General features: G+C 67.8%; 55 protein-coding genes (2 of these 55 only partly in view). 29 read left to right on the top strand and 26 right to left on the bottom strand.

What is annotated here, in order from left to right; all coding sequences use genetic code 11:
- The 14 genes from R3E10_03860 to rlmN all read right to left on the bottom strand — a co-directional run.
- Positions 1-540: the beginning of a bifunctional UDP-sugar hydrolase/5'-nucleotidase gene (locus tag R3E10_03860; GenBank protein MEZ4414865.1), read on the bottom strand. Its footprint begins 1,263 nt before the window's first position; the window shows 540 of its 1,803 coding nt (coding positions 1-540); its start codon is at positions 538-540; the stop codon falls past the left edge of the window.
- 160 nt (positions 541-700) lie between these two features.
- The gene (locus tag R3E10_03855) at positions 701-1,348 is read right to left on the bottom strand and encodes an ATP-binding cassette domain-containing protein (protein ID MEZ4414864.1); all 648 of its coding nucleotides are present in this window, start codon (positions 1,346-1,348) and stop codon (positions 701-703) included.
- A 58-nt stretch (positions 1,349-1,406) separates the two neighbouring features.
- Positions 1,407-1,724, bottom strand: a complete 318-nt coding sequence (locus tag R3E10_03850) for a hypothetical protein (protein MEZ4414863.1) — start codon at positions 1,722-1,724, stop codon at positions 1,407-1,409.
- A gap of 273 nt (positions 1,725-1,997) precedes the next feature.
- Complete coding sequence (locus R3E10_03845; protein MEZ4414862.1) at positions 1,998-2,324, bottom strand: hypothetical protein; 327 nt, start codon at positions 2,322-2,324, stop codon at positions 1,998-2,000.
- A gap of 236 nt (positions 2,325-2,560) precedes the next feature.
- Positions 2,561-3,589 carry a 6-bladed beta-propeller gene (locus tag R3E10_03840; GenBank protein ID MEZ4414861.1) on the bottom strand — a complete coding sequence of 343 codons (1,029 nt, stop codon included), beginning with the start codon at positions 3,587-3,589 and terminating at the stop codon, positions 2,561-2,563.
- A 343-nt stretch (positions 3,590-3,932) separates the two neighbouring features.
- The gene (locus R3E10_03835) at positions 3,933-4,541 is read right to left on the bottom strand and encodes a hypothetical protein (protein MEZ4414860.1); all 609 of its coding nucleotides are present in this window, start codon (positions 4,539-4,541) and stop codon (positions 3,933-3,935) included.
- A gap of 46 nt (positions 4,542-4,587) precedes the next feature.
- Positions 4,588-5,697, bottom strand: coding sequence for a hypothetical protein (locus R3E10_03830; GenBank protein MEZ4414859.1), 1,110 nt, complete (start codon positions 5,695-5,697; stop codon positions 4,588-4,590).
- 282 nt (positions 5,698-5,979) lie between these two features.
- Positions 5,980-6,501: a hypothetical protein gene (locus R3E10_03825; GenBank protein ID MEZ4414858.1), complete on the bottom strand. Its 522-nt coding sequence runs from the start codon at positions 6,499-6,501 to the stop codon at positions 5,980-5,982.
- Positions 6,498-6,692: a DUF4160 domain-containing protein gene (locus R3E10_03820; GenBank protein ID MEZ4414857.1), complete on the bottom strand. Its 195-nt coding sequence runs from the start codon at positions 6,690-6,692 to the stop codon at positions 6,498-6,500. Before R3E10_03820 ends, R3E10_03825 begins: the two co-directional genes overlap by 4 nt.
- Before the next feature lie 220 nt (positions 6,693-6,912).
- A complete protein-coding gene (locus tag R3E10_03815) occupies positions 6,913-7,230 on the bottom strand; it encodes a hypothetical protein (protein ID MEZ4414856.1) in 318 nt (105 codons plus the stop codon).
- A 999-nt stretch (positions 7,231-8,229) separates the two neighbouring features.
- The gene (locus R3E10_03810) at positions 8,230-8,625 is read right to left on the bottom strand and encodes a hypothetical protein (GenBank protein ID MEZ4414855.1); all 396 of its coding nucleotides are present in this window, start codon (positions 8,623-8,625) and stop codon (positions 8,230-8,232) included.
- Between the two features lie 256 nt (positions 8,626-8,881).
- Positions 8,882-9,391, bottom strand: coding sequence for a hypothetical protein (locus tag R3E10_03805; GenBank protein ID MEZ4414854.1), 510 nt, complete (start codon positions 9,389-9,391; stop codon positions 8,882-8,884).
- Positions 9,392-9,585: 194 nt separating this feature from the next.
- Positions 9,586-11,130, bottom strand: a complete 1,545-nt coding sequence (locus R3E10_03800) for an RNA-directed DNA polymerase (GenBank protein ID MEZ4414853.1) — start codon at positions 11,128-11,130, stop codon at positions 9,586-9,588.
- A gap of 282 nt (positions 11,131-11,412) precedes the next feature.
- A complete protein-coding gene (gene rlmN / locus R3E10_03795) occupies positions 11,413-12,492 on the bottom strand; it encodes a 23S rRNA (adenine(2503)-C(2))-methyltransferase RlmN (GenBank protein ID MEZ4414852.1) in 1,080 nt (359 codons plus the stop codon).
- Between the two features lie 156 nt (positions 12,493-12,648).
- On the opposite strand from rlmN, the gene R3E10_03790 reads away from it, so the two are divergent.
- The 23 genes from R3E10_03790 (at position 12,649) to R3E10_03680 (ending at position 39,418) form a co-directional block, all read left to right on the top strand.
- A complete protein-coding gene (locus R3E10_03790) occupies positions 12,649-12,990 on the top strand; it encodes a VanZ family protein (GenBank protein MEZ4414851.1) in 342 nt (113 codons plus the stop codon).
- The gene (gene aspS, locus R3E10_03785; GenBank protein ID MEZ4414850.1) at positions 12,987-14,774 is read left to right on the top strand and encodes an aspartate--tRNA ligase; all 1,788 of its coding nucleotides are present in this window, start codon (positions 12,987-12,989) and stop codon (positions 14,772-14,774) included. Before R3E10_03790 ends, aspS begins: the two co-directional genes overlap by 4 nt.
- A 14-nt stretch (positions 14,775-14,788) precedes the next feature.
- On the top strand, positions 14,789-15,769 hold the full coding sequence (locus R3E10_03780; GenBank protein MEZ4414849.1) for a PhoH family protein: 981 nt from the start codon (positions 14,789-14,791) through the stop codon (positions 15,767-15,769).
- Complete coding sequence (locus R3E10_03775; protein ID MEZ4414848.1) at positions 15,766-18,015, top strand: HDIG domain-containing protein; 2,250 nt, start codon at positions 15,766-15,768, stop codon at positions 18,013-18,015. The genes R3E10_03780 and R3E10_03775 overlap by 4 nt, the downstream gene beginning before the upstream one ends.
- Positions 18,012-18,461 (top strand): rRNA maturation RNase YbeY, encoded by a 450-nt coding sequence (gene ybeY / locus R3E10_03770; GenBank protein ID MEZ4414847.1) that lies wholly within the window; start codon positions 18,012-18,014, stop codon positions 18,459-18,461. Before R3E10_03775 ends, ybeY begins: the two co-directional genes overlap by 4 nt.
- Positions 18,451-19,815, top strand: coding sequence for a magnesium transporter (gene mgtE, locus R3E10_03765; GenBank protein MEZ4414846.1), 1,365 nt, complete (start codon positions 18,451-18,453; stop codon positions 19,813-19,815). Before ybeY ends, mgtE begins: the two co-directional genes overlap by 11 nt.
- Positions 19,812-21,470: an AarF/UbiB family protein gene (locus tag R3E10_03760; protein MEZ4414845.1), complete on the top strand. Its 1,659-nt coding sequence runs from the start codon at positions 19,812-19,814 to the stop codon at positions 21,468-21,470. The genes mgtE and R3E10_03760 overlap by 4 nt, the downstream gene beginning before the upstream one ends.
- Complete coding sequence (meaB, locus tag R3E10_03755) at positions 21,467-22,531, top strand: methylmalonyl Co-A mutase-associated GTPase MeaB (protein ID MEZ4414844.1); 1,065 nt, start codon at positions 21,467-21,469, stop codon at positions 22,529-22,531. The genes R3E10_03760 and meaB overlap by 4 nt, the downstream gene beginning before the upstream one ends.
- Positions 22,532-22,584: 53 nt before the next feature.
- Complete coding sequence (locus R3E10_03750; GenBank protein MEZ4414843.1) at positions 22,585-24,300, top strand: methylmalonyl-CoA mutase family protein; 1,716 nt, start codon at positions 22,585-22,587, stop codon at positions 24,298-24,300.
- A 28-nt stretch (positions 24,301-24,328) separates the two neighbouring features.
- Positions 24,329-24,748: a cobalamin B12-binding domain-containing protein gene (locus R3E10_03745; protein MEZ4414842.1), complete on the top strand. Its 420-nt coding sequence runs from the start codon at positions 24,329-24,331 to the stop codon at positions 24,746-24,748.
- A complete protein-coding gene (locus tag R3E10_03740; protein MEZ4414841.1) occupies positions 24,745-26,388 on the top strand; it encodes a carboxyl transferase domain-containing protein in 1,644 nt (547 codons plus the stop codon). Before R3E10_03745 ends, R3E10_03740 begins: the two co-directional genes overlap by 4 nt.
- Entirely contained in the window at positions 26,385-27,767 is a 1,383-nt protein-coding gene (locus R3E10_03735) for an acyclic terpene utilization AtuA family protein (protein ID MEZ4414840.1), read from the top strand. The genes R3E10_03740 and R3E10_03735 overlap by 4 nt, the downstream gene beginning before the upstream one ends.
- A 4-nt stretch (positions 27,768-27,771) precedes the next feature.
- Positions 27,772-28,146, top strand: a complete 375-nt coding sequence (locus R3E10_03730; protein MEZ4414839.1) for a hypothetical protein — start codon at positions 27,772-27,774, stop codon at positions 28,144-28,146.
- On the top strand, positions 28,143-28,910 hold the full coding sequence (locus R3E10_03725) for an enoyl-CoA hydratase/isomerase family protein (protein MEZ4414838.1): 768 nt from the start codon (positions 28,143-28,145) through the stop codon (positions 28,908-28,910). The genes R3E10_03730 and R3E10_03725 overlap by 4 nt, the downstream gene beginning before the upstream one ends.
- Before the next feature lies 1 nt (position 28,911).
- Positions 28,912-29,127 (top strand): hypothetical protein, encoded by a 216-nt coding sequence (locus R3E10_03720; protein MEZ4414837.1) that lies wholly within the window; start codon positions 28,912-28,914, stop codon positions 29,125-29,127.
- Between the two features lie 83 nt (positions 29,128-29,210).
- Positions 29,211-30,629 (top strand): RecQ family ATP-dependent DNA helicase, encoded by a 1,419-nt coding sequence (locus tag R3E10_03715; protein MEZ4414836.1) that lies wholly within the window; start codon positions 29,211-29,213, stop codon positions 30,627-30,629.
- 138 nt (positions 30,630-30,767) lie between these two features.
- On the top strand, positions 30,768-32,054 hold the full coding sequence (locus R3E10_03710) for an acyl-CoA dehydrogenase family protein (GenBank protein MEZ4414835.1): 1,287 nt from the start codon (positions 30,768-30,770) through the stop codon (positions 32,052-32,054).
- An 86-nt stretch (positions 32,055-32,140) separates the two neighbouring features.
- Positions 32,141-33,874 carry an Rne/Rng family ribonuclease gene (locus tag R3E10_03705; protein MEZ4414834.1) on the top strand — a complete coding sequence of 578 codons (1,734 nt, stop codon included), beginning with the start codon at positions 32,141-32,143 and terminating at the stop codon, positions 33,872-33,874.
- 572 nt (positions 33,875-34,446) lie between these two features.
- Positions 34,447-34,758 carry a 50S ribosomal protein L21 gene (rplU, locus tag R3E10_03700; protein MEZ4414833.1) on the top strand — a complete coding sequence of 104 codons (312 nt, stop codon included), beginning with the start codon at positions 34,447-34,449 and terminating at the stop codon, positions 34,756-34,758.
- A 21-nt stretch (positions 34,759-34,779) separates the two neighbouring features.
- Positions 34,780-35,031 (top strand): 50S ribosomal protein L27, encoded by a 252-nt coding sequence (gene rpmA / locus R3E10_03695; GenBank protein MEZ4414832.1) that lies wholly within the window; start codon positions 34,780-34,782, stop codon positions 35,029-35,031.
- 81 nt (positions 35,032-35,112) lie between these two features.
- A complete protein-coding gene (locus R3E10_03690) occupies positions 35,113-36,087 on the top strand; it encodes a lytic transglycosylase domain-containing protein (protein ID MEZ4414831.1) in 975 nt (324 codons plus the stop codon).
- Between the two features lie 224 nt (positions 36,088-36,311).
- The gene (locus tag R3E10_03685; protein MEZ4414830.1) at positions 36,312-38,516 is read left to right on the top strand and encodes a hypothetical protein; all 2,205 of its coding nucleotides are present in this window, start codon (positions 36,312-36,314) and stop codon (positions 38,514-38,516) included.
- Positions 38,517-39,127: 611 nt separating this feature from the next.
- Positions 39,128-39,418, top strand: a complete 291-nt coding sequence (locus tag R3E10_03680; GenBank protein MEZ4414829.1) for a hypothetical protein — start codon at positions 39,128-39,130, stop codon at positions 39,416-39,418.
- Positions 39,419-39,469: 51 nt separating this feature from the next.
- On the opposite strand, the gene R3E10_03675 is transcribed toward R3E10_03680, so the two are convergent.
- From R3E10_03675 to R3E10_03655, 5 genes are read right to left on the bottom strand one after another with little or no spacing between them, the layout of a single operon-like run.
- Entirely contained in the window at positions 39,470-40,951 is a 1,482-nt protein-coding gene (locus tag R3E10_03675) for a sodium:solute symporter family protein (protein ID MEZ4414828.1), read from the bottom strand.
- A gap of 40 nt (positions 40,952-40,991) precedes the next feature.
- The gene (locus R3E10_03670; GenBank protein ID MEZ4414827.1) at positions 40,992-41,195 is read right to left on the bottom strand and encodes a hypothetical protein; all 204 of its coding nucleotides are present in this window, start codon (positions 41,193-41,195) and stop codon (positions 40,992-40,994) included.
- The gene (locus tag R3E10_03665) at positions 41,192-41,971 is read right to left on the bottom strand and encodes an enoyl-CoA hydratase-related protein (protein ID MEZ4414826.1); all 780 of its coding nucleotides are present in this window, start codon (positions 41,969-41,971) and stop codon (positions 41,192-41,194) included. The genes R3E10_03670 and R3E10_03665 overlap by 4 nt, the downstream gene beginning before the upstream one ends.
- Positions 41,968-42,831, bottom strand: coding sequence for a 3-hydroxyacyl-CoA dehydrogenase family protein (locus R3E10_03660; protein ID MEZ4414825.1), 864 nt, complete (start codon positions 42,829-42,831; stop codon positions 41,968-41,970). The genes R3E10_03665 and R3E10_03660 overlap by 4 nt, the downstream gene beginning before the upstream one ends.
- A 2-nt stretch (positions 42,832-42,833) precedes the next feature.
- A complete protein-coding gene (locus R3E10_03655) occupies positions 42,834-44,033 on the bottom strand; it encodes a thiolase family protein (protein ID MEZ4414824.1) in 1,200 nt (399 codons plus the stop codon).
- 151 nt (positions 44,034-44,184) lie between these two features.
- Here R3E10_03655 and R3E10_03650 point away from each other — a divergent pair, with 151 nt between their 5' ends.
- Both R3E10_03650 and R3E10_03645 read left to right on the top strand, forming a co-directional pair.
- Positions 44,185-44,814 carry a carbonic anhydrase gene (locus R3E10_03650; protein ID MEZ4414823.1) on the top strand — a complete coding sequence of 210 codons (630 nt, stop codon included), beginning with the start codon at positions 44,185-44,187 and terminating at the stop codon, positions 44,812-44,814.
- 123 nt (positions 44,815-44,937) lie between these two features.
- Complete coding sequence (locus R3E10_03645) at positions 44,938-45,678, top strand: hypothetical protein (GenBank protein ID MEZ4414822.1); 741 nt, start codon at positions 44,938-44,940, stop codon at positions 45,676-45,678.
- Positions 45,679-45,802: 124 nt separating this feature from the next.
- Here R3E10_03645 and R3E10_03640 read toward each other — a convergent pair whose 3' ends face one another.
- The 4 genes from R3E10_03640 to R3E10_03625 all read right to left on the bottom strand — a co-directional run bounded on the left by R3E10_03640 (position 45,803) and on the right by R3E10_03625 (position 49,783).
- Positions 45,803-46,783, bottom strand: coding sequence for an MBL fold metallo-hydrolase (locus tag R3E10_03640; protein ID MEZ4414821.1), 981 nt, complete (start codon positions 46,781-46,783; stop codon positions 45,803-45,805).
- Between the two features lie 84 nt (positions 46,784-46,867).
- Positions 46,868-48,316 (bottom strand): aldehyde dehydrogenase family protein, encoded by a 1,449-nt coding sequence (locus R3E10_03635; protein ID MEZ4414820.1) that lies wholly within the window; start codon positions 48,314-48,316, stop codon positions 46,868-46,870.
- 2 nt (positions 48,317-48,318) lie between these two features.
- The gene (locus R3E10_03630; GenBank protein ID MEZ4414819.1) at positions 48,319-49,119 is read right to left on the bottom strand and encodes an enoyl-CoA hydratase/isomerase family protein; all 801 of its coding nucleotides are present in this window, start codon (positions 49,117-49,119) and stop codon (positions 48,319-48,321) included.
- Positions 49,120-49,123: 4 nt separating this feature from the next.
- Entirely contained in the window at positions 49,124-49,783 is a 660-nt protein-coding gene (locus R3E10_03625; GenBank protein MEZ4414818.1) for a TetR family transcriptional regulator, read from the bottom strand.
- Positions 49,784-49,950: 167 nt separating this feature from the next.
- Between R3E10_03625 and R3E10_03620 the strand changes: the two genes are divergently transcribed.
- Genes R3E10_03620 through R3E10_03605 form a run of 4 tightly spaced genes read left to right on the top strand, consistent with a single transcriptional unit; the run spans position 49,951 to position 53,633 of the window.
- On the top strand, positions 49,951-50,676 hold the full coding sequence (locus R3E10_03620) for a hypothetical protein (GenBank protein ID MEZ4414817.1): 726 nt from the start codon (positions 49,951-49,953) through the stop codon (positions 50,674-50,676).
- A gap of 8 nt (positions 50,677-50,684) precedes the next feature.
- Positions 50,685-52,016: an NfeD family protein gene (locus R3E10_03615; GenBank protein ID MEZ4414816.1), complete on the top strand. Its 1,332-nt coding sequence runs from the start codon at positions 50,685-50,687 to the stop codon at positions 52,014-52,016.
- Positions 52,013-53,014, top strand: a complete 1,002-nt coding sequence (floA, locus tag R3E10_03610; GenBank protein ID MEZ4414815.1) for a flotillin-like protein FloA — start codon at positions 52,013-52,015, stop codon at positions 53,012-53,014. Before R3E10_03615 ends, floA begins: the two co-directional genes overlap by 4 nt.
- Positions 53,015-53,021: 7 nt before the next feature.
- Entirely contained in the window at positions 53,022-53,633 is a 612-nt protein-coding gene (locus tag R3E10_03605; GenBank protein MEZ4414814.1) for a hypothetical protein, read from the top strand.
- A 12-nt stretch (positions 53,634-53,645) separates the two neighbouring features.
- Here the strand turns inward: R3E10_03605 and R3E10_03600 are convergent, their stop codons facing one another.
- The 3 genes in view from R3E10_03600 to acnA are tightly spaced (at most 16 nt apart) and all read right to left on the bottom strand, a layout consistent with a single transcriptional unit that may run on beyond the window.
- Positions 53,646-54,662, bottom strand: a complete 1,017-nt coding sequence (locus tag R3E10_03600) for an FAD:protein FMN transferase (protein MEZ4414813.1) — start codon at positions 54,660-54,662, stop codon at positions 53,646-53,648.
- Positions 54,652-56,835 (bottom strand): 4Fe-4S binding protein, encoded by a 2,184-nt coding sequence (locus R3E10_03595; protein ID MEZ4414812.1) that lies wholly within the window; start codon positions 56,833-56,835, stop codon positions 54,652-54,654. The genes R3E10_03600 and R3E10_03595 overlap by 11 nt, the downstream gene beginning before the upstream one ends.
- 16 nt (positions 56,836-56,851) lie before the next feature.
- On the bottom strand, positions 56,852-57,671 hold the 3' end of the coding sequence (acnA, locus tag R3E10_03590) for an aconitate hydratase AcnA (protein MEZ4414811.1). The gene runs 1,928 nt beyond the window's last position; the window shows 820 of its 2,748 coding nt (coding positions 1,929-2,748); its start codon lies beyond the right edge, outside the window — the gene reads right to left on this strand; its stop codon occupies positions 56,852-56,854.

Below are 57,671 nucleotides of genomic sequence, written 5' to 3'. Positions count from 1 at the left end.
GCCCTCGGTGAGGCGCGAGAGGGTGCCGGTGAACATGTCGCCCGAGTCGAGCAGGAACGACGTCCCCGCGGCGGCGCGCTCCCGTTCGATGACCGAGGCCAGGTGGGCGGCCCCGCCCAGCCGCGGGGCGCCAGGCCGCCAGAAGGCCGGGACCGGCTCGAAGGCGCTGTGGAAGTCGTTGGTGTACAGCAGCGTGATCTGCCGGGCGCTGTGCGGGAGCCCGGAGCGGCCCCGGCCTTCGGCCGGCTGCGGGAGCGGCGGCGTGGCCCCCGCCAGCCCCGAGAGGGCGAACGGCGTCGAGGCGAGTAGGGTGGCGAAGGTGCGGCGCGAGATCGGGGGGCGGTCGGAGGGCGGTGTCATGCCGGAACATAGTGCGGATGGGGCCTGGGCGCCGCTGGGCGCGTGGTCGCTATTGGATGGCCCGGGAGCGCACAGTCGGTCGGCGAACGTCGAACCCTGCTCGGCGGTCATCACGCTGGGCTTGAGGAGATTGACCACGGCCTCTTCAACGTCTACTTCGGTCCCGTCTGGCTCGGTCACTTCTTCGAAACCAAGCGCCTCATTCTCGACTCTCCCGACCCTCGTAGGGCGGGAACTCAGAGATCGGGTGGCTCACACAAAGGACGGCGTACTGTAAAGAAGGTCCGTTGACTCATCTGTTAACTAGGTCCTTGACCGCTCACCGCGTCCGGACTTGGCACTACGTGAACGCCGGGCCAAGGTACTCCCGCCTGAACTGCTCGTGGCCCAAGGCGTCGGACGGTGAGCCCAGGTGATGGGTCGTCCCCGCCGCAGACCAGATGATCACGTCCGAGGCGTTCAGGAGGATGCGTGCGTCGTGGCCAGAAGTGACGACGGCGGTGCCGTTGGCCGCCAGGGTCCGAAGTAGCTCCGCCAATGCTTCCTGCTCGACCGGGGCCAGCCCGACCAGAGGCTCGTCGGCGATCAGGACTCGGGGTTGGCGGACGAATGCAAGCCCAAGTGAGAGCCTCGCACGCTCTCCCCCGGACATCGTGTCGACCGGTCGGTCCAACAAAGGCGCCAGACGCGCCACCTCAATCGCTTGATCCACGTGTGTACGTCCGAATCGAGACGCCACCGCTTGGAGCTGGTCGAGGGCAAGGTAGTGAGGCATGGCGAGGCGATTCTGTGGAACGAACATGAGCCCCTGGCGTGCAAGTCGCGCCAACCTGGGGTGTTCGGTCACTTGCCCGAAGAACGACACTACGCCGAAGTCGGGTCGGAGGGTGCCGGCGGCAACGCGCATCAGAGTCGTCTTCCCCGACCCATTCCGACCCATCAGCGTCGTAACCTTCCCCGCCTCGGCCCAGAGTGACGCAGACTTCAACGCTACAGTCTTCCCGAAGGACTTTCCGACTCCCTCTGCCCAGAAGACATATCGGTCGCTACCCAACGACGACTCGCAGCAGCGCCTCCATGAGCAGGCAGGCCCCTACCGCCGAGGACGCGATCTGTCGGAGAGACCACCCCAGGTTCGCGAGGAACATGAGTTCCGCCCGACGACGCATGTCGAGCATGACTACGAGGACAACCACCGGGTCGACCAGGAGTGCCAACGGGAGAACACCAAGAGAGGAATCTTGACCTGCACCACTCTCCAGAGAGGCACCGACCAGTGTGATGATGCGCGCGAAGGCCCACACCACCGAGACGCGCAGGACGAATGACCGACGGATCGGTGGCGGCGGGAGAAGTGGCCCCAAGGCTGGCTCCTGGAAGGCGATCTCCGTCCTACAGGAGCACCTGAACACTGTTCCCCAAGGTGCGGTCAGAAGGGCGCAGCCTAACGGTCGGCGTTTCTGCTGCGCCCTCAGGATGTCCTCCCGGATGGGTTGGCAGCAAGCCGGGGAAGGCCGCCGGGGTTGGGAAGGCACGCGCCAGCAGCAAACGCGGGTTAGGCGGCGCACCGAGTAGGAATACGCCAATCGCGGGAGTTCGGCCTCGTCCTCCGACGGCGACGTGGATACTGCGCCATGCTAGAGGTCTACGAGCGGAAAGCCGGCTTGGGACCATGCGAGCAGCTCCTCGACACCTACACGCCGCCCAAGGAGTCGATCCTGGCCGACGTCAAGCCACCCGTCTGTGCGCCAACTGGTTTCGCGTCGAACTATGAGCACTTGTGGAATGGCGGGATCTCCGGGCAGGTCCCGCCAAAGGTAGTCCACTGCCATGTTGTTGGACCATTTGCGGCCGGAGCTTACCTCGTCGAACGGCCCGAAATCCTCCAAGAACGCCAGCCCGGCACGCCAATCGTGGTCCAGCGCTACGCCGACCGACGCGAAGCCGAAGCCGGCCCTCCTCACTCGGTCTTGAAGTGCGACGCGTGCACGGCTGAGGGCAGCGGCAAGGCCAGGAGCCTCCGATGCACCGCAAGTCGAAGATGCTATGAAGATGAAAAGAACCTCTTCAGGCTGTTCGACCCCCGCTGGATCAGGTCTGGGCACGGACGGCCTAGACCGACTCTCCAGAAATGCCGCAGTGCCTGCGCCTGCGGTGAGGACGAAGGCGGATCGAAGAAAGGTGGATCTGTCTATCCGACTCACTTGGGCCTCCCGGCGGGCGAAGGGCACATGTCGCTCCAGACTCGCGGGTAGGGGAGGTTCTCGAACAGCAGACACGTCTCAGCGCCGGCATGTGCCACTCGGCCGCCGAGCCCCCCTTGTCCGCGCCACTGCCCCGTGTCGATGTCAAGCCATCTAGTCTCCACAAGGTCGGCGGCATCCGGCTCCAAGCGACCGAGGCTCACTGTTTCGATCTGTACGAGCACGGTCGTGGCCTTGGGAGGGACCACGAGACCGGCTACGCGATTCTGGTAGGACAAGCCATCGGGAGGTCGGTACGAAATCCGCCCCGCCTCTGTGACCACTACTTCCATTGCAGCGAAATCGGGGACTGTTGTGCTCCAAAGGCGGCGGCCCTCGGTAGAAAACGCTTCAATTGACCCAATGTCCCGTCGGGCATAGACCAGCGTGCCGGACTCCTGGTCGCAGGCGAGCGACCCGTCGCTCAGCGAGGCCTTGAGGATCTCCGCTCTTCGACCCTCGACTGGCGCCGGAAGCACCGCTGCGCCGAAGGAGCGCTCGATCACCCCGCTTGTATCGAGTGAGTGAACAACCCCACTCGGGCTGTAGCCCGCGATCCAGGCATGCTCCCCCATCACACACAGGTCAAACGCTGGGAACGGGAGAGGGATCGTCCGCATCGGCTCCCCCTCGGCACGCCAGTCGTAGATTGATATTCGGAGGTTGCCGGAGTCGAGCACCCAGGCTCTGCCCTTGTTGTCGACCGCCAGGGCCTCGGGGTACCGAAACTCACCCGGACCCCTGCCTGGGCTTCCCACCTTCCCGATGTAACTCCCGTTACGGTCGAAACGCCGCAACTCCAGCATTCGCATGTCGAGAACGAGGACATCGCCGGTGGGATCGACATCCGCGTCCGCGATCAAGCCAAACACTGTCTCATTGGGGCCGTCTAGACTGCCAACTCGTAGCGGTGTGTCTTGCGCCGCTGCTTCAGCTGCCGTCACGGCGACGGCCACCGCAAACAATCCCGCCAGGCTGCGATGCATACGCTTCACCTCCTCACATCCAGAGTGGTGCGGGCCGTGTGCGGGCGGACGGCAACGCCTACGGACCGTGAACCGCTCCTACATACAGATATCCCACTCGCAAGGCACCCAAGGTGCAAGGTGCATACAAATGGCGTTTGTGCGAAGCGTGATAATCGGCAAGCTTCTTATGCCGGGGGAACGCCGACGCGCCCCCCGGCGCTAGAAGGGCCGCCTAACGGATCGGAATTCTGCTGCCGGACCAAGGTGCCGACCCGGAGCGCGAGCCGCCAGGCGAGGGCTTCCGGACCCACGCAGCTTACCCGGTCAGCAGCAATTCTTTGTTAGGCGGAATCGCCGGACGCTAGCCTGGCCCCTCGCAGGCGGCGAATCCGCGATACAGCTGCAGGGAAAAGCGGGGAGGTTGCTCGGGATCGCCGATCTGCACCCAGGCTTCGACCTCCCGGCACCAGCGAGGACCACCGACGGGATGATGCAAGATGGCGAGCCAGACAGGGGTGCCCCCGACGTCGCCGATCTGGGTGGAGCCAGCTCTGGAGTAGTCCCCCAGATTGGGGAGCGGCGTCGGGAAGTCGGCCGGCGAGAACTGCCGAACTGGATCTCGGAGCAGCTCGGCGACCTCGAGTCCGGTTTCGCGGAGTGCGACGGCGACTCGGATGTAGCCCTCCCCGAATCCTTGCAGGACGACCTCTCGGGCTCCGCAGTCCATCGCATGCGGCTGGAAGTCTGCGCCCAAGGCGACCTCTCCGAGCAGCCTCGGCCCGTCCACACCGAAGCGGACCACGGTCAGCCGATGCTCGCCGCGGTTGTACCAGTTCCAACCACGAAGTTGATAGGCGATGTAGTCTGCGCCGACGCAATAGTATCCGTCGGAGTCGGCCCGAACGGACTGCGGCGTCAGGAGCATCATCATGCCCAGGAACGACACGAACGGGAGACTGACTCGGAGCATTTCCAGGAAGATTGGATTTCCGCCTAACGACGTTTATGCAGCCAGTCTACGATGCCCCGCGGAGCTCTGGGACTTCGTAGCGAACGACGTACTGTACGTCCATTGAGTCGAGTGCAACGGCCCAAAGCGTGTCCCCCCGGACAAAGACATCGGGTTCGGTTGGAAAGCCGCTGTAGCGGGCACCGGGAGGCAGCTGCACTACCGCCAACCACTCACCCTCGCGGTTGAACACGTCGAAGGCGCCCGTCCATCCCGTCACCCACGAATGACTAACTCCCGCCCTTTCGGCGACCTCAGGATCCAGAGGCGTACGTACGCTCGGTTGCGTGGGCCAGACCCAAACGCGCCCGTCACCGGGCACAAGAAAGCTCACGTAGGCGGGGCGCTCCGGTGGCAGATCGGACATGCGGCCGACGCCCGTCCAGAACGAACGCTCTTCTGAAGACACAGCGATGGCTGCATGGTCCCGACGAACTCTGACAATGGCGCCGTCGGGTCGATACACGTCGAACTCGAAGGACCTTGGACAGCCAACCACGAAGGTCCCGCCGGGCCCTCGATTCCACTTGACCTTCGGTGTGAACGGCTCTCGTCGATCCTCCCAGAAGCCCGAGCGGTTCTGAACATCGGATAACGTGGGACACTCGGAGGTGGAGCCCGAGGGTGTGAAGAGAGTATCCCCTTGGGTGCCCGACGGATCAATGGAAACGAAGACTGGGCGCGGATGGGCGATGGCGCCGGAGCTCGGATGGGGAGGATTGACGCCGACCCAAAGCGCTCCGTCGGGCTCGACCACTACCGTGTTCCCGCGGTACATGGGCATGCCATCCGGTCGGCGCACGACACGAACTGGGCGTCCGTCTTCCCACACGGAGATCCTTGAGTTCCCTAGGTCGTACGCAGCGAGAGTTCCGGTCGCTGAGACGTGCATACCGATGACGTACTGTACCTCACCGGGTCCCTCGCCCTGCCGTGCGACATACCCCACGAAATCGCCGTCTGGAGCGTACTCGCGAATTCCCTCACCGTCGTCATGGATGTAGACCTCACCCGCCGGTCCCACCGCAAATGAGGAGATGTGGCTAAAGAGGTACTCCAGCTCTCCGGCGGCGCGCCCATATCGCTGGACTTCGACAGGGTGAACAGTGTCGGCCACCAGCGGGGAGACATTTTCGACGACGATGGTGTCGCCAAGCGTGTAACTCCGGGCGTTCGATGACTCCGCGCCGCAGCCGAGTGCGGCCATACTAGCCGACGCAACAAGTAGGGGCTTCGATTTCAACGACGGCTCCCTCGTTGGACTCTAAGCGGCCTGGGCCTGGCTGCATAACGGTGGGCGTTTCTGCTGCGCGCCCCACCAAGGGCTTCCGGGCCAGGGAGGCGCAAGCCGACCAGGCCCGGGCCACCTAAGTCATTGCGCGACAGCAGCAAACGCGTGTTATACAGTAGGGCTGCGACGCCTGCGCTGTCTCGGGCGCTGGCGACTAGACTTCGGCTCGGGTCGTGGCGAGACAACGACGTCGACATCCCGCCCCAAGAGGTGCAGAAGAGCCAGCATCTGACCGACCGACTTGGTAGAGTTCGTCGGATCGAGAAGGCGGTAGAACTGACTGGCCGACGTGCCCAGTTGTCGGATGAGCTCACGCTTGCTCAGGTCGCTCGCGGCTACGGCCGTGTTGGCCTCTAGCGTCAGGCGATGCAACAGAAGGTTCTTTAGGTACTCGGGATCCTGGTTGTACTCCAAGATCGCGTCGGCGTGAATCGTGTCCTGCGAGCCATCTTCCAGCTCGTATGTGAATCCCTCGTGGCCTAGCTCGGGGTCCGGATACGCCCGGGCAACCCGATTGTCCGGAGTCGGGCGTACCCGGAGAAGGGCATACGGGAAGACGTACGACGACCGGCCGGCCTCGATCTCGAGCACCTTCTTCCGGTTGTTCGCTGCCACCGATCGGATCTTCACAACTGCCCCTCCTCGCGAAGCTCCGAGATCAGACGGAGCAGCCGCTTGGTCGCTTTTCCCTTCATCGGGACATCGTTCTCCAGGTCCCACTTCAGCACCAGGGTCCCGTCCCGATACACGTGGACATGGTACGGGCTGTGGTCACCCGTCCAGGTGACGAAGACGTAGCCGCCCCGGCGGATCTTGCCCATCTTTATATGTTACCACGTGCGGTAACGGTTGACAAGACCCCCGGAGGCCGGGGATCAGCGGCGACGGGTGAAGCTGCTGTATAACGGATTGGAATTCTGCTGCCGGACCATGATGCCGACCCGGAGCGCGAGCCGCTAGGCGAGTGCTGCCGGGCCCACGCGGCGTGCCCGGTCAGCAGCAATTCCGTGTTAGGCAGAGCTCACCCAAGTGTAGGCCATCTCAGAATGGGAGCCGGTACACGGCCAACGTTTGTACTCCCAGCCCATCCGTCTCCGAAACGACCGCATGCCCGTTTGCTACGTCGAGGATGTCGGATTGCGGCCGGAGTCGGACAGTGTGTAGCCATTGGCCGGCGGCACTGAACACCTCCCAGCGATCCGAACCGAGGTCGAACGGTGTGGCGTTCCCGATCCAGATCTGGTCCCCGAAGAACTCTAGTCGTCTGTAGGCGGGGAGCGTATCGGGTAGGAACGCCGGAGCGAGGGTGATGTCGATCTGTCTCGTTGCGCCAATCGAGTTGGCTAGGGCGACGATCACGTCTCGATCTAGGAGGTGCCGCTCCGCTTGCCACCGGACGATCTGGAGGGTATCGCCACTTGCGCCCACGACATGGAACTCGGGCGTACTACCGTCTCCAAAGGCCAGCCGGCCGTCGGCAGCGGTCCACGGCGTTGAGCGAGAGAATACGCCCGTCATCGAACCCCTCGGGAGTTCCAAGAATCGAGCCCCGGGGTGTAGCGCGACTGTGTCGAGAGCGCGCCCTACGCTATCGAGTGCGACCAAGACCACCGGCATCTGTACCAGTTCCACGTCAACCGTCTGCACCAGGGAGTGCACCTGGTCGTAAGATGCCCAGGCTCCGACCCAAGAGGATGGCGACAGCCGTTGAACGTGAATGGGTGGAGGGCGGCTAGGCTCGACGAATGAGCGTTCGCGGGCAAGGTCACCGCCTGGGGTGAAGGTGTACAGCCTGCCTTGGCGACGATCCCAGACCTCGACTGAGTCGCCGGAGACTCGCCGTAGGTCGCTCGGGAAGACGAACTCGCCAGGACCCTGACCCCGCCCCCCCAGGACTCGATCAAAGGCACCCCCCGCTGCGTACTCTCGCAGCTCTCGGGCACCGAACTCCAGTACGAACAACCGGCCGTCTCGAGTGCGGGTCGCTCCCGTGACTCGTTCGAAGTAGTCGTATTCCGTAGGTCCGCGGCCAAACTCGGCGACGGGTGAGCCGATTTGGAGCTCGACCGGCTCAGGGTTCAGCGGGGCCGCGTTCGTGACGATCGAGACACCAGCGCTATCACGCACTACCAGGCGCTCGGGCCCTGAGTGCCGGTCAACGCACGCGCTAGTACTCAGGCAGGCCAATGCCAGGTGGCTTAGTCGAAACCGTGACATCAAGTCTCCGCGGTGTCGCTTCTGCCTAACGGATTGGAGTTCTGCTGCCGGACCATGATGCCGACCCGGGGCGCGAGCCGCCAGGCGAGTGCTGCCGGACCCACCCAACTTACCCGGACAGCAGCAACTCCGGGTTAGACGTCACTCGCCGACGGATTGACGATCGCTAGCCGCTCGTCGGGCAGCGGGTGTCATGAGGAGAACGAATGCAGCGCCCAAGGCAGTTGTGAACCCGATGTACGCAGCGATGTCCAGCATGGGGTACGGGCGGTTCGCGAATACGTCGGCGGCCAAGAGAGGGATGATAGATAACATCCCGAGCACTCCCAGGACCCCAGAAAAGATCGCCGCGAGCCACCACCCCCACGTTGCCCCGGTCCAAAGACCATGGCAGGCCAATCCACACCCGAAGAGTCTTGCTCCAAGGCGGAGTAGATCCCCGGCCTCTCCGCTCCACGACCAGAAGAAGGCTGCGTTGGCGACGAGGATGAGACCGTACAGAGCGATGAAGAATGCGGCGAGTCGAAGCCTAGTCATCGGGCCTCCAGGCGCGATCAAGCGATGGCGATCTCGATGGAGATCCGCAGGTCTCGGTCCAAGATGACAGAGGCATTCCGGCAGCCGCGGAGTTGGTTTCGGTGACGTCTAACGGTCGGCGTTTCTGCTGCGCGCCCTACCATGGTCTCCCGGGCCAGGGAGGCGCAAGCCGACCCGGCCTGGACCATCCAAGTCATTGCGCGACAGCAGCAAACGCGTGTTAGACGGCCGCCAACCACGGGGTGATGAAGGCGGCTCAGGTGATGAAGCGGTCCCAGATCTCTACGACCTTCCAGGCGCCCGCTGACTCCTCTAGTTCGACCACTCCACCCTCTACGAAGGCCCCGTGCGACCCGCTGCAGCGCAGACCTACATGAACCCTAGCCCGTGTCCCATCGATCGCTGGCAACCCAAAGTCGAGCGTCACGCCGCGACGCCCGTCAGGCGCGCCACGGTTCCAGGGACAATTTGGGACGTCATCGATGCCATCCGGATCAGGCGCCAGACCCAGCCGCTCCGCGACCGCGGACAGCGCGCCCGTCGCTCGGACGCCCCGTAGTCCGAGGCCATTGCAGCCATCAGGACGCGGAGTGATGCACACGAACCAATTCGTCACCTCCGTGGCCGGGCCGTTCACCGAGTCGAACCCCGTTGCGGCTGCCACCAGGACGGATACGGAATCCGCCACCGTTTGGGCACCGAGAACGTATGGACTCAGCAATGCGAGCCACAGTACGGCAGCGGTCCTCAGAGCTGGCAGGGCCACGCGGCCTCCGGGGCTGCGCTGGGTTCGCCGGTGCTCCGTCCGGAAGACTCGAGACTTCGGTGCGGGTGCAGACATCGTCTCACCTCCGCTCGGCCGTCTAACGGATCTGCATTTAAGCTGCAGCGGCAACCAAACGAGGTGCAAGCGGAACGCTTGCACCCCACTGAAATGCCGCTGTCTGCTTCAAATGCTTGTTAGCTAGCGTCCCACCTGACTGCCCCTTGCCGAACCAGCCGAGTGGCTCTCGATGTCAATTCACCGTCTCCGCCCACATGTCCAAGAAAGGCGTTGCGACGGCCTACCTCCATTCGCTCCAAACAGCAGACGAGTTCGGCGTGCTCCAGGTCCGACGCGGCACCCGCGTAAGCGGCCTGTAGGCGTTCGAGGTCGGCCGGCGAGCCCCAGCGTCCCAGGATGGCGCGAGCGGCCGATCGGACGGCCCACAGTGATACGGGTTCAAAAGCCTTGATTCTTACCCAGCGAAGGAAGTGCTCCGTTGGGGCTGCGGATACGGCCAGGCGCCACCGCAGAAGCTGGAACGTCTGGTACGGATACGGAGCTCGTGCGTCCTGGTCCATCGCCACGTAGTGGACCTCAACACGCTCAGTCGCGCCAACCGCTTCGGCGTACCGGAGGACGGCTTCTGTCTCCTCCGGATGGGTTGCCAGGTAGGGGATGACGGTATCAAGCGCATAAGGGTCACCCGCGCTACCGAGGCGACGCAGGAGAAAGCGCAGCAGCGTCTTGTTGAAGTTCCCCGGGTCAACCACGAAGTGGGTGTCAAACGCCTCGTGTAGCACCTCGACGGGATCGTCCTCACCGAGCTGGGCCAGAGCCTCGTCGATCTCGGCGGCTGTCACTGACGGGCGTGCTAGCGCGCCGGCGTTGACCAGCCGGGCGATGAAGTCGTTTCGAATCGGCTCCAGGACCCCGTGGACCTGATGAAACCGCGCCCGAGCATCCGCAGCCGAGCGGATCCGCGTCTTTGCCGATTGCACAACGAGGCCCCGCGAACCAAGTAGGCCGGTAAGTCTCAGCAGGGCGCGCCTGGCCTCACGTTCATCCTCGCAAAAGACTCGGAAGTCGTCGACCCATCGACGATGTACGAACCCCTCATCGGCCATCGCACGGTCGACGGCATTAAGGTACAGCTTCCCGAGTATGTCAGATGGGGAGAACCCCTGCGGGATCCCTCTGCGTGGCACCCGCGCCCAACGGTGGAGGCTCGTCTCGAGCAGTCGAAGGGCCTCACGGTCAACACCAAGGGCGTTGAGATCGGATCGAAGCGTGGAGAGGTCAATGAGCTCGTAGTATCCGGCGATGTCAGCGGTGACGACGATCTCACGACCGCCTCGGATTAGCTCCAGGCTGTCGGCGTCGAACGCCTTCCACCTAGGGAAGTACGGCTGGAACCAATCGCGCCGGGTGTGGTCGGTGAGCAGACGATACGCGTAGTCGGGGGGTGGGTCGGCCCATTCGAGCGCGGGCTGAACCTCACCCCGCACGAGCTGCAGCAGGGCTGAGTAGACCACTTGATCCTGTATCGCCAGGTCAGCTCCGGGCCGAATCGCGCCATGCGGCTTGGGTGCAGCAACCATCCCGCAAGCGGAGGGGATGTACCGGTCCGCGGCTATGTCGTCCCTGAGCTGTTCGAGCCACTCGTCAAGGCCGGCTTCGACTAGGTCAACCTGAAAAGGGTGCGTTAGGAAAGCACGCCGGTGTTTCAGGTCAGCCTTCACCCTACTCCAGGCAAGGGGAAGATCGAGTGAAGTGGCTAAGGCCTCGGGCACGGTCCTAGTACGTTTCTCAGTCTAGCTAACGACGTTTGGACGCCACTTCAGTCAGCCTAAGAGCCCAAGCTGCCAGAGTGGAGTCCCGCATATACTGCGACACACAGGTTCAGGCCGCCACACCGCGCGTGCAGTTAGCCCGACACAGACGCCACCCGTAGCCCGACCTCGGAAGAGCGTTCCCGACACCGCGCGGCCAACGGCCCCGACGGAGCGGGCCGCGGCCCACCCTCACACCATCGGCACCACGTTCGCCCTGAGTTGCCCGCACGCCGCATCGATGTCCCGCCCACGGGGCTCCCGCACCGCCACCATCACGCCCGCCCGTTCGAGCACCTCCTGGAAGTGGCGGATCCGGGCGGGCTCGCTCGGCTTCCAGTGCTGCCAGGGGATGGGGTTGAACGGGATCAGGTTGACGAAGGCGCCGATCGAGCGGGCGAGGCGGGCCAGCTCGGGAGCGAGCTCCGGGGCGTCGTTCACGTCCCGGATCATCGTGTACTCGAAGGTCACACGGCGGCCGCCCAGGGCCTGAATGGCCTCGAGCGCCGCCATCACATCGGCCAGCGGATAGCGCTTCTCCATCGGGATCAGCTCTCGCCGCAAGGCGCTGTTGGGTGCATGGAGGGACAGCGCCAGCGTGAACTGCTCGGGCCGTCGCGCCAGCTCCTGCAGCCCAGGCACCAGACCCACGGTGGAGATGGTGATCTTGCGCGCGCCCAGGCCATAGCCCGCGTTGAGCAGGGTGAGGGCGGGGAAGACCCCCTTCCGGTTGGCCAACGGCTCACCCATCCCCATGAAGACCACGTTGGAGATGCGGCCGTAGTCGTTCTCGTCCGCCCACCGTTGGGAAGCTCTGTACTGGCCCACGATCTCGGCCGTATCCAACTGCCGGCGGAAGCCCGACCAGCCCGTCGCGCAGAACGTGCACCCGACGGCGCAGCCGGCCTGGGAAGAGATACAGAGCGTCAGCCGGTCCCGGGCCGGGATCAACACGGATTCCACCAACTCCCCATCCGCCAGGCGCCAGAGGTGCTTGGTGGTCCCGTCCCGGGAGCGCTGCACCTCTGCCAGCGCGGGCTCCTCCATGCTGAAGGCCTCGGCCAGGGCCGCCCGCTCGGCGGCGGGCAGGTCGGTCATGGCCTCGAAGGAGGTGGCCCGTTCCTCCAGGATCCAGCGGGCCGTCTGGCCCGCCCGGAACCCCGGCTGGCCGCGCCCGGCGAAGTGCTCGCGCAGTGCGGCGTGGAGGGCGTCGGGCTCGAGTCCGAGCAGGTTGGGACGGGCCTCGGAGGCCCGGGATTCTGCGGTCGACATTCCTTGATGGCGGTTTGGGGCCCGGCTAAGTTAGCCGCACTCCGCCTGCACGGGAACGAGCGCGAACCCAACCCAGGAGCGCGTCTGCCGCCCCAAACTCCACCCCCCCGCCTGCGCCGCTGGATCGTCTCGTGGGGGCCCGCGATCGGATGGGCGGTGGTCCTGTTCCTTCTCAGCGAGCTCCGCTCGGTTCCGCGGGTCGTTCAGTTCGCGAACAACGACAAGATCATCCACTTCGGGCTCTACGCCGTGCTGGGGGGGCTCCTGGCCTGGGGTCAGGCCCACGAGCCCCTGCCAGGCCGGCACACCCTGCCCATCGGGGTGGGCTTCCTCTACGGGGCGGTCGATGAGCTGCATCAGCACTTCGTCCCGTATCGCATGCCTTCCTGGGCCGATTGGACGGCGGACGCCATTGGGGTCACCGTGGGGTATGCCGTGGTCTTCACCCTCTTCGTACAGGTGAGGCGTGTGCTGAGGCGCGCCTCGGGGCGTTCATGACAGCGATCGAAAACGGGCGCACGGCGCTGCGCACTTGCACTCTGGGGCAGCTTTCTCCCGAACGCGCGGGGGAGGCGGTGACGGTCGTCGGTTGGGTCCACCGGCGTCGGGATCTGGGGGCCATCGTGTTCCTGGACCTCCGTGACCGGTCGGGCATCGTGCAGATCTCCTGCGGCCCGGACTGGACGGAGGCGGAGAGCCTGACCCAGGCCTCGGACCTGGGGGCGGAGGACGTGGTGCGCGTCCACGGTACGGTGCGGCTGCGACCGCCCGAGGCCCGCAACGACGACATGGCCTCCGGCCAGATCGAGGTGCAGGCCCTGCGCCTGGAGCTGCTGGGCGAGGCGGCGGTCCCGGCCATTCCGGTCTACCGCACGCCGGAGGAGGAGCTGCCCTCCGAGGAGCTGCGCCTGCAGCACCGCGTCCTGGACCTGCGCCGTCCCGAGCTCCAGCAGAACCTGATGCTGCGGCACCGGCTGGTGTTGGAGGCACGGAACTACTTCCATGCGCACGGCTTCGTCGAGATCGAGACGCCGATGCTCACCAAGCGCACGCCGGAAGGGGCCCGGGACTTCCTGGTCCCCAGCCGCGTGCACCCGGGGCAGTTCTTCGCGCTGCCGCAGAGTCCCCAGATCTACAAGCAGATCCTCATGGTCGCGGGCTTCGACCGCTACATGCAGATCGCCCGCTGCTTCCGCGACGAGGACCTCAGGGCCGACCGCCAGCCCGAGTTCACGCAGATCGACCTGGAGGCCGCCTTCATCGAGCCCGAGGACATCCTGGTCTGGATCGAGGGCTTGATGCACCGCTTGGCGACGGTCGCGGGTCAGGACGCGCCCCTGCCGTTCCCGCGCACCACCTACCGCGACGTCGTCGAACGCTACGGGAGCGACCGCCCCGACCTGCGCTGTCCCATCGAGATCGGAGACTGGTCACCCGTTCTGCAGGGCCGGGGGCTGCGCATCATCGACGGCGCCATCGACGCCGGCGGTCGCATCCGCGGGCTGGTGGTCCCGGAAGGGGCAGGGATCTCCCGCAAGGAGATCGAGGCGCTGGAGGGGCACGCCAAGAAGGCGGGTGCGCCGGGCCTGCTCTGGGCCAAGCGCACGGGCGAGGGGCTCTCCGGGCCGCTCTCCAAGGCCCTCGGCCTGGAGGAGGCGGACCGCATCGGGCTCCGCGAAGGTGGGCTGGCCCTGGCCGCTGCGGGAGCGGACCGCATCACGGGACCGGCGCTGGACGCCGTGCGTGTGCGGGCCTGGGAAGCCGCCGGCGGACGCCTCGAGGGGAACGCGTGGCTGTGGGTGGTCGACTTCCCCCTCTTCGAACGCGGGGAAGACGGGACGCTCGCAGCGGGTCACCACCCGTTCGTGATGCCGCATCCCGAGGACATGCACCTCCTGGACTCGGATCCGGCCGGCGCGCGCGGACTGGCCTACGACCTGGTGTACAACGGCACCGAGTTCGGATCGGGGAGCCTGAGGATCCACCGGTCGGCCCTGCAGCGGCGCATCTTCCACATCCTCGGGCTGGAGGATGGGGAGATCGACGAGAAGTTCGGATTCCTGCTGCGGGCCCTGGACGCCGGGGCGCCGCCGCACGGAGGCATCGCCCTGGGGATGGACCGCATCGTCCAGCGTTTCGCGGGCGCGGCCAGCTTGAGGGACGTCATCGCGTTTCCCAAGACGACCGCGGCGCGCGCGCTGTTCGAGAGCGCGCCCAGCCCGGTCCGCGACGAGGAGCTGGCGGAGTTGCACATCCGGCTGCGCTCGCCGCAGGGGGCGTGAAGGGAGTGACGCGAGTGAGCGACAAGACCGATTCCCTGGTCGAGCACCGGCTCGACGCGGAAGGCGCGGACCCGCTCCTGCTGGCCGGGGTCGGGGACGGCAACCTGCAGGAGTTGGCGCGGCGCTTCGCAGTGCGCGTGGTGTTCCGTGGTACGTACCTCGTGCTGTCCGGTCCGCTGGAGGGCGTGGAGGCCGCGGTGCCGGTGGCCATGCACATGATCGAGCTGGCCCGCATGCGAGCTCCGTTCGATGCGACCGACGTGGCGCGCTTCGCCGATGGCGCCGCCCAGCCGGGCGGCAACGGTCTGGTTCCGCCGGACGAGGCCTACCGGGTGAGCCTGCCCGGATCGCGACGGGCGGTGGCCGCCAAGTCGGAAGGGCAACACCGCTACCTGCTGGCGATCGCCAACCACGACGTGGTCATCGGCATCGGTCCCGCGGGTACCGGCAAGACCTACCTGGCGGTCGTGATGGCGGTCGATGCGCTCTACAAGAAGCGCGTCCGTCGCATCATCCTGGCGAGGCCCGCGGTGGAGGCGGGAGAGAACCTGGGCTTCCTGCCCGGTGATCTGCAGGAGAAGGTGGATCCCTATCTCCGCCCCCTCTACGACGCGCTCGAGGACCTGATGCCGCGTGACCGCGTCAGCGCGGCCATCGAGGCCGGAGCGATCGAGATCGCGCCTCTGGCGTACATGCGTGGCAGAACGCTGTCGGACGCGTTCGTGATCCTGGACGAGGCGCAGAACGCGACGCAGGCGCAGATGAAGATGTTCCTGACCCGGCTGGGTCTGAACTCGAAGGTCGTGATCACGGGAGACACCACCCAGATCGACCTGCCCAAGCGCTCCGATTCCGGCCTGCTGGAGATCGAGCGCATTCTGCAGGGCGTCGAGGGGATCGAGTTCGTCTACCTCGACGGCGCCGACGTCATCCGCCACCGGTTGGTCAAGGACATCATCCGCGCGTATGCGGAGGCCACCGAGGAGACCCCGTGAACGCCCCCGGCCAGCGGGTGTTGGGCCGGCTCTCCGGCCCGGCCCGGAGCGAGCGCGTGGGCTCGTGGAGTTTCCATGGCGCCCGCGCGTTGCTGGTGCTTCTGCTGGCCGTGTTCATCTCGCTGACCTTCCCGGCGGTGCCGCGCACCAATCTGGAGGGCTACTCCAAAGGGCGGGTGGCGCCGGAGACCGTCATCGCGCGCTTCAACTTCGCCGTGCCCAAGTCGCCGGAGGAGCTGGAGCGCGAGCGGGCGGAGGCGGCCGCGGGCATCGCGCCCACCTTCGACGTTCGCCCCACCGCGGTCGACTCCATGAGCGCGGGGCTGGAGCGCTTCTTCACCCGGCTGGAGGAGGTCGCCACGCGCGAGGGCGCCACACCCGATGCCGTGCGTGCCTTCGTCTCCGAGGCGGGCGTGCCGGCCTCGCCGGCCCAGGTGGCAGTGCTCGCCAACGAGGGGGCACGTCAGGCGCTCAGGACGACGGCACTGCGGGCAACGCGGGAGCTGCTGCCCGCGGGCGTGCACGAGGCTGTCGACCCCGTCTATGCCTCGGCGGAACAGCTGCGCCTGCGCGAAGGCGAGCGGGACCGCACGGTCGACCGCAGCTCGGTCATGTCGGTGGGAGAGTTCTACGATGCCGCCGCGCGACGCCTCCCGGTGGCCGTGGCCTCACCGGACGCGCAGAACCTGCTGCGCTTGGTGCTCATCCGCTTCATGGTGCCGTCGCTGGACTTCAACGCGGTCATCACGCGCGAAGAGCGCTCCCGCGCCCAGAGCGCCGTGCAGCTGATCAAGACCAACGTGTTGGCCGGCGAAGCCATCGTCCGGGCCAACGAGCAGATCGGCGACGAGGAGCTGGCACGGCTGGACGCCTACGCGGAGGCGCAGCGGGCGCTGGGCGTTGCGTCTACCGGCGGCTGGCGCCTCTCTGGCCTGGTGGGGAGCACCCTGTTCCATGCCCTGCTGCTGACGGTGTTCGGCGCACTGCTCTTCTTTTTCCGCGAGGGCGTGTACCGCAACTACCGGTGGCTGCTGGTCCTGTCGGCGTTGGCCGCCGCCTACTTCGCGGTGGCGGCCGTGATCGGCTCGCGGGGGCTCCCCTACGAGTTGCTCCCCGTACCCTTCGTGGCGCTCACAGTGGCAGTGCTGTGGGATGGCCGCATGGCGTTGATCTTCGCCGTGCTTCTCGCCGTCATGACCGGGGCGCTGCGACCGTTCGATGCCGAGATCGTCACGCCGACGCTGCTGGTGGCGGGGTCGGCCGGGGCGTTGTCCGTGCGCGTGGTGCGTCGGCGCTCCCAGTTCTGGGCGTTCATGCTGATCATCGCCGTCGCGCATGCGCTGGCGATCCTCGGTGTGTGGCTCATGGAGGGGCGCGATGGCGCCGAGCTGCTGACGGCGCTGCCCTGGGCAGGCCTGGGAGCCGCGGCCAGCGCCATCCTGGCGATGGGGTTCCTGCCCGTCTTCGAATGGTTCACGGGCATCACCACGCCGCAGACGCTGCTGGAGTGGGCGGATCCCACGCGCCCGCTGTTGGGACGTCTGGCGCGCGAGGCGCCGGGCACCTACGCGCACACCATCGCCGTGGCCAATGTCGCCGAGGCGGCCGCCACCGCGATCGGGGCCGACGGACTGCTGTGCCGGGTCGGGGCCTTCTACCACGACGTGGGGAAGATGCTCAAGCCCCAGTACTTCATCGAGAACCAACCCGGCACGCGCAACCCCCATGATCAGCTGAAGCCCGAGATGTCCGCGGCGCTGGTGCGCGAGCACGTCACCGAGGGCTTTCGCCTGGCCAAGGAGTCGCGTGTGCCGCCCGTGATCCTGGACTTCATCCTCGAGCACCACGGAACGCAGGCGATCGGGTTCTTCCGTGAGAAGGCGCTGGAAGAGAAGGGGAGCGGCGCCGAGTTGCCTGCCGAGGTGTTCGAGTATCCCGGCCCGCGTCCGCAGACCAAGGAGACGGCGATCCTCATGCTGGCGGATTCGGTGGAGTCGGCGGCCCGCGCGCTGCAGGATCCCACCCGTGAGCGCATCCGCGAGCTGGTCACCGGCCTGATCGACGCCAAGATCGCCAACGGACAGTTGGATGAGGCGCCGCTCACCCTGGGAGAGATCGGCCGGGTACGCGAGGAGATCATCAAGGTGCTGGAGGGCATGTACCACCAGCGCATCGACTATCCGTCCACCCGCCACCTGACCGACGCGCCGGACGGGAGCAGCCGCACGGGTGGAGCGCCGTCGTGACCCAGGTGCTCGTCAACGTCGAAGGGTTCGCCGGCGTCGATGCTGGCGTTCTCGAGCGCTCCGTGCGCGCGGTGCTGGACCGGCACGAGGTGAAGGAGGGCGAAGTGTCCCTCACCCTTCAGGACGACCACGGCATCCAGGCGTTGAACGCACGCTATCTGGGACACGACCGACCCACGGACGTGATCAGCTTCGCGCTCCACGAGGCGGGAGAGCCCCCGCTCGGAGACATCTACATCGGCTACGAGCAGGCAGTCCGGCAAAGCACGGAGCTCGAAGTACCGCTGTCCCAGGAACTGGTGCGCTTGGCCGTGCACGGGACGCTGCACCTTCTCGGGTTCGACCACCCGGAGGGAGAGGACCGCTTCGCGAGCGAGTTCTTCTCCCTCCAGGAGTCGCTGGTCCAGGACGTCGATCCCACCAACGGGGGTGGACGTGGCCGCTGAGCTCGTGCGCGACGAAGCGCACCGCCTGGAACTGCTCACCGCCCGGGCCGAGGCCGGTGACGACGCCGGCGTTGTGGAGCTCCTGGCCGCGCTGCACCCGAGCGATATCGCCGACCTCCTCGAGTCGATCGCACCCGAAGCGCTGCAGTTGGCCATCGTGCGCGCGCTTCCCGCCGAGCTGGCCTCGGAAGCGCTGGCCGAGATGGAGGAGGGCGACGAGCGGGCCGAGCTGCTGGCGGCGCTGGCGCCCGAGCGCGGTGCGGCGCTCATCCAGGAGTTGGAGGTCGACGACGCGGCCGACCTCATCGGCGAGCTGGATCCGCCCGAGCAGGACCGCATCCTGGCGGAGCTGCCCGCGGACGATGCCGGCGAGTTGCGCGACCTCCTGCGCTACGGCGAGGAGACTGCCGGTGGTCTGATGACCACCGACCTGGTGGCCATCCTCTCGACGTTGAACGCGGGAGAGGCGATCGCGGAAGTGAGACGGCAGGGTCAGGAGGTCGGCGACTTCTACGCGGTCTTCGTGGTCGACGGGCAGCACCAGCTGCTGGGCACCGTTCCGCTCAACGACCTGATCCTGGCCGACCCGGGCGTACGGGTGTCGGAACTGGTGGTGCCGGTCCCCATCGAGGTGGAGGCGGACACCGACCAGGAGGAAGTGGGACGGTTGATGGCCCGCTACAACCTGGTCAGCGTGCCCGTGGTCGATGCCGGCCGCCACCTGCTGGGCCGCATCACCTTCGACGACGTACTGGACGTGCTCGAGGCGGAGCAGACCGAGGACCTGCTGCGCTTGGCCGGTGTCGGCGACGAAGAGGAAGTCCGAGGGGGCTGGGTGGACGCCGTGCGCTCGCGGGCACCCTGGCTCGGTCTCAACCTGCTGACCGCCTCCATCGCCGCTTCGGTGATCTGGATGTTCGCGGATACGGTGGAAGGGGACGTCGCCCTCATCTTCGTCATGCCGATCATCGCGGCGCTCGGTGGCAACGCCGGCGTGCAGTCGCTCGCGGTGACCCTCCGGCGCATCACGCTTGCCGAGGGCGACATGGGCGAACGCCCCTGGAGCGCCGTGGGCAAGGAGGTATTGGTCGGCTTGGCCAACGGCGCCCTCATCGGCGGCATCGCTGCCACCTTGGGCACAGTGTTGTTCGGGCAGCCACGGCTCGGTCTGGTGGTGCTGCTGGCCATGTGGGGGAATCTGGTGGTAGCGAGCTTCGCCGGTGCCTTCGTGCCCACGTTCCTCAGCCGCGTCGGCCTGGATCCGGCCGTGGCCTCCTCGGTGTTCGTGCAGACCTTCACCGACCTCTGCGGCTTCCTGTTGCTCCTGGGCCTCGCCACGGCCCTGCTGTTGTGAGTCGCTTCGCGCGCACGTTCGGAGTCGCACGGCGGCTGCTCCCCTTCGTGTTCGCGTTCCTGCGCGATCGCCGGCGCTGGGTGGTGTTGGGTCGGCCCGCCCGCCGCACCGAGGAGCAGCACCAGAGGCGCGCCGACCGGTTGAGTGCCACCATCGCCGATCTCGGCCCCACGTTCATCAAGCTGGCGCAGCTTCTGAGCACGCGCGCCGACATCCTGCCCGAGCCCTATCTCTCCGCGATCGCGCGCCTGCAGGACCGCGTCCCCCCGGTTCCGTCCGCCGGCATCCTCGCGGTGCTGGAAGGGGAGCTGGGCAAGCCCGTCGACGAAGTGCTCGAGGATTTCGATCGCGAACCCATCGCCGCGGCCAGCCTCGGACAGGTCCATCGGGCGCGAGCCGAGGGCCGTGACGTCGTGGTCAAGGTGCTGCGGCCGGGCGTCGAGGATCTGGTGGCGCTGGACCTGGACATCTCCTTCCGGCTCCTGTACTGGCTGAACGTCGTCTTCCCCAACCATCACGTGCGGGCGTTGACCGCCACGGTGCGGGAATTCTCGGTCAAGGTGCGCGAGGAGATGGATTTCCGGTCGGAGGCGGAGAACATGCGCCGCTTCCATCACTTCTTCGACAACGACCGACGCTTCCGGGTGCCGGAGGTGTTGCCGGCGTTCACCCGCCAGCGGGTGCTGGTGATGGAGTTCACGCCGGGCACCAAGATCGACCAGCTCCAGACGCAGTTCGCCGAAGGGCGGCTCGACTTCCGGCAGGTGATGGAGAACCTGACCGGTCTCTATCTGCGCATGATGATGGTGGACGGGTTCCTGCACGCCGATCCCCATCCGGGCAACCTGCTGGTCCAGGACGACGGCACGATCGTCATCCTCGATTGGGGCATGGTGCTCGACGTGCCCCGCTGGACACGTGAGTCGATCCTGCACATCGCGTTGGCCGTGGAACGCGAAGACCTCGATGCCATCATCAACGAGATGTACAAGCTCGGGATGATGAGCCCCGAGGTGTCCCGTGGCGAGGTACGGGAGGCCGCCCTCGAGATCCTGCGCATCATGGAGCGGGCCCAGGGCAGCAACCGGGAGCGCATCGAAGAGATCGTCCACGAGATCTACGACACGTTCTACACCTGGCCGCTGATCCTGCCGCAGGAGCTCGTGTACTTCTTCCGAGCGTCCGTGCTCCTGGAAGGGATCGGGATCCTCTACGATCGCAACTTCGACGGCCTGGGGTTGATCCGGGTGGTGATTCGCGGTCTGCGCCGCCAGATCCTGGACACGACCCGCCGCGAGCCCACCGCCATGGCCCGCGACGCCGTGGGCGAGGTGGGCCACGTGGTTCGCGCAGTCCTGCAGATCCTGGAGCGAGCCGAACGAGAGGAGTTGCGCGTGCGCATGCACCCGCGCGACGTGCAGGCCCAGGAGCGCTTCCTGCACCTGCAGGCCAGGCGCCTGTTGCTCTCCATCTTCGCGTCGGTGACGGCGGTCATCTCCTCGGTGATCTATCTTGCCGTCCGCAATGTGTGGCTGTTGGCCGGTGGACTGGTGATCTCCCTGCTCATGTTCCTGCTCGTGCTCTTCATTCCCACGCACCTTCTCGAGAATCCGCTGCGCCATGCGCGGGGCATTCGTCCCGGAGGCTCCTCGTGAAGGCTCTGGAGCCGCTCACTCCGGCGCTGGAGGAGGTCCTGGACCGGTTTCGCGCGGGCCAGCGGCTCGGCCTCGCTCGCGCGATCACCGCCGTGGAGGCGGAGCGGCCGGGCTTCCAGGCTCTGCTGCACGCGGCGACGCGCGGCGGACCCCGCGGCCGACGCATCGGCTTCACCGGCCCGCCCGGGGCGGGGAAGTCGAGCCTGGTGGCGCAGGTCGCCACCGCCTGCCGCGCCCGTGGAGAGACGGTGGGGATCGTGGCGGTGGACCCCACGTCGCCGTTCTCCGGTGGAGCGCTGCTGGGCGACCGCATCCGCATGAACGAGCTCGCCACCGATCCCGGCATCTTCATCCGCTCCATGGCCACGCGCGGATCGTTGGGCGGGCTGGCGACCGCCACCGAGGAGGTCATCGACCTCATGGACGGCTTCGGCTTCGACCGGGTGATCGTCGAGACGGTGGGCGTGGGCCAGACGGAGCTGGAGATCCAGTCCGCGGCCGACACGGTGGTGGTGACGCTGGTGCCGGAGTCGGGCGACGGGATCCAGGCCATGAAGGCGGGCCTCATGGAGATCGCCGACATCTTCGTCGTCAACAAGTCGGATCGCCCCGGGGCCGACCGCCTGGTCAAGGAGCTCGCGCTGGCCATCCACCTGCGCACGGGGGAAGCCCTCCGCGACGTTCCGGCGCACCACGGCGTCCAGCTCACGCCGCGCCCCGCGGCGCCGGCGGCTGCGCGGGTCGATGAGGAGTCTCCCTGGGAGATCCCCGTTCTCAAGACGGTGGCCCAGACGGGGCAGGGGGTGTCCGAGCTCCTGGAGGCACTGGACCGGCACCGGGACCATCTGGAGGCGTCAGGCGCGCTCAAGGAGCGTCGACGCGCACGGGCGGCGGCCCGGGTCCTCAGCGTGGTGGAGCGGCAGCTGGGCCGCTTGGCCTGGCAGCAGCCCGGGGCCCGCCGCATCCTGGATCGGGGCCTCGACGCGATCGAAGCAGGGGGCGGCACCCCCTACTCCGTTGCGGAGGACGTGGTCCAGAACCTGCTCGGGGCCAAGGGGTAAGCCGATCCGGGCGCTCCCGGGGGGGCGTTTCCGGGATTCCCACAGGGGGCATCATGTCGATTGTCGAGAAGGACGCGCTCAGCCGGCTGGAGTCCGAGCTGGAGGAGCGAGAAGCCGAGGTGCGGCGCCTTCGCGGCGAGTTGGCCCGCTGGTACGAGCGCTACGAAGGTGCGCCCAAGCGCGACACGCTGTTCACCACCGTGTCGGGCCGTGAGGTGGCACCCCTCTACACGCCCCTCGACGTCAACGGCGAGCCCTATCTGGACCGGACCGGGCTACCGGGCGAGTACCCGTTCACACGGGGACCCTACGCCACCATGTACCGCACCCGTCTCTGGACCATGCGCCAGTTCGCCGGGTTCGCGACGGCCGAGGAGACCAACGCCCGCTACAAGTACCTGCTCGACCACGGCCAGACCGGGTTGTCGGTCGCCTTCGACTTCCCGACGCTGATGGGCTACGACTCCGACCATCCCCGCTCGTTGGGAGAGGTCGGAGTGTGTGGCGTGGCCATCAGCTCGCTCGCCGACATGGAGCGGCTGTTCGAGGGCATCCCGCTCGACCAGGTGTCGGTCTCCATGACCATCAACGGTCCCGCGGTCATCCTCTTCTGCTTCTACGTGGCCGCCGCGGAGCGCCAGGGCATCGACGCGTCCGTGCTGCGGGGAACGGTCCAGAACGACATCCTGAAGGAATACCAGGCGCAGCACGCCTGGGTGTATCCGCCGGACCCGGCGTTGCGCCTGATCGTGGACATGTTCCAGTGGTGTTCCGAGAACGCCCCCAAGTACAACCCCATCTCCATCTCCGGATACCACATTCGTGAGGCGGGCGCCACGGCGGCCCAGGAGCTCGCGTTCACTCTGCGCAACGGCTTCGAATACGTGGAGCGGGGCATGGCCCGCGGGCTGGACGTGGATGAGTTCGCGCCCCGGCTGTCCTACTTCTTCGATGTGCACAACGACTTCTTCGAGGAGATCGCGAAGTTCCGGGCGGCCCGTCGCATCTGGGCGCGCACGCTGCGCGAGAAGTACGGGTCGCAAAGCCCCGAGTCGTGGCGCCTGCGCACGCACGCGCAGACGGCTGGCGTCACGCTGACCGCTCAGCAGCCGGAGAACAACATCGTGCGGGTGGCTTACCAGGCGCTTGCGGCGGTGTTGGGCGGGACCCAGTCCCTTCATACGAACTCGATGGACGAGACGCTGGCGCTGCCCACCGAGAAGGCGGTCCGCATCGCGCTGCGCACGCAGCAGGTCCTGGCCTATGAGACGGGGGTGCCGAACACCATCGATCCGCTGGCGGGCTCCTACTACGTGGAAGCCCTGACGGACGAGCTGGAGGCGGAGGCGGAAGCCATCTTCCGGCGCATCGACGAGCTGGGCGGCGTGGTGCCCGGGATCGAGCAGGGTTGGTTTCAGTCGGAGATCGCGCGCTCGGCGATGCAGCAACAGAAGGAGATCGAGGCGAGGGCGCGCACGATCGTCGGCGTCAACGACTTCGAAGAAGGGAACGAGGACGTGTCCATCGACACCCTGAAGATCGAGCCGGGTGTGGAGCAGCGGCAGCGGGCCCGCATGGCCGAGTTGCGGGCGCGCCGTGACGCGGCGCGTGTGGAGGAGACGCTGAAAGCACTGGAGCAGGCCGCGCGGGGCCAGGAGAATCTGGTGCCGTACATTCTGGAATGCGCCCGTGCGGAAGCGACGCTCTACGAGATCCGTCATGCGATGGAGCGCGTGTTCGGGAGCTACAAGGAACCGGTCTTTTTCTGATCCGCCCGTACAAGGACGAACGAAAGGCATGGACCGAACGATTCGGGTGCTCGTGGCCAAGCCCGGCCTCGACGGACACGACCGGGGTGCCAAGGTCATCGCCAGCGCCTTCCGGGACGCCGGCTTCGAGGTGATCTACACCGGGCTGCACCAGACGCCCGAGATGATCGTGGCCGCGGCCATCCAGGAAGACGTGGACGTGGTGGCCATGTCCATCCTGTCCGGGGCGCACATGACGCTGTTTCCGCGCGTACAGGAGCTCCTCCGGCAGGAGGGCGCCGATCACATCCTGCTCACGGGCGGGGGCATCATTCCCGAGGAGGACCGCCAACGGCTGGAGGCCATGGGAATCGGACGGCTGTTCGGGCCGGGATCGCCCACCAGCGACGCGGTCACCTATATCCGCGAGTGGGCTGCATCGCGGAGTGAGGACGTCCTCTCCACGTGACGGCACCGACAACCGGGACCGCAGGCGTCGGTCGACTCCGGGCGCTCACGGAGGAGCTCAAGGCCCTGCGCTCCACCCTGGAGTTGGGTGGAGGTCTGGAGAAGAGCGCACGTCAGCACGCTCAAGGAAAGCTGACGGCCCGCGAGCGCGTCACACAGCTGCTGGATCCGGGCGAGCCCGTGCTCGAGATCGGCTTGCTGGTGGCCCACGATCTCTACGACGGACAAGCTCCGGCGGCGGGCGTGGTGACGGTGGTGGGGCGGGCTCAGGGACGGGAGGTCGTGGTGGTGGCCAATGACGCCACCGTCAAGGCGGGCTCCTGGTGGCCGGAGACCATCACCAAGATCCTGCGCGCCCAGGAGATCGCGATGCGGTGTCGCATCCCGATCGTGTACCTGGTGGACTCGGCCGGCGTGAATCTCCCCTACCAGGGCGGCGTGTTCCCCGGCCAGTACGGCGCGGCCCGCATCTTCTACTACAACTCCATCATGCGCCGCTACCTGGGAGTGCCCCAGCTGGCGGCGGTGATGGGACCGTGTATCGCAGGTGGAGCCTATCTGCCCGCGCTCTCCGACGTCATCGTCATGATCGAAGGCACCAGCTTCATGGGGCTGGGCGGGCCGAACCTGGTGAAGGGTGCCACCGGTCAGGTCGTCGATTCCGAATCGCTGGGTGGCGCCGGTGTGCACACCTCGGTCAGCGGCGTGGCCCACTACAAGGCAGAGGACGACGCTGCAGGATTGCTGTTGCTCCGGCGCTTGATCTCCGATCTACCGGCACCGCCGGGCGCGGTGCCTGCGCGTTCCACGCCCGGGACGGAGGCGCCCGAACGCCTCTACGAGCTGCTCCCGGCGGACCACCGCGCGCCCTACGATGCGCACGCGATGCTGGACATCCTGTTGGATGACGAGAGCTGGCTGGAATTCCAACCGGAGTACGCCGCGGAGATGGTCTGTGGCACCGGGCGCATCCGCGGGATTCCCGTGGGCGTCATCGCCAACGCGCGCGGCATGGTCAAGGACTCCCGCAAGGGGCCTCCGCGCTTCGGCGGCATCGTCTATACGGAGAGTGCCGAGAAGATCGCCTACTTCATCGAGACCATGAATCGGCACCGCACGCCGATCCTGTTCGTGCAGGATGTGTCGGGCTTCATGGTGGGCCCCGATGCCGAGCACTCGGGGATCATCCGTGCGGGGGCGCACTTCGTCGAGGCCATGGCCACGGCCACGGTGCCCAAGCTGGTGCTGACGCTCAACCACGCGTCGGGTGCCGGCTACTATGCGATGGCGGGTCAGGGCTTCGATCCCGACTTCATCCTCTCCCTTCCCACGGGCCGGATGGGCGTGATGGAAGGCGAGAGCGCGGTGATGGCCCTGTTCAGCGCACAGCTGGAGAAGCTCAAGGAGGCGGGACTGGTGCCCGACGAGGACCTCACCACGAAGATGGACGCGGTGCGCGCCGAGTACGACCGTCAGTTGGACGCACGCTTCGCGGCGGCGCGCGGCTTCGTGGACGCGATCGTGCTGCCGGAGGAGCTGCACGACGCGTTGGAGTTGGTGCTGCGTGCCGGCTTGTCGAATCCGGGCCCGCACCTGGGTCCCTTCACCTTGCCTCCCCACCTGGACGGGGTTCGCACATGAGTGACACCACAGGGGTGATCCGGATCGCGAGCGGGCAGGGCTTCTGGGGGGACGATCTGGAGGCGCCGGTACGCCAGGTGGAGGGCGGCCCCATCGACTACCTCATGCTCGACTATCTGGCCGAGGTCACGATGTCGATCATGCAGAAGCAGCGGGGCAGGGATCCCAACGCTGGATATGCGCGGGACTTCATCCCGCTGATGAAGCGCATCTTTCCGGCCTGCGTCGCGAAGGGTGTGCGGGTCGTCACCAACGCTGGTGGCGTGAATCCGGATGGCTGCGCCGACGCCCTGGTGGTGGCGGGGCGTGAGGCCGGCGTGGGCGGACGGGCCCGCATCGGCAAGGTGACGGGCGACGACCTGATGGACCGCCTGGACACGTTGCTGGAAGAGGGACACGCGCTGGCCAACATGGAGACCGGTGCGCCGCTCTCCACCATTCGGGACCGGGTGCAGAGCGCCAACGTGTACATCGGCGCGCGGCCCATCGTGGAGGCCTTGCGCGGCGGCGCCGATGTCGTGGTGACGGGTCGTTCCACCGACACGGCGCTCACCTACGCGCCCATGATCCACGCGTTCGGGTGGCACTGGGACGACTATGATCGGATCGCCGCGGGTGTAGTGGCAGGCCACATCAACGAGTGCGGGGCGCAGAGTTCCGGAGGCAACTGTCTGATCGACTGGTGGACCGTACCCGATCTCGAGAATGTCGGATTCCCGATCATCGAGGCGCGGGCCGATGGAACGTTCGTGGTGACCAAGCATCCCGGCACGGGTGGGCGGATCAACCGTGCCACCGTGTCCGAACAGATCGTCTACGAGATGGGGGATCCCCGCTCGTACATCACGCCGGACGTCGTGGCCGATTTCACCACGATCCAGCTGGACGAACAGGGCCCTGACCGCGTGGGCGTGCGGGGCATCGTGGGCGCGCATCCCACGGAGTTCCTCAAGGTATCCGTGGCGTACTCGGACGGCTGGAAGGCGGTGGGCACCCTGGTCTACGCCTGGCCGGACGCGGTCGCCAAAGCGAGTGCCGCGGACCGAGTGCTGCGGGCCCGACTGGAGCGCCTGGGTCTTCACTTCGATGAGGTGCTCACCGAGCTGGTGGGCTGGGACGCCACACACGGACATCTGGCCGGGGAGCCACCCGCGGATCTGCCCGAGGTGCAATTGCGGATCGCGGTGCGGGGACACGACCGGGCGGCCGTGGAGCGCTTCACGCGGGAGATCGCTCCGCTGGTGTTGACCGGACCGCCCTCGGTCACGGGCTTCGCGGGAGGCCGGCCGGCGGTGCAGGAAATCGTGGCCTACTGGCCGGCGCTCATCCGTCGGGAGGCCGTCGAGCCCCATCTCGCCGTCGACGTACTGGAGGTCTGATCCGGTGGCCAAGATCCCGCTGTTGCAGCTCGCGCACGCGCGCTCCGGAGACAAAGGGGACACCGCCAACGTGGGCGTCATCGCCTACCGACCCGAAGACTACGAGCTGCTGCGCGCGCAACTCACGCCGGAGCGTGTGAAGGCGCACTTCGGTGCCCGGGTGAAGGGCGCGGTGGAACGCTTCGAGCTCCCCAATCTCCACGCGTTGAACTTCCTGCTGCACGGTGCATTGGGAGGAGGAGGCACGGTCTCGCTCCTGACGGATGCGCAGGGCAAGGTGTTCTCCACCGCGCTGCTGAGGATGGAGATCGACGTGCCCCAGGCCGTGGCGGAGGCCACGCGCGGGCGCGGACGTCTGCCCCGGGAAGCCACGCCGTGAGCAGCGTGCTGCTTCAGGAGCTCAGCGGCGGCGTCCTTACGCTCACACTCAATCGGCCCGACAAGCGCAACGCGCTGAACACCGAGCTGGTAGCTGCACTTTCAGAGGCGTTGCACATGGCGGAGTCCGATCCCGACGTCCGCGTGGTCCTCGTCAAAGGGGCCGGGAAGGACTTTTCGGCCGGGGCGGATCTGGCCGAGTTGGAGCGCACGCTCGATCAGGGCCGGGACGCACATCTGGACAACGCCAACCGATTGGGCGCGCTGTTCCTGGCCCTGCGCCGTCATCCCGTTCCCGTCATCGCGGCCGTGCAGGGCCGTGCGCTCGCCGGCGGCTGTGGTCTCGCGACCGCGTGTGACCTCGTGTTCGCGAGCGAGGCGGCGCAGTTCGGGTATCCGGAGGTCAACCTCGGCTTCGTGCCGGCCATGGTCATGGCCATCCTGCGCAGAAAGGTGGGCGAGGCGGCCGCGTTCGATCTGGCCGTGATGGGGGAGCGCATCCCTGCCACCCGAGCGTATGAGTTGGGCCTCGTGGCCCGGCTCCTCCCGGAAGAGGGGTTCGACGCCTCGACGCAGGAGCTGGCGGCGGCGCTGGCGGCCAAGCCGGCGGAGGCCATCCGCATGACCAAGCGCCTCCTGTACGACCAGGACGGGCGCACCTTCGCGGAGGGCGTGGCGATGGGTGCCGAGGTCAACGCACGCGCTCGCTCCACGGAAGGCTTCAAGGCCGGCGTCCGCGCGTTCTTGGCCAAGCAGTCCCGGTAGCGTGGTCTTCCGGGCCTCGCGCGCGGCACCTGCAGGACCCTTCCTCGTCGCGCGCGCGGCGTTGTTCGTCCTCGGCGCCGGGCTGGCTCTGGTGGGAATGATGCTGCCCTCTCGCGTCCTGGTCTGGATCGCGATCGCCGTCCTGTTGGTGGCGTTCCTGTTGCGGTTCGTGGGCCGGGCCGCGCCGACGCAGGCGCCGGAGGCCGAGGAGGAGTAGGCCGGTCGGTCCCTGGAGCCGCCCCAGGGCGCCTGCACCTTCCGAGCGTGTCCGACGCTCGTGCTGTCCCCCCGCTGGATGAAGTGCTTCGAGACCGCTTCCGTCTTCCCGGCTTCCGACCGGGGCAGCGGAAGCTGATCGAAGCCGTGATCGCCGGTCGGGACGCGCTCGGCGTCCTGCCCACCGGGGGTGGGAAATCGCTCTGCTACCAGGTGCCGGCCGTGGTGCGGGGCGGGCTCACCCTGGTGGTGTCCCCACTCTTGTCGCTGATCGAGGATCAGGTGGAGCGGGGCCGTCGACTCGGACTGCGGGCCGGGGGATTGTCATCGGCCCAAAGCGAGCGCGAGAACCGGCGGGTCCTGGATGCTGGGCGGCGCGGCGAGCTGGATCTGCTGTTCCTGGCCCCGGAGCGAATGACCACTGGCGCAGTGGAACACCTCCTGGCGGCGCGGGCTCCTTCTCTCGTCGTGGTTGACGAAGCGCACTGTATTTCGTTGTGGGGGAACGATTTCAGGCCGTCTTACCGAAGCTTCTTCGAGGGGCGCTCCTCCCGCCGTCACCCCGTGCTGGCGCTCACCGCCACGGCGACCCCGGCGGTGCGACGCGACATCGCCCGCGTGCTCGGACTGGTGCGCCCGCTGGAGGTGGTGACCAGCTTCGACCGGCCCAACCTCGTGTGGAGGGTGGAGCGGGCGGCCACCCCTGCGGACAAGGTCGCGTGCCTGGTTCCAAGGCTTCGGGCGGCGCTGGCCCGGGGGCGCTGGAGCGCGGCCATCGTGTACGCCGGCACCCGCCGCACGGTTCGGTCGCTGCAGGCCGAGCTGGCGCTCCGGGGTGTGGAGGCTCGGCCCTACCACGCGGGCCTGCCGGCCGCTGCCCGCCTGGAGGCGCAGGACTGGTTCCTGAGCTCCCGGCATCCCGTTCTCGTCGCGACCAACGCGTTCGGGATGGGGATCGACCGGGCGGATGTCCGTTTCGTTGCTCACTACAGCCTCCCGGCGTCCCTCGAGGCCTACTACCAGGAGGCCGGGAGAGCAGGGCGGGACGGGCAAGAGGCGCACGTCCTCGCCTTGGATGGTCCGGGCGATGGGGCCCTGCGGCGCTCCCTGCTCTCGGGGTCCCGTCCTGCCCCCGAAACCGTCCTGGCCCTGCACGGTGTCCTGCGTCGAGTCACCAGGCCGGGCGAAGCGCTCAGCGAGCGCGCCCTCGCCCGCGCGCTTCCTCCCGGTTGGGACGCTTCCTCCGCGGACGGGATGCTGCGGGCTCTTCAGGCGGCCGGCGGGGTGCGGGCCCGGGAGTCGGGTCGGCTCGAGGTGTGCCCCGGCCCCCTGGACCTGGGGCCGGTGCGGGACTTGCGTCGACAGGGGCTGGCCGGCCTCCGGGCCGCGGAGCGGTTCCTGGGCGCGCGCGGCTGCAGGCGCCGGGAGCTGCTGGCCTGGTTCGGGGAGCGGTCTCCGCGCCGCTGCCACGCCTGCGACCGGTGCGGCGCGCAGAGCTGGTGACTCTCGGACTCCGGCCGGCTGGAGCGGGGGCCGGACCCTGAGAACCCATGACGGGTAACCGACCTCGCCTATGGGACGCGGGGTCGTATCGGCTGCTCCAGCGGCCGCCTGCGGCCCCGTCCGTACATGCAGGATGCGATGGAACCCTATCTGACAGATGCCCATCGGGCCCTGCAGCGCGAGGTCCGGGACTTCGCGCTGGAACGCATCGTCCCCGTGGCGCGGGACCTGGACGAGCGCTGTGTCTTCCCCTGGGAGAACGTGGCCGCCATGGCCGAGCGGGGTTGGCTCGGGGTGCCGGTTCCCGCCGACCTGGGGGGGATGGGGCTGGACTATCGCAGCTACATCCTGGTGGTGGAGGAGTTGGCCAAGTTCGACGCCAGCCACGCCATCACCATCTCCGCCCACACCACGCTGGGCACGTCTCCGATCCTGAGCTTCGGCACCCGCGAGCAGCAGGAGCGCTGGGTCCCTTCGCTGGCGTCCGGCCGCGTGCTCGGCGGGTTCGGTCTCACCGAGCCGGGTGCGGGCTCCGACTCCGGAGGCACTCGCACCCGCGCCGTGCGCGAAGGCGATGGCTACCGCGTCAATGGATCCAAGATCTTCATCACCCATGCCGGGGTGGGCGAGATCTTCACGGTCACCGCGGTCACCGATCCCAACGCGGGCACTCGCGGGATCAGCAGCTTCGTGGTCACCAAGCCCACCACCGAGCTCGAGCGGGCACGGAGCGTGGGGATGGGCCACCTGGACGACCTCGACTTCATGAACGGGGTGAAGGCGGGGAAGAAGGAGGACAAGATGGGGTGGCGGGCATCGGACACGCGCGAGCTTCTGCTCGAGGACGTGTTCGTGCCGGAAGCCAACCGTCTTGGTCAGGAAGGACAGGGCTTCATCAACTTCATGAAGACCCTGGATGCCGGACGGATCGGCATCGCCGCGCTCTCGCTCGGACTCGCCCAGGGGGCGTTCGACGTGGCGTTCGCGTACGCCCAGAAGCGGGAGCAGTTCGGAAAGAAGATCTACGATTTCCAGGCCGTGCAATTCCGTCTGTCGGAGTTGGCGACGGAGCTGCAGGCCGCACGCCACCTGACCTACCACGCGGCGTGGCTCAAGGATCAGGGACGGCCGTTCACCAAGGAAGCGGCCATGGCCAAGTTGTTTGCGTCCGAGCTCTGCATGAAGGCCACCATCCAGGCCGTGCAGCTCATGGGCGGCGCAGGCTACTCCAGCGAGTATCCGGTCGAGCGGATGCTGCGCGACGCGAAGGTCTGCGAGATCGGGGAGGGCACGAGTGAAGTGCAGAAGCTCGTGATCGGTCGCCTCCTCCAGAAAGAGGATTACGAAGCTATGCTGGCGGATCCACCGCTTCATGAACCCGCACGGACCGCCGTGGGGGCCGAGGTGGGCGCGTCGGCACGTTAGAACACATGCGGGAGAGGCGACAGGCGCGCTGAGAGCGGCGGCCGTGTCTCGTCGACGGATGCCCACATCCGGACGAGAGCGGGGTCGTGGACAGTGGCCCGGTCGCGGTCTTCCGGGAGACATCAAGGTCAGGAGTGCGTAGAGAGATCCTGATCAGCGCATCCTCGCACGAGTCGAGGGTGGCGCTGCTCGAGAACGGAAAGCTCGCGGAGTTCATGTTCGACCGACCCGATCAGGGTCGTATGGTCGGCGACGTGTTCCTCGGGCGGGTCGAAGCCGTGCTGCCGGGCATCCAGGCGGCGTTCGTCGACATCGGCACGGAGAAGGCAGGCTTCCTGCACATCTCCGACATCGCGCCCGAAGAGGACGACGATGACGAGCCGGAGCCCGCGCCGCGGTCCCGCGGCAAGCGGGGCCGCAGAGGCCGCGGGGGCGACCAGCGGGAAGAGGCTTCCCCGGAAGAAGAGGCCGAGGGCGGCGACGAGAAGGGCGCGGAGGCCAAGGGAGGGAAGGGAGGCCGCTCCAACGGCAGACCGCCCCGCCGAGCCCGCAAGTTCCCTCCCATCCAGGACTACATCTCCAAGGGAGACACGGTCCTGGTGCAGGTGACCAAGGAGCCCATCAGCACCAAGGGACCGCGGCTCACCAAGCACATCTCGCTGCCCGGTCGCTTCCTGGTCTACATGCCCTACTCCGCGCGCGTCGGCGTGAGTCGGAAGATCGGCGAGCGCTCGGAGCGGGGACGGCTGCGGGCCCTCGCCAAGGAGATCCTTCCCAAGGACCAGGGCGGGATCATCGTCCGCACCGTCGGAGAGGACTTCAACCAGGGCACCTTCCAGGCCGAGTTCAACGAGCTCCGCAACACCTGGCTGGAGATCGAGGCGGCTGCTCAGGCGGCCGAGGCGCCCGCGCGCGTGCACCGCGGCGCCCACCTGGTGAGCGGGATCATCCGTGATCTGTTCAGCGACCGCTTCGAGCGCCTCACGGTCGACTCGAAAGAGGTCTACAACGAGATCCGCGCCTACGTGCAGAGCGTCGATCCCGACCTGGTCGGTCGTGTGAAGCTGTACCAGGGTGAGGAGCCGCTCTTCGACAAGGAGGGCGTGGAAGAGGAGATCCAGGGCGCCTTCCAGCGGCGCGTGGACCTGCCCTCGGGCGGCTACATCGTCATCGAGCCCACCGAGGCGCTGGTCTCCATCGATGTGAACACCGGGCGCTTCACCGGGAAGGGCAAGAAGGACCCCGAGGAGACCATCCTCAAGACCAATCTCGACGCGGCCCGGGAGATTGCGCGTCAGCTGCGTCTGCGCGACGTGGGCGGAATCGTCGTCTGCGACTTCATCGACATGGAGCAGCAGAAACACCGCGACAAGGTGCTGCACGAGCTGCGCTCGCACCTGGGACGGGATCGGGCCCGCACCAAGACGTTCGAGCTGTCGGCGCTGGGTCTGATCGAGATGACGCGCCAACGGGTGAGGCCGCCCCTCTTCACGGCGCTCACCGAAGCGTGCTCGCAGTGCGGCGGCAAGGGGCGGGTCTATACGCCCAGCTCGGTGCTGCGCTCGGCGGAGCGCGCCATCGGACGCATCCGGGCCGAGGGGAAGGAGAAGACCGTGGTGGTGCGTACCCACCCGGAGGTCGTGCTCCACCTGATGGAGGAGGAGCCGGACTTCGTGGAGCGCGTCCAGAAGCGCACGCGCCTCCGCGTGGAGGTGCGGGACGATCCGCTGCTGAACCAGGACGAGTTCCGGCTGCTGGCCGGGCCCGCCGAGACGGACGTCACCCAGAAGTACGCGATGGACGGCGACTCGGGCGCCTAGCTGGAGGGCCCTGCGGAGGCGGAGCCCGTACAGCGGGCGGGGCACCCCATCCCAGCAGGGGCTGCCCTCCAGGCGGCCGGCCCGAGTGGCGACGGAAGTCAGGCGGGCGGCGCGTGGTTGGGCCCTCCCCGCCGACGATCCTTGCCCCCGGATCCCGAGCGGCCTATCCCTGCATTCAGGCCTTCCGATTCATGGGCCCGCGCAGAAGCCCGGCCAGGGTTCGAGGCGCCCCAGGCGCCCCGCCCGAGCCTCCCGATGGAGGCACGCCGACGGTGGCGCGGCATGGGGCGGAGGGCGCGGCAGGGCGCCTGAGAAGGCGTGACCCGTGGGCGACCGACCCTACGGACCCGAGCCGCAGCCGTTGGGTCGGCGGCCTTCCCTGAGGAGGGGGCAATGCCACCGGGCAGTTGGTAGGGCCCGGAGCGGACGGAACGCCGCTCCGGGCCCTCTTTCGTGGCCAGCCGCCCGCAGTGGGTCACGTTGACCCACCACCCCGCCGCAGGGAGGTCTTGAAGGGGTCCCGGCCGGATTTTACCTTACCAGGCTCAGATCTGACCTACAGAGAGGACATCATGTACGCCGTCTTCCGCACCGGGGGCAAGCAGTTCCGCGCGGCGCCGGGGGAAACCCTCCGGGTCCCCACGCTCGACGCCGAGCCCGGCGCCAACGTCACGTTCGATGACGTGTTGGTCGCTTCGGACGGCGAGAACGTCGCCGTGGGCACGCCCGTCGTGAGCGGAGCCACGGTCAAGGCGGAGGTCCTCTCTCACGGTAGAGACAAGAAGATCATCGTCTTCAAGCGGAAGCGCCGTAAGGGGTACCGCAAGAAGCAGGGTCACCGGCAGGGATTCACCGAGATCCGCGTGGACTCGGTCGCCCTCTGATCGCCAGGCAAGGAGACCAGCATGGCTCATAAGAAGGGCGTCGGCTCGAGCCGCAACGGGCGGGACTCCAACCCGCAGTATCTCGGCGTGAAGGTCTACGGTGGCGAGGCCATCCGGGCCGGGGGCATCATCATCCGCCAGCGCGGCACGCCCATCCACCCCGGGCGGAACGTGGCCCGGGCCGGAGACGACTCGCTGTTTGCCCTGGTGGACGGTGAGGTGAAGTTCGAGCGTCGGCGCGGCCGCAAGGTGGTCTCGGTCTACCCGGCGTAAGTTCTTTCGTTTACGAGAGATCCGTCGTCCCGCCTCCGCGGGAGCGGATCTTTTCACATCCAGGAGCCGTACGGTTTCATCATGAGTACGGAGTCCCACACCCCCGAAGCCCCCTCACCCGTGGTGCGCCCTCGAGCGGCGCCCCGCCTGGCCGTCTGGATCGGCTTGCTGCTCGGCGTGCTCGCGTTCGGCCGGCCCTCGCTGGTAACGCGCTCGGCCGAGGGGGCGCTGGAAGGGCCCCGCAAGGTGGCGTTCGAGCCCTGGGACGAGCTGCCCACGGAGCTGGAAGCCCAGGTGGCCGAATGGACGGACCGGCTGCTCTCCACGGATCCGCAGACCCTGCGCCGCTACCTGGCCCGCCAGGGCGCTTATGCCGGGATGATCCGCGAGCGGCTGCGTGCGCGCGGCATGCCGGACGATCTGCTGTACCTGGCCATGGTGGAGTCCGGGCTGCGCCCGCGTGTGATGTCGCCTGATTCCGCGCTGGGCATCTGGCAGCTGCGCGAAGGGACCGCACGCGACTACGGATTGCGGGTGGACGAGTGGGTGGACGAGCGCAGGGATCCCATCCGCGCCACCGACGCCGCGCTGGACTACCTGCAAGCCCTGCACGACCGCTTCGGCTCGTGGCCGTTGGCGGCCGCCGCCTACAACGCGGGACCGACGCGCGTTGCGCGTTTGTTGCGTAGACACGGTCCGGACGCCGACCGACACATCTACTGGGAAGTGGTGCAGCATCTGCCCCGGGAGACGCGGGAGTACGTGCCGCGCATCCTGGCCTCGCGCACGCTGGCCCAACGCTCGTCCGAGCTGGGCTTGGAGGTCGAGTACCTGACGCCCTATCAGTTCGATCGCGTGCTGGTGCCTGGCGGAACCTCCCTCTGGCGGGTCGCGGAGCGCACGGGCGTCGAATACTCCGTGCTCCGGGAGCTCAACCCGCACTTCCTCAAGGGCGTCACGCCCCCGGGAAGCGCCTACCCTGTGCGGGTGCCGCGCGGCCGTGGGTCGGAAGTGGTGGCCGCGCTTACCGGATCAAGGGTTCGGGGCACGACCTGACGGCGGGACAGTGGCTAGCCGCCGCGGTCCCGCGTTCAGCTTGCGGCTGAGCTGCGGTGCGCCTACGTTCGCGGCGTTCCGGCCCCGGAAGGGTCGGAGCTTCCCCTGCGGCGCAACGGGTCGAGTCATGCTATCCCCCCCCCCCGCGAGCGAGTTCTAGCTGGATTCTGTCCTTCGCAGCGTTGGCCAGCACCCCGCTGCTGGTCACCTGCGGGCCCGAGAGCATGCCCGTCTCGGTCGAGGTTCCGATCGAGGCTCCTGCGGACCACCTCCCAGATCCGCCGACGATCCCGGGTAGCCCCGCGCCGATCCCGCTCCAACCGAGTGCGTTCGACGCGCTGGGCTGGACCGCCACGGGCATCCAGGTGCCTGAGCCAAACCCCTTCCTGATCGTGCGCGTGGAGGGTGGCCTGACCGTTGCATCCAACCCGGAGTATACGGCGTACTACTGTGGCTTCGACTGCAACCTACCGCTGGCCGGTACCACAGTGGGCCCTCAGGGAGCTGCCGCGACCGGTGGCGAGTTCGCCGTGAGTGTCCGGATCGGAGGGCAAGGGTTGTCCTTCACCGTGGACTCGACGGGGTTGGCGATGGAGGCCCGCGGCATCGTGTTCAATGCAGGGCAGGTGGAGGTGAGTCGGCGCGGCGGCGGTCCGGCGGGGGGCTGCATCTCGGATCCGCAGACCCTGGGGTGCCCTCCCGGCGTCGGCGGCGCAGAGAGCCATCAAGCGGCGGGCTATCTGATCAATGGAGCGCAGACGGTGTCGGTTCGGGCCCTCAATCCGCTGGAGGTACATGCCGATCCGACCACCGTACTCATCGACGCCGCGACGGGGCAGGCGGACACGGACGTCACGTTCACGGCGACTTCCGAGCTTTCTCTGAACAACACCCGCTGGTACTTCCGAGCAGGGGACACGCTGCCTGAACCGTTGGGGCGCGGGGGTGCCGGGGAGCTGGGGTTACCCTGCGCGCTCCAGACGTCCTGCCTCTACCGGCCGCCGGCCAGCGGTCGCATGTATGCACGCTCCGAGGTGGCGTCCAGCACGGTGGAGGCCCCGAGCGAAGTGGTGTGGATCCGCCCCGACACGATGGAGCTGACGGTTGCCGGGACCCCCGACTCCGTAGCCCAGGGCGACACGGTCCAGTTTACCTCGACCGACAACTTCTCCGGCCAGGATCAGGTGTGGAGCTGGCAGGTGGAGGATACGGCGGCCGCTCCGGGGCAGAGCGGGACGGTGGTGGCGTGCGCTGGGATGTCCGAGTGTGGGTATGCCCCGCCCGCGACCGGGCGGATGCACCTGACCGCTTTCAATCAGGCGGGTGATTCGGCGAAGGCGGTGAGCAATCTGATCACCGTGGGACCTGGCCAATGCCCAGCCCCGGGTGGGTCAGCAGACGGGAAGCTGGTGGCGGCATACGATGCCTCCTGCTCGGCGCTCGAGGTGGAGGTCTCGGTCGATGTGCAGGCGATTCACCCACGCACAGCCGAGCGCACGGTCTCGGGTGAATTCCGACGCGGAACTTCCACAGGGATTGCCGTAACACACCGCGCGCAGACCCCGGGGAGAACGACCGTTACGGTCCGGGGCTCAGATTCGCAGGGTGCTGTGGAAGGTGCTGCGGTGTCCCTCCGTGCGGTCTACCAGTCGAGAACGGGAGGCCATGAACACATCGCAGGAGATGTCGAGCTCACATCGAGCAGTCGCAAGGTCACGTGGCCGAGTCACTCGTTGCCGGATGACGGACGCCCGATTCTCGGATACTTCGAAGACGGACAAGACTGGTCGCCGACGATAGACGGTACCACCGACCTAAACGGAGAAGTGAAGGCGACGTTCGTAGCCGGTCATATGGCCGGGACCATGCGATTTCTTGTTGAGGCGGAAGCAGCAGGAGAGAGCGACACGGCTTCTACGGCTGTGCAAGTGGCGGTGCCGGCTTTGCAGCCTCCGCCGTTCCTTTCACTTGCCTACTACGTCGGTTGGGGGAACCAGAATCACGGTGTAGCGCGAAACTGGTTCCTGCGGACGGACGTTGCCGGCCATGCCCTCTCCTTGGCCGCTCTGCTGCAGAGGGTCGACGGTTCCGACCTGCTCTATCCGCAGTTCAATGATGCTTCGCTGGAGGGCGGGGGATCGTTCAATTGGCGCGCTTCCGGGGCACTTGAGGATCACCCGTACTTGGACTCGCACTTGAGCCATCGTCTTGGGATCGATCTGGACGTGGCTATCTGCCGCGTGAAGTTCACGGGTTGGGATGAGGGGGAAACGCACCGGTTGCACTACGGTCAGTGCCAGGGGGCACAGGTGATCGACATCTTGCAGGCCGCGGAGAAGGCGGATCAAGTGGGTGCGTACGTCCTACGAGAGGGCGACCACCTACATTTCGTGTTCGCACGGCCCGGCCTCACGAATCCCGGAGGGTGATCTAGATGGAACGAACCAGCGCTGTGGTCATCGCCGTCGCGGGGTGTGCGGCACTGCTGTTGGTCTTCGGTGGGGACTCTGTGAAAGCGGGTGTTCAGAGTGTCGCCGGATCGCTACTCCAACTCGACGCGATCGAGGACTCGGCCGACTATTGGATCTACCGGTACTCACTGTCGAATCCGGTGGCCGGCCAGCATCCCCTCGCGGCTGCATACATAGACTTGGTCGATCCGTCCGCTACGGGGCAGCCCGTGCGGCTACCGAGCAGCGGTGTCTACGATAGTATCGACGCCCATGGGCGCACCTTTACACGGACTGACAGGGGCTTCACTGTACCGTTGGGAGCATCTACCCCTGGGGCGTGGAAGTTGGTGGAAATGACAGATGGGATTGCCTGGGGAAACGTGCGAGGTGTCGCCTGGGAGCTCGACGGTCTTGAGCCGGGGTCAACGCTGGCAGGATTCGCTCTGCGCAGTCCCTTCCTGCCTGGCCTCCGATCTGCACGGACAGAGCCCGCCTGGGCTGCGTGCTGTGCCGAGCCGTGGGGGACGCCAGAAGAGAATCCCGATGGTATTCACCACGATCCTGCGTCGTTCGCGGAGACGTTCGAAGTGCCTGCCCCCACACACTCCCCGGATGCGTTGGGCCTTCCTGAGATCGTGCAGCAGCTCACGGCCTCCTGCACCACCCTTGGCTGGATCACCAATCAGGGGGTCTGCAACAGCCTGCAGGTCAAGCTGGATGCGGTCGCGGCGAACCTGGCCGCGGGCAACCCGACGGCGGCGAGCAACGAGCTGGTCGCATTCGCGAATGAGCTGGATGCGCTCAACGTCAAGTTCATCAGTCCGGAGGCCTATTGGATGCTCAAGGTGAATGCGGAGTACCTTGCCGGACAGATGTAGCCACGCCGTGCGGGCTTGGTTCTTTCCGATCGCGACGGGCGCGTCGGGCGGTCAGCGTGGCGCTTCTTCCGTGCCCCCTCCCATGAACCGCGCCACGTGCGCCGGATCCTGCGGCTGCGTCATCAGACTCACCGCCACCAGCACAGGGATGTGCACCATCAGACCCAGCAGTCCCTCGTGCAGCTCGAAGGGGCGCCCGCCCTGGAAGTAGAACCAGAGCGCGGTGGCCGATCCGGAGATCAACCCAGTCAGCACGCCGGGCGTGGTGGCGCGCTTCCAGTAGAGCGCCGCCAGGATGGGGGGAGCGAACTGACAGATGATCCCGTAGGCGGTGAGCAACAGCACCACGAGGGACTGACTGCCGCTGATGGCGAAGCCGTAGGCGATCAGCGCCACACCGATCAGCACGATCTTCATCCAGAGCTGCTGGCTCTTGTCGCTGAGCCCCGGCGCGAAGGGGTGCACTCCGTCCTCGATGGCCACCGAGGCCGCCGCATGCAACAGCGCATCGCCCGTGGACATGGACGCGGAGAGCGCGCCCGCGCAGAAGAGCCCTACCACGATCGGTGAGAGGTTGGACTCCAGGATCAGGTAGGGCAGGATGAAGTCGGGGCGGGGCGGGCTACCGGGATAGAGCACGCCTGCGAACCCGATCAGAAACACCGGGATGAGGAAGAGCTGGAAGGTGGGGAAGAGCACCACCGTGCGGCGCAGCGTGCGATCGTCCTTGGCGGTGAATGCCTTCATGAACAAGTGGGGCCACATCATCAGCCCGATGGCACTCACCAGGATCGCGCTGGAGAACCCTCCCCAACCCCAGGGCTGGCCCGCGGCCGTGAGCCCCGGAAGTGACAGCAGCTCGGGGCGGGCTGCCTCGATCTGGTTGAACATCTCTCCCACGCCGCCGTACAGGTGGATCGGCAGATAGAGCCCCAGTGTCCAGGCGATGGCGAGCATGAAGATGCCCTGGAACGTGTTGGTCCACCCCACTGCCGCCACGCCGCCCAACAGGACGTACAACACCACCACGCCGTAGGAGAGCGCCGCCCCCAACCAGATGGGCACGTGGTTCTCGGTCACCGCCTGGATCACGATGGCAGCGCCCGACATCTGCAGCGTCACGTAGGGGATGAAGGCCAGCACGGCCAGCACGGCCAGCGTCAGGGATAGAGCGCGCGAGGGGAAGCGCCCCATCAGGAGCTGCGCCTGCGTCACGAAGCCGTGGCGACGACCCACGCCCGCGATGCGAGGTCCCAGCCAGTACCAGGCGCCCATGCCGATGACGCCGTAGGCCAGGATGTAGTAGGCGGCGGCTCCCTGCGAATACGCCCAGCCGGGGCCGCCCAGGAAGGCGAAGGCCGAGAACACGCTGGCGCCGGTCACGAAGTACATGACCAGCAGCCCGAACTGTCGGTCGCCCGCCACGTAGCCCTGGACGCTCTTGCTGGCGCGGCGCCCTGCCATCAGCCCGATCGTGAGCGTAACGCCCAGGTAAAGAACCAGGATGGAGGTGACGACGACCCAGCGCTCCATTACAGATCCGCCCGTTCAAAGCAGGGAAGGGTTCCGGCGTTCATTGGCCGCGCTCCCGCCGTTGTTGTTCGGCGTCCAACCACAGGAACAGCACGAAGCCCAAGAGGATCCAGAAGGCGTACCACGCGAAGTTGAAAGGAAGACCGAAGATGAAGGGGCGCACCCGATTGGCGAGGGCCGCGCCCGGCCAGATGGTGGCGAGGGTCAGCGCGATCAGGTAGGCGATCAACACCTTCGTTCTCATGCGCCGCTGAACTCCGCTCGCCGTTTCTCGATGAAGGCCTGCACGCCTTCGCGGCCGTCGGCACTGGCGAAGGCCGCCAGGAAGAGCTCCCTCTCGAGCTCCAGGCCGGCCGCCAGCGGCATCTCCGCCGCGGCGCGTACGGCCTGCTTGGCGAGCCGCAGCGCCACCGGGCTCCAGCGGGCCATACGCTCGGCCAGCTCGCGCGCCTTCCCCAGGTGTTGGCCGGCGTCGGCCAGGATCTCCACGAGCCCGATGCGGTGCGCTTCGGTGGCGTCGATGACGTCCCCGGACAGCGCGATGCGCATGGCCTGGCCGGGACCCACCAGGCGAGCGAGACGCTGCGTCCCTCCCGCGCCCGGGATCAATCCCAGTCGAATCTCGGCCTGTCCGAACTGCGCCGTCACGTCGGCTACGCGCACGTCACACGCCAGCGCCAGTTCGGAGCCACCGCCCAGGCAGTAGCCGTGAATGGCGGCGATCAGCGGCTTCGGGAACTCGGCCACCGCATCATACACGCGGCGGAGCTGGTACATGCGGCGCTGCTCCGCCGGCGTGCGGGCGGCGAACTCGCTGACATCGGCGCCCGCGACGAACGCCTTCTCGCCGGCGCCGTGGAGGATGGCCACTTTCACGGCGTCGTCGGAGGCCAGCGCGTCGACGGCCTGCATGATCTGCTGCCGCACCGACTCGTTCAGGGCGTTGAGCTTGTCCGGTCGGTCGATGCGGATCCAGGCCAGCGGTGGTTCGACCGTGACGACGACGCTCTGCTCGCTCATCCTTTGGCTCCGTCCGTCCAATCGTAGAACCCCTGGCCGGTTTTCTTGCCCAGCCTCCCCTCGGCGACCATGCGGCGCAGGATGGCGGGTGGCTCGAAGTGCGGGGCCCCCAACGCGCTGTGCAGGTACTCGGCGATCCCCAGGCGCACGTCCAATCCGACCAGGTCCGTGAGCTTGAGCGGACCCATGGGATGGCGATAGCCCAGCTCCATCGCCTTGTCGATGTCCTGGGCACTGGCCACACCCTCCTCCACCATGCGCATGGCCTCCAGGCCCAGGATCACACCCAGCCGCGAGGAGGCGAAGCCCGGGGAGTCCTTCACCGAGATCGGCTCCTTTCCGAGCGACCGGGCGAAGGCCAGCCCCGCGGCCAGCGTTTCCCCCGAGGTATCTGGCCCATGCACGACCTCGACCAGCGCCATGATGTGAACGGGGTTGAAGAAGTGCAGACCCAAGAAGCGCGACGGATTGGGCGTAGCCTCGGCCAACTCCGCGATCGAAAGGGACGATGTGTTGGTGGCCAGCAGAGCTCCCGTCGGTGCGGAGGCAGCGACTCCGGCGAACAGAGCGCGCTTGAGATCGGCGCGCTCCGGGATGGCTTCGATCACCAGGTCGGCGTCGGCAACCGCCTCGGAGACGCGTCCGCTGCCGCTCAAGCGGGCCAGAGTAACGTCGCGCGCGCTCGGGTCCACCTTCCCCAACTCCACACCCTTGTCGAGGTTCGCGCGGACGCGCTGCAGGCCGGCGTCGACCGCGGCTGCGCTGACGTCGTTCAGCACCACGGTGTAGCCGGAGGCGGCCGCGACCTGCGCGATGCCGTGTCCCATGGTGCCCGCGCCGATGACGGTGACGCGCCGGATGCTCACGGTCCCTCCACGACGGTCGCGATGCCCTGGCCGACGCCGATACACATGGAAGCCAGCCCGTGCCGCGAGCCGCGGCGGCGCATCTCGTGCGCGAGCGTCACCAGGATCCGTGCGCCCGAGCAGCCCACCGGATGGCCCAGCGCGATGGCGCCTCCGTTCACGTTCACGCGAGCGGGGTCCAACTCCAACTCCCGGACGCAGGGCAGCGCCTGGGCCGCGAAGGCCTCATTGAGCTCGATCAGGTCCAGGTCGGCAGGCCCCAGGCCCGCGCGGGTCAGGGCCTTCCGGGACGCGGGCACCGGCCCCATGCCCATGCGATGGGGCTCCAGGCCGGCCGTGCCCGTGGCCACCACCCGCACCAGCGGTTCCAGCCCCAGCGCCCGGGCTCGGGACTCCTCCATGACCAAGAGGGCCGCGGCACCGTCGTTCAGTCCCGAAGAGTTGCCGGCCGTCACGGTGCCGCCCGCCTTGAAGACCGGACGGAGCCGGGCCAGGCCCTCGCGCGTAGTCTCCGGGCGCGGGTGCTCGTCGACGTCCACCACCAGGGGATCGCCTCTGCGCTGCGGGATGCGGACCGGGACGATCTCCGCCTGGAAGCGACCCGCCTCCATCGCCTCGGCCGCTCGCCTCTGGCTCTCCAGGGCGAAGTCGTCCTGAGCCTCGCGCGTCACGCCGAACTCCTCGGCCACCACCTCGGCGGTCTCGCCCAGCCCGATCGTCCACTCGGCGGGGAGGGCCGGGTTCGTGAAACGCCAGCCCAGCACCGTGTCGGCGACCTCCGGGGTCCCGCGGGGATAGCCCGTCTCCGGTTTGAGCAGCACCCAGGGTGCGCGGCTCATGCTCTCCACCCCGCCCACGATGAAGGCGTCCCCCTCGCCGGCCAGGATCTGATGGAACGCGCTGTGGACGGCCTGCATGCCGGAGCCGCAGAGGCGGTTGAGGGTCACGCCCGGCACAGTCACCGGAAAACCGGCCCGCAACAGCGCCATGCGCGCCACGTTGCGGTTGTCCTCACCCGCCTGATTGGTGCAGCCGAAGATCACGTCGTCGAGGGCCTCCGGATCGATCCCGGTGCGCTCGACGAGCGCCTCCAGCGTGCGGGCGGCGAGGTCGTCCGGCCGTACCGAAGCCAGGGAGCCACCATGGCGCCCGATCGGCGTGCGCACGGCGTCGATGATCCAGACGGTTCGGGACATACAGGGGCGGTGGTTGCGTGGTGCGGGGACTTGGCCCGGGGTTCGGCGAGCCCTAGGCTACCCGCGCCCGGCAGGCCCTGCAAGGCCAACCGGGCGTGCCCCGGGGCACGGTGTGCCGGGCGCGCGCTTCACACCCGCGAATGGATAGACGGTGCGCTTTCTTCCCCAGCTCTTCGCCAACAATCGGGAATGGGCCGAGGCCCGGGTCCACGAGGACCCCGACTTCTTCTCCCGCCTTTCAAGGCAGCAGAGTCCTCGCTTCCTATGGATCGGCTGCTCGGACAGCCGGGTGCCCGCCAACCAGATCGTCGGCCTCGACCCCGGTGAGGTGTTCGTGCACCGCAACGTGGCCAACGTCGTGCGCCCGGGGGACCTCAACCTCGAGTCCGTCCTGCAATATGCCGTCGCCACCCTTCAGGTCACGGACGTGATCGTCTGCGGACACTACGGGTGCGGAGGTGTGCAGGCAGCCCTCGATGCGCAGCCCCTGGCGGGGCCGATCGACCAGTGGCTGGAGCCGATCCGAGCGGTGCGGGACGCGCACGCCGGAGAGTTGGGGACGTTGGCCGAGCCGGGGGCGCGTTGGAGGCGCCTGTGCGAGCTCAACGTCCTGGCTCAGGTGGACGCGGTGGCGGCCACCCCCTGGGTCACGGAGGCCTGGGAGGCGGATCGCACGCTGCACGTGCACGGCTGGATCTACGACGTGCGGGACGGCCTGCTGCACGACCTGGACGCCGGGTTGCGCGGACCGGACGATCGACCCAACCTGACGCAGGGGTGACCCCACGGGCCTCGGCGCCAGGCGGCCGGGGCCGCGCCCGGTACACGGGAGGGGAAACCTCTGGCGGGGGGAGGCGTAGGAGAGGATAGCCGCCATCCGCTCTACTCCTGGCCGGAGGACTCCATGCGCCACGCCCTCGCCTCGCTTGCGGTGTTGCTGTCGACCGCCCAGTTCCTGACGGCCCAGGAGCAGCCGAGCCAGGAGCCGCCCACGTTGGTGGGGCACATCGTCGACGTCCGCACGGGAACGCCGCTGCTGGGCGCCTGGATCGGACCTGAGCAGGCGGACTGGGGCACCTACACGCGGGCGGATGGAGGTTTTCGCCTTCCACGCGTCCACGCAGGCCCCGATCTCTACCGGGTCGAGATGCTGGGATACGCGGACCTGCTCATCGAGCTCGCTCCTGACGGCCCCGTGCAGATCGAGATGGAGCCGGACCCCATCGTCCTCGAGGGCGTGAAGGTGGTCGCGGATCGCTTCAAGCGCCGGCGCAACGCCACGGCTGTGTCGGTGCGCACGATCGAGCGCCAGGACCTGCTGTGGTCCGGTGCTGCGGATCTGCTCGACTTCATCCGCGGCCGCGCGGGCGTCCATCTCATTCCGTGCCCGCGAGGCAGCTTCATCAGCTACGCCTCCCTGGACTGCGCGTATGTGCGCGGCCGGCCGGCCGAGATCAAGGTCTGCTTGGACGAGGCGCCGCTGCTGGGGGGCGCGGATCAGCTGCGCATGATCTCGCCCCAGGAACTGCACATGGTGGAGGTCTACCAGCGCGGCGCGCACATCCGGCTCTACACCGAGCAGTTCATGCAGAAGGCCGCGCGCCGCCGCCTCGGGGTCCCTCCCTTGGGGTTCGGGTTCTGCTGACGCACCGGTGACCTGCGCAGGGCCGTCGCGAGGGGCGGGCGGGGGCAAGGGGCGCTGCGTGACGGCAGAGCAACTCCCGGCGCGTGGAGCGTGAGTACACCGTCAGCCTTTGGCTTCGCGCTTGCTACCGAGGGTTGGGGGTCGGCCGATGGACGGCCACCGAGTCTCCGATCTCGATCGCCATCAGATCTTCCCCGAGCATGAGCGGGCCACCGTAGGTCGATTGTGCTCGGCTCAAGACCTGGTCGGCCGTAGGTGGCGGGAACGCGGGGTCCGTGGTGAGAAGCACCACGTGAGTGAGCACCGCCAGCTTCGGCGCCACGCGCTCGAACACGCGGCCTGCGTCCTCCGGCGAGGTGTGGAAGCCCAGGATTCGTTGGGCCACCGGTGCCGAGGCGGACGCCGCGAGCAGCTCTGGGCGTACCGCAGCCACCTCGTGCACCAGTACGTCGGCACCGGACGCATGGCGAATGAGGTTCTCACTGGGCCGGGTGTCGCCCGAGATCACTACAGAGTGTCCGGCGTAATCCACGCGGTAGCCGAACGCGGGTTCGAGCAATCCACCGTGGTCCACGAGGAACACCGTCACCCGTACTCCCTCGCGATCGAAGACCAGGCCCTCCTCCACATCGTGGGCGGTGACCTCGATGCCGGCCGGCGGCAGGTGCTCTCCGTCGCGGCGCACGCGGACATCCCAGTCGTAGGCTTCCCTCAGGTGGGTCATCATCGCGCCCGTCCCCTCCGGCCCCCATACCTCCAACGGCTGATCCCGTCGACCGAACGGCGTCGGCAGCCAACCGGTCAGCCAAAGGTCCGGAATCCCGACTGTGTGGTCGGAGTGGAGGTGCGTGAGAAAGAGGGCGCGCACCGTCCCCAACGGAATGCCCGATTGCCAAAGGCGCTGCGTCACGCCCCGGCCAGCGTCGAACAGGAGCGTCTGTCCGCCGGCCTGCACGAGTGTGGCCGGGCCGAACCGGTCGACGGCCGGATCGGGGCGCCCCGTGCCGAGGAGGGTCACCCGGATGTGTGGGGTCTGGGCAAGAGCAGGCGCCGCGACGAGGAGGAGAGCCCCCGCCAAGGTGCGCAGTGCCAGGGACGATCGCATGACCCGCCTCATTGATCTGGAGATTCCCAACAACGCTCCAGGCCTACTGGCGCCGCCTACGGAACAACGACCGGGTCGCGACCGCTAGCGGTCCAACGCCACCCAAACGCTCTTGGTCTGCGTGTACTTCTCGAGCGCTGCCTGGTAGCCCAGATCACGCCCGAACCCGCTCGACTTGTACCCACCGAAGGGGGAGGCGGAGTCGTACTGGTTGTAGGTGTTGATCCAGACGGTCCCCGCCTTCAACTCCTTGGCCACGCGGTGGGCCTTGCCGATGTCCCGGGTCCAGACGCCCGCGGCCAGGCCGTAGATGGTGTCGTTGCCGATGCGGATGGCGTCGTCGAGGTCTTCGAAGCGCACGATGGCGGCTACCGGACCGAAGATCTCCTCTTGTGCGATGGTCATGCCGGGATCGACGTCCGCAAACGCGGTGGCCGTGACGAAGTTCCCGCGACCGTTCACCTGCACCCGCTCTCCACCACACAGGAGGCGTGCCCCTTCCGCCCTGCCTGCATCCACATAACGCATGATCCGCTCGGTCTGCGCTGGGCTCACGATGGCGCCGATCCGGGTCTTGCCGTCCATGGGATCGCCCACGTTCATGGTCGCGGCGCGCTCCGCGAAGGCAGCCACGAAGTCGTCGTAGATGCTGCTCTCGACCAGGATACGCGAACCCGCCGCGCACACCTCGCCCATACCGTAGAAGATGCCGGTGGACGCACCGCGCACGGCGGCCTTCAGATCCGCGTCCGCGAAGACGATGTTCGGGCTCTTCCCGCCGAGCTCCAGGGACACCTTCTTCAGTGTATCGGCCGCGGTTCTCATGACGATGCGGCCCACCTCGGTGGAGCCGGTGAACGCGACGGCGTCCACGCCAGGATGTCGCACGAGGGCCGCGCCGGTGGTCTCCCCGTCTCCCGCGATCACGTTGAGCACGCCGGGAGGAAACCCTGCTTCACCGGCCAGCTCGGCCAGACGTAGCGCAGTCAACGGGGTCTCTTCGGCGGGCTTCAGGACAATGGTGTTTCCGCAGGCCAGGGCAGGGGCCACCTTCCAGGCCGCCAGCGACAGCGGGAAGTTCCACGGAACGATGATGCCCACCACTCCGACCGGCTCCCGGAGCGTGTAGTTGAGGAAGGGGCCCGCAACCGGGATGGTATCGCCCTGCACCTTGTCGGCGAGCCCCGCGAAGTAGCGGAAGTTCTCCACGACACTGGGCAGGTCCACTTTGTGGGATTCGAAGAACGGCTTCCCGTTGTCTGCCGTCTCCAGGCGAGCCAACTCCTCGGCGTTGGCCTCGATCAGATCGGCCAGCTTCCACAGCAGGGCGCTGCGCTTGTGCGGATTGAGGGAGGCCCAGGGACCGGCTGCCGACCGCGCGGCTTCCACCGCGCGGTCGACGTCCGAGACTCCCGCGAACTGGATCTCCGCGATGACCTCATGTGTGGCCGGGTTGACGTCGGCGACGCGCGTGCCATCGCTCGCGTCACTCCAGGCGCCATCGATCCAGAGGCGGGTGCGCACTCCCTCCATGCTCAGCGCCCTTTGAATTCGGGCGTGCGCTTCTGGACGTACGCGTTCAGGCCTTCGCGTGCGTCCTCGCTCTGGAAGAGCTGTTGCTGCAGCTCACGCTCGAGCGTGAGTGCCAGCTCGAAGGGGACCTCGGCGCCGGTCTGCACCGAACGCTTGATGTTGCCGACCGCTTTGGCGGCCTTGTTGGGCGGCGTGAACTGTTTGGCGTACTCCATGATCTTCTCCATGAAGTCCGCGTGTGACTCCGACGCCCAGACCTGGTTGACCAACCCGAGGCTCTCCGCTTTCTCGAAGTCGAACATGTCGCCGGTGGCCATCAGCTCGATCGCCTTCGACTTGCCCACGATGCGCACCAGCCGCTGCGTCCCGCCCGTGCCAGGCAGTACGCCCAGGCTGACCTCGGGCAGGCCGCACTTGCCTGCGCCCTTGCGGGCGATGCGGATGTCGGCGGCCATCGCGATCTCGAGCCCGCCGCCGACGGTGTGACCATTCAACGCGGCGATGATGAGCTTGGGGGTGTGCTCGAGGCGATTCAGCGTCTCGTTCGCGTGCAGGCAGAAACAGTACTTGAAGCCGGACGTGACTTCGGAGAGCATCTGGATGTTGGCGCCGGCGCTGAAGAACTTCTCGCCCTTCCCCGTGAGCACGACCACCCAGACCGAGTCGTCGAAGCGGGCACGCACGATGGCCTCGTCGAGCTGACGCATCATCTCGTGCGTATAGGTGTTGGCCGGCGGGTCGTCGAGCGTGAGCAGGGCGACTCCATCCTTGGCTTCATAGTGGACCAGCTTCTTGTCGCTCATTCCCTCAGTCCTGTTCGTGCCGAGCGTCGGCGTGGAAGAAAGCTTGGCTTGATACCCCGGCACGTTCCGCCGACCCACCCGAGACGCTGGCGGGGAACCCGCGCAGGAAGAGCTGCAGCAGCGCCTCGGCGAGGGCGGGGGCGTCGGGGTCGAGATCGGGGCGGTACCAGGTGTAGATCCAGTTGAGCTGCCCGAAGAGCGCGAAGGTGCCGATGCGGAGCTCCCCAGGCGAGGCCTCGGGCGCCAAGGCGGCCAGGCACTCGCCGACCAGCTGGACGTAGCGCCGCTTCAGGGTCCGCACTGGCGCGGACCGCCCGGCGGGAAGCGCATCGGCCTCGTGGGAGAGGACCTTCATCTCGGCCATGTTGTCCACGAAGAAGCGCACGTGGGTGTGCACGATCCTCGACAGGCGCTCCGCCGGGGGTAGTGGCTGCTCCAGGGAGATCTCCAAGCGCTCGAGCAATGTCTCGAAGGCATGGGTCTGGATGAGGAGGAGCAGGTCCTCCTTGCTCTTGAAGTAGTAGTAGAGCCCGGAGAGGCTGACGCCCGTCGCCGCAGAGATATCCCGGACGCTCGCCTGGTGGAATCCCTTCTGGGCGAAGACCTCCGCCGAGCGGTGCAGGATCAGGGCGAGCTTGTCGTCGTACCGCGTTCGGGCGTCCACACCGCTCCGGGAGGAGATTCGGACGATCGTCCGAACGAACCTAGGCGTCCGGTTCCACGAGGGTCAAGGCGAGCCGCCGCGGCATGGAGTGCCGCGGGCGCAGTTTGCGCCGTGGTTGCGGGGGGGCTTTGGGGGTGCCGGGGCCCATTTCGCGCTATACTTGGCATATGGAGGTCTCGAGGTCGTCCCCCCGCCCCCGCCTCTGCGGGTTGCTGCTCGTCATCGGCGTTCTCGCCGCGGCGGGTTGTGAGGATTTGACGGGCCCCAGCGCGGCGGCCCCGGCTCTGGCGGCGCTTCCGCTACCGATTCCCACGCTCCTCTCCACGACGGAGGGGCTGGAGGCCTCGCCCGGCCTGGCGCGGGCCCGGACCCTCTGGACCGATTCCTGGGCGGGGACGGCGCAGGATCCCGAGGGGCTTCGGGCCGAGGCCCGCTCGTTGGCTGCCCCGCTGGCCCGGGCCGCTACGGACGCCGCTCTCCTGGATCGTGAACGGGGGGCGCTCCGGAGGGCAGCCACGGAAGTCCGGAGTCTGGTGGGGCCCGCAGGCGGCCTGGAGCCGATGCTGCGGGGCGTGGAGGAACGGCTGGGCGCCTCAGAGGGGCTGGAGGGTGCCCCGGCCTTGAGAGCGCTCCTCGAGGGATCCGATCAGCTCCTCGCGGTCCCTTTGGCGACCCTGGCCGAGGGGCTCCTGGAGTGCTCCCAGCGGCGCGTTCGAAGAAACCTGCCGGCCGACGCGTACTCTGAAGTGTGGCAGACGCGGGCGCTCCACCTCCAGGAAGGAGCGAGGGAGGCCCTCGACGAAGGCAATCTCCTGGTCGCGGTCCGTCGCGCCTACTACGGGTGCCGACTGCTGGCCGACCATCAGGAGGATGACGGCCCCGGGCCGAGGTAGATCTCTTCATGACCCGACGGAACGCGTTCTCGGTGGTTCTCCTGGTGACGGGTTTCCTGAGCGCGCGGGAGGCCCCCGCTCAGACCGTCTATCGTGTGCCGGTCACCGGCACGGTCGAGCTGGGGTTGGCTCCTTTCGTGGAGCGGATCGTCCACGAGGCCGAGGCGAAGGGCGCGTTGGCGGTCGTGCTGGACATCGACACCCCTGGTGGCCGGGTCGACGCCGCGGAGCGCATCGCCGACGCCGTGCGGGACGCGACCATTCCGGTCTATGCGTTCGTCAACCGGCGGGCATTCTCGGCCGGCGCCTTGATCGCTCTGGCCACCGACAAGGTCTACATGGCTCCGGGCTCCGTCATGGGAGCAGCCACGCCCGTGAACGGGGCCGGGGAGAAGGCTCCCGAGAAGATCGTCTCCGCAATGCGCAGCGAGATGCGGGCGCTCGCAGAGGAGCACGGGCTGGATCCGCGCGTGGCCGAGGCCATGGTCGACGAGACCATCGCCATCGAGGGCGTGATCGAGGCGGGCCGGCTCCTGACGCTGACCACCGAAGAGGCCCATGCGCTTGGATACGCAGAGCCCGTCGCCGACTGGAGCGCGGTCGTCTCCGCGATCGGCGGACAGGTAAGCGCTCCGGTGACGGAAGCCCGCGCGAATTGGGCCGAGCGTCTGGTGCGCGTGCTCACGCACCCGGCGGTCGCGCCCTTCCTGCTGTCCATCGGCTTCCTGGGCTTGCTGATCGAGATCAAGACGCCCGGTCTGGGACTGGGCGGGGCGGCAGGGTTCCTGGCGCTTTCCCTGTTCTTCGGTTCCCACCTGATCCTGGGGCTGGCGGGTTGGGAAGACATGCTGATCTTCGGGGTCGGTGTGGTCTTGTTGGCCATCGAGGCGTTCGTGCTTCCAGGCTTCGGCATCTTCGGAGTGCTGGGCATCGTGGGGGTGGCCGGTGGCCTCTACCTGAGTCTCCTGGGTGCATTTCCCACGGCGGAGGATCTCGCCCAGGCCAGCGGTGTCCTGGGCGCCTCGGTCCTGATGATGCTCGTCATCGGCTGGGCCCTGATCCGGCGCCTTCCCACCAGCGGAAGGTTGGCCCGCCGCGGAGTGCTCCTGGATACCGAGACCGACCGCGCGCTGGGATACGTCTCCGCGGCCGTGCGGGCGGATCTGGTAGGACGAGACGGCTCCGCGGTGACGGACCTGCGTCCCTCGGGTACCGGGTTGTTCGAGGATGAGCGGATCGATGTGGTCTCGGAGTCGGGTTGGATTCCCCGGGGTGCGCGCATCCGTGTGGTGGCGTCTCAGGGGTACCGTCACGTGGTACGCGAAATCACGGAGCAATGATGGGCGACGAACTGTTCTTCGCGACGACGATCCTCGTTGCGATCGGTGCGATTCTCCTTGTCTCGATCGTGCTGTGGGCGATTCCGGTCAAGCTGTGGTTGGAAGCCATCTTCTCGGGCGTGCGCATCGGGATCGGACAGCTCATCGGCATGAGGCTGCGGCGCGTCAATCCGGCCGCGGTCGTGCGACCCCTGATCTCGGCGACGAAGGCCGGGCTCCCACTGAACGCCCATGAGTTGGAAGCGCACTATCTCGCCGGTGGCGACGTGGAGCGCGTGGCGCGTGCGTTGATCAGCGCCGACAAGGCCAATATCGATCTGTCCTTCCAGCAGGCGGCTGCCATCGATCTGGCCGGCCGCGACGTGTTCGAGGCGGTCCAGGTCTCCGTCAACCCGAAGGTGATCACCACGCCGCGCGTGGCCGCCATGGCGAAGGACGGAATCCAACTCATCGCAATCGCGCGCGTGACCGTGCGGGCCAACATCAATCGTTTGGTGGGTGGAGCGGGGGAGGAAACCATCGTCGCACGCGTGGGCGAAGGCATCGTCTCCAACATCGGATCGGCCGAGTCGCACAAGGCCGTGCTCGAGAACCCGGACAACATCAGCAAGACCGTGCTGGCCAAGGGGCTCGACTCCGGGACGGCCTTCGAGATCCTCTCGATCGACATCGCCGACGTGGACGTCGGCAAGAACATCGGGGCCGAGCTACAGACGGATCAGGCGGAGGCGGACAAGCGGATCGCCCAGGCCAAAGCCGAAGAGCGCCATGCGATGGCCCTGGCGCAGGAGCAGGAGATGCGCGCGAAGGTGCAGGAGATGCGCGCGGAGTTGGTTGCGGCCGAAGCCAAGGTGCCGCTGGCCATCGCCGAGGCCTTCCGCACCGGCAACCTCGGAGTCATGGACTACGTGCGCTATCGCAATGTGCAGGCGGACACCGAGATGAGGTCGGCGATCGCGGGTGGGGACGGAGAGTCCCCGGTGTCTCCCGCCAGCTGAGGCCCCTGTGGAGGACCTGATCCCGATCCTGCTCCTGGTCGCGTGGTTCCTGGGCGCGCTGGGGAATCAGCGGAAGCGGAAGGAGCGCGCCGCTCGTCGCAACGCGCCCGGCCCGAGCGATGTGCGCCGGGAGCAGGGCCCGCAGTCCGGGGACGTGGCGCAGGCGCGCCCGCGCCGAGCCCGTGACCTGATCCCCAAAGACCTCTGGGAGGAGATCGAGGCGCTGGCCCAGGGGCGTCCGCCGCGGCCGGTGCCTACACCCGCTCCGGAGCCGCAGGCGCAGACCCCGCAGCGTCGACCGACGGGCTCGGACGGTGCACGCCCCCGGGTGGCGGTGCCGCCTGCGCGGGCCCGCAGACCATCCCCCGCGCCGCGCCCCCTGCCGCCCCCGGACGCGCTTCCGGAAGCCGTCTCCCTCGAGCGCCTGGAGCCCCGTCCCCTGCCGGTCGCCGGGGAGCGCTCCGCGTCGGGGCTGTCCGCGGCGCCCACGCTCCGGCGTCCGACCCCCGCGAGTCGACGGCGTCCGGCCCGCGCCCTGGGCCTCGAGGACCCGGCGGCCGCCCGCAAAGCGATGATCCTGCGGGAGGTGCTGGGTCCTCCGCTTTCCCTGCGCGAGTAGCGACGTCGCCGCTCAGAGCTCCAAGGCCGCCCAGCCCGAGGTTCGACTCACCTCACCGGTCTTGGCGACCAGCGCGCCCTCCGCGTGGGGCGTGCGTTCCAACAAGCGCAGCCCGTCCCTCGGTCCCAGTACCAGTGCCGCCGTCGACAGCGCATCCGCGAGCATGGCCGAGGGGGCCGTCACGCTGACCGACGCGATCTCCGTCGGCGACGTCCCGGTGCGCGGATCGAGGATGTGGTGTGCGGAGCGGTCCTCGCTGAACGTCCGCATGTAGTCGCCCGAGGTGGCGACTGCCGTGCCCGCGAGGGCGATCTGCCCCACCGATCGCTCGGAGGAGCGTGGGTCCTGCAGCGCCACGCGCCAGGGCTCCCTCAACGACGTGGTGCCGCCCGCGGCCATGTCGCCTCCGGCGTCGACCAGGACGCGCTGGGCCCCATCGCTGACCAGCCGCTCGACGACGCGGTCGACCACGTACCCTTTTGCGATCCCGTCCAGGGTGATGCCCATCCCCGGGCGGGCGAACTCGACGCGATCCTCTCCCAGCCGGATCCCTTCGAACCCGACCTGCGCGCGCGCGGAACGCAACTCGACCTGCGTGGGGAGCCGCCCCTCCCGGGAGCAGGCCTCGTAGAGGGTGAGGACCGGCAGGATGCTGGGGTCGAATGCACCGTCGCTTCGTGCCCAGACCTCTCGTGCTGCACGCAGCACCTGCATCAGCTCGGAGGGGACCCGTTCCAGCGTGCCCGTGCGATTGAGGGCCGACAGCGCTGTTCCCGGCCGGTGCCGGCTCAGGATGGACTCGAGGCCCTCGACCGTGTGAAAAGCCCGCTCCAGCATCCGACGAGCTTCTGCACCGTCGGGGTGCTCCACCGTGAGCGTGATCAGCGTGCCGAGTCCGCGACGCGTGTCGTGCACCCGATGAAGGACTGCTCTCTCTCGCAACTTGGCGCCGAAGGCCAGCGAGATCCCGGCCAGGGCCGTGATGCGGAGCGCGTCGCGCCGGGTGACGGTGGGACGCTCAGCGGACATGGGCGGCACCTCGACGGTCTCCCGCCTGGATCTGCACGAGGCGGGGCTCTACGCTGGCCCAATCGTGACGGCACACTCCGGTCTTCGTGTGCAGGAGCGTCTCGCACACGTTGCAGCGGACGCACTCCTTGAAGTCGATGGCTGCCTTCTCGATGGCGCCGGTCGGGCAGCGTTGCTCGCACACACTGCACACCGTGCACTGCCGGACTCGGGGGATCCGCCGGAACGCGACGAGCGAGCCCACAGCCAGCGCGGCGCCCAGTGGGCAGGCGTAGCGGCAGTAGAAGCGCGGCACCACGACCGCGGCCAGCACGAGTGCTCCCGCGATGCCGATCAACGCGAACGAGCGCGTACCGAAGAACACGGTACCGAACGGCTCGAACCAGGCGTAGAGGCTTCGGTGGCTGCCGGAGAGCGCAGACCCCACGATGAGCGCCAGCACACCGTACTTCGCCCAGACCGCGAGCCGGTGCACCGGGCGCGGCAGCGAGCGCTGCCAGCGCGAAGGCAGGATGCGCTCCAGCAGATCCTGAAGCGCGCCGAACGGGCAGAGGAAGCCACAGAAGACGCGCCCCCAGACCAGGGTGCTGACCAGCGTGAACGTCACCAGTAGCAGAAGGGGCAGGTCGTCGAGGAACGTGCCCGGTCCCACCCAGATGGCGCTGGTGAGGTGGGAGATCGAAAGGAAACCACCATCGATGAAGCCGAGGTACCCCAGCGTAGCCGCCAGGCTCGTCCAACGCGCCGCGGGGCGCTTGCTGAAGAACGCGAGCGTCGCGAGCAGCAGCACCGTGACGATTCCCAGGAGTCGGCCACCGGAGGCGCGGGCCAGGGCGCGCGCGAACCGGGTCTCGTCCTGGAACTCACGGAGCGGGAGATCCAGCGCGGGCTGACCCGTGGCGGGTGGTTCGATCTCGACGGTCTCGCTGGTTGCGGCGGACGGCGAGCCGCTCGCGGACCGCAGTGGGACGGCTGCAGTATCGGCGACCGGCGCGGACTCCGCGGGCTCGGAGTCCGCTTCCGTGAGGGTCTCCGGCTTGCTGAGTTCCGCGGGCGGTTCGGCAGGCGGGGCCTCGGGCGAGCCGGCCTCGGTGACTTCGGGGGAGCCCGCGGCGAGCCGCGCCGTGTTCGCCAGACGAGCTGCCTGCGTGCGTATCTCCGCTGTGAAAGGGCCCAGCGTGGCCGTCGGCTGATAGCGGACCGTGAACGGTCGGGTCGCGTCCACGGCGGGAGGGAGCAGCATGAGCCCCGAGGTGACCAACTGCGTGTCCAGCATGCCGCCGGACGCCAACCCGAAGGGGCGGATGCGCTCCGATTCGAGGGCCAGCGTGTCGGCGCCCTGCACGACCTGCCACCCTTCGCGCTGGAACAGGCGCACGTCGGGACCGTCGATTCCGTACAGCACGATAGGTGCGCCCGGGTCTGCATCCCTCGCGCGACGCACCATCTCCATCGCTCGCTCACCTACGAGCAGCTCGCCGAACCGATCATTCTCCAGGAAGACGAGCGACACCTGGGCCGCTGACCGGCCCGCCCCCTCGAGCGCCATACGCTCGACCAGCCCACGCCGCCCCAACTCCAACCAGGAAAGCGTCTCGAAGGCTTCCGTGGTCTCGTCGGGCGCCGCCCTTTCCAGGCTCAGGTAGGCCTCCGCGACCCGACGCGCGGCGTCCCGTACCCCGCGCGCGAGCGCGAGCGCGCTGATGGTGGCACGGGAGACGCCGTCCACGTCGTCGCCCACCGAGAACGCGTCCCCGATGTGCTTGCCCACGTACTGTTCCTGCACGCCCGCCACGCGCAGGAAATCGCCTTGACTGCTCCGCAGGGACTCCCAGTAGTCGGTGATCCGCACACCTGTGAGGCGGCCCTGCAGGTCCATCCCCACCAACGTCTCGATGGGGCCGCTGTAGCCGGTGCGCTCCGGCGGCAGGTCGGCCGTGTGGAAGACGTACCCGATCAGCTGTTCCTGACCGTCCACGCCGGTGGCGTAGGCGCGGAAGACCGGTGGGTCGCCTGAGCGCTCCGAGAAGCGCTGGGCCGAGGGCAGCACCTCGAAGAGGAGGGTGGGGGGAATGTCGCGAAAGCGCTGTGCAGCGAGGTCGGGCGGCGAGAGCCACCCGACCCCGATCCAAACGAGCCCGCCGACGCAGAGCGAAGCGACCGAGCGCTTCATCCGAGTGCCGGGGACACTACATGGCTCCGCTGGCCATCTTCCTCAGGACGGTCTGGAGGATGCCGCCGTTCTGGTAGTACTCGAGATCGACGTCGGAATCCAGCCGGACCCGGGCATCGAAGGTCGTGACCGAGCCGTCCTCGGACTGCGCTTGGACCTGCACCGTGCCCCGGGGCGTCAACCCGGACGCGATGCCGTGGATGGCGAAGGTCTCGCGACCGTTCAGTCCCAGGGACTGCGCGCTCTGTCCGTCGATGAACTCGAGCGGAAGCACCCCCATGCCGACGAGGTTGCTTCTGTGGATGCGTTCGAACGACTCGGCGATGACTGCCCGGACACCGAGCAGGAAGGTTCCCTTGGCGGCCCAGTCGCGCGAGGAGCCGGTCCCGTATTCCTTGCCGGCCAGCACCACCAACGGCGTGCCCGCCGCCACGTAGCGCATCGCGGCATCGTAGATCGAGAGCTCGTCCCCGGTGGGGAAGTGGATGGTGTATCCGCCTTCCCTTCCGCCCAGCAGCAGGTTCTTGATGCGCACGTTGGCGAACGTCCCGCGCATCATCACCTCGTGGTTGCCGCGCCTGGCTCCGTAGGTGTTGAAGTCCCGGGGCGCGACCCCCTTGGTCTGCAGGTAGCTGCCTGCCGGTCCGTCCTTGGCGATGGAGCCGGCCGGGGAGATGTGGTCGGTGGTGACGGACGTACCCAGGAGCGCCAGGACGCGTGCACCGGCGATGTCGGAGAGCGCAGGCACGTCCAGCGTCATGCCCTCGAAGAACGGCGGGTTCTGGATGTAGGTGGAGCCCGCGTCCCACTCGTAGAGGTTGGCATCGCCGGTCGGC

The sequence above is a fragment of the Gemmatimonadota bacterium genome (assembly GCA_041390105.1).
Taxonomy (GTDB): Bacteria; Gemmatimonadota; Gemmatimonadetes; order Longimicrobiales; family Gaopeijiaceae; genus JAGQIF01.
This window is presented reverse-complemented; position numbering and strand designations above follow the sequence as displayed.

Coding starts and splice junctions, on each gene's coding strand:
- R3E10_03840 (MEZ4414861.1), bottom strand. CDS start 3,589: ATGCATCGCAGCCTGGCGGGATTGTTTGCGGTGGCCGTCGCCGTGACG.
- R3E10_03835 (MEZ4414860.1), bottom strand. CDS start 4,541: ATGCTCCGAGTCAGTCTCCCGTTCGTGTCGTTCCTGGGCATGATGATG.
- R3E10_03820 (MEZ4414857.1), bottom strand. CDS start 6,692: ATGGGCAAGATCCGCCGGGGCGGCTACGTCTTCGTCACCTGGACGGGT.
- R3E10_03810 (MEZ4414855.1), bottom strand. CDS start 8,625: ATGACTAGGCTTCGACTCGCCGCATTCTTCATCGCTCTGTACGGTCTC.
- rlmN (MEZ4414852.1), bottom strand. CDS start 12,492: ATGTCGACCGCAGAATCCCGGGCCTCCGAGGCCCGTCCCAACCTGCTC.
- aspS (MEZ4414850.1), top strand. CDS start 12,987: ATGACAGCGATCGAAAACGGGCGCACGGCGCTGCGCACTTGCACTCTG.
- R3E10_03750 (MEZ4414843.1), top strand. CDS start 22,585: ATGTCGATTGTCGAGAAGGACGCGCTCAGCCGGCTGGAGTCCGAGCTG.
- R3E10_03745 (MEZ4414842.1), top strand. CDS start 24,329: ATGGACCGAACGATTCGGGTGCTCGTGGCCAAGCCCGGCCTCGACGGA.
- R3E10_03735 (MEZ4414840.1), top strand. CDS start 26,385: ATGAGTGACACCACAGGGGTGATCCGGATCGCGAGCGGGCAGGGCTTC.
- R3E10_03710 (MEZ4414835.1), top strand. CDS start 30,768: ATGGAACCCTATCTGACAGATGCCCATCGGGCCCTGCAGCGCGAGGTC.
- rplU (MEZ4414833.1), top strand. CDS start 34,447: ATGTACGCCGTCTTCCGCACCGGGGGCAAGCAGTTCCGCGCGGCGCCG.
- rpmA (MEZ4414832.1), top strand. CDS start 34,780: ATGGCTCATAAGAAGGGCGTCGGCTCGAGCCGCAACGGGCGGGACTCC.
- R3E10_03690 (MEZ4414831.1), top strand. CDS start 35,113: ATGAGTACGGAGTCCCACACCCCCGAAGCCCCCTCACCCGTGGTGCGC.
- R3E10_03685 (MEZ4414830.1), top strand. CDS start 36,312: ATGCCCGTCTCGGTCGAGGTTCCGATCGAGGCTCCTGCGGACCACCTC.
- R3E10_03675 (MEZ4414828.1), bottom strand. CDS start 40,951: ATGGAGCGCTGGGTCGTCGTCACCTCCATCCTGGTTCTTTACCTGGGC.
- R3E10_03670 (MEZ4414827.1), bottom strand. CDS start 41,195: ATGAGAACGAAGGTGTTGATCGCCTACCTGATCGCGCTGACCCTCGCC.
- R3E10_03665 (MEZ4414826.1), bottom strand. CDS start 41,971: ATGAGCGAGCAGAGCGTCGTCGTCACGGTCGAACCACCGCTGGCCTGG.
- R3E10_03655 (MEZ4414824.1), bottom strand. CDS start 44,033: ATGTCCCGAACCGTCTGGATCATCGACGCCGTGCGCACGCCGATCGGG.
- R3E10_03645 (MEZ4414822.1), top strand. CDS start 44,938: ATGCGCCACGCCCTCGCCTCGCTTGCGGTGTTGCTGTCGACCGCCCAG.
- R3E10_03640 (MEZ4414821.1), bottom strand. CDS start 46,783: ATGCGATCGTCCCTGGCACTGCGCACCTTGGCGGGGGCTCTCCTCCTC.
- R3E10_03635 (MEZ4414820.1), bottom strand. CDS start 48,316: ATGGAGGGAGTGCGCACCCGCCTCTGGATCGATGGCGCCTGGAGTGAC.
- R3E10_03630 (MEZ4414819.1), bottom strand. CDS start 49,119: ATGAGCGACAAGAAGCTGGTCCACTATGAAGCCAAGGATGGAGTCGCC.
- R3E10_03620 (MEZ4414817.1), top strand. CDS start 49,951: ATGGAGGTCTCGAGGTCGTCCCCCCGCCCCCGCCTCTGCGGGTTGCTG.
- R3E10_03615 (MEZ4414816.1), top strand. CDS start 50,685: ATGACCCGACGGAACGCGTTCTCGGTGGTTCTCCTGGTGACGGGTTTC.
- floA (MEZ4414815.1), top strand. CDS start 52,013: ATGATGGGCGACGAACTGTTCTTCGCGACGACGATCCTCGTTGCGATC.
- R3E10_03600 (MEZ4414813.1), bottom strand. CDS start 54,662: ATGTCCGCTGAGCGTCCCACCGTCACCCGGCGCGACGCGCTCCGCATC.
- R3E10_03595 (MEZ4414812.1), bottom strand. CDS start 56,835: ATGAAGCGCTCGGTCGCTTCGCTCTGCGTCGGCGGGCTCGTTTGGATC.